Raw genomic sequence first — 57,671 nt, forward strand, 5'->3', positions numbered from 1 at the left:
CCGGCGTGCTCTGGGCGTTGCTGCGTGACGGACGGATCTTCACCTCCGCCCCGCCGGTCACGCAAGCGGCTTGACTTCGTCATTGAGACTCCTTCGTGTGGTCGGGCGGGGGTGGTTCCGTCGGCGTTCTTCGTTCGGTGTCAGCGGTGGCAGGCGGCGGCGATGAGCAGCAGCAGGACGACGACCGCGAGGAGGTGGAGGCAGCCGGGGCCGCCGTCCGGGTTCCGGCGGGCGGACTCGACGTGGCCGCCGGGCGGCGTGCCGGGGTGCTTCCCGGCGTAGTGCTCGATCTGCTGCCGTTCGCCGTCCGCCTGGGTGAGCCAGGCCGTCCTGAATCCGCATTCGCCGCACCAGTAGCGGTATCGCACCTCGATTCCTCACGTGTCGCGGAGCACTGATCGTGGCGTGCGTCCTGTTCTTCGCACAGGTCAGGGGACCGGCCATCGGTGGCCGGTGCCGCCGGTACGCTCACCGAGGTTCTTACTGGTGAGTAGGGAGGCGTCTCGGTGACAGATCAGCTCGGCACGCTGTTACGCCGGCTGCGTGCGCAGGCGGGCCTGACGCAGGAGCAGGTGGCGGAACGCTCCGGGGTCAGCGTCCGCACGATCCGCCGGCTGGAGAACGGGGGCTCCACCGATCACCGGCTGGGCACGGTGAACTTGCTGGCCGACGCGCTCGACCTCGGCCGGGAGGACCGCGAGCGCCTGGTGGCATTGCTGGCGCGGTCGCGGGAGGGGGGTGGCGGGGGCGAGGTGGGCGACGGGGGTGACGGGGACGCTCCCCCGACGCCGCGTGTGCCCGGGGAGGTATCGGTGCCGGGGCCGACCCCGGAGCCGGGGCCGGCTCCAGGGACGGTGCCGTTACTGACGGGGACGCCCGCCCCGGTGGTGTCCGGCGGGCTGGCCGACGTGGCGCGGGAGTTGGCGACCGAGGTGCGGCGGCGCCTGCGGCGGGAGGAGGCGCACCGACGGGTCCACGACCCGTTCCCGCTGCCGGTGCGGTGGCGGTCGGCGCCCGCGGGGGTGACGGATCGTCCGGACAACATCCAGCGTCTCGGTCCCGGGGCGCTGCCGCGTGAGGTGGATCTGAGCGGTGATCTGCGGAGCGTGGCGGAGGTGTACCGGCGGATCTCGTCCGGGCGGTTGGTGGTTCTCGGCCGGGCCGGGTCGGGCAAGTCGATCCTGACCATCCGGTTCGTGCTGGACCACCTCGAGGCGTCGGGCGGTCAGGGCCGGGTGCCGGTGGTCTTCGGCCTGGGCTCCTGGGACCCGACGACCACCGCGCTGCGGGACTGGCTGATCGGCCGGCTGCTGCGCGACCACCCCCATCTGGCCCGGCGCGGCCCCCGCGGGGCGCCCCTGGCCGCGGCGCTGGTCGACGCCGACCTCGTCCTGCCGGTCCTCGACGGGTTCGACGAGATCGCCGAGGGCCTGCGGCGAGAGGCGCTGGAGTCGCTCAACGCGACGTCCCTGCCGCTGGTGCTCACCAGCCGTCCGGACGAGTTCGCCGAGGCCGTCCGCGCCGCGCACGCACCGCTGCTGTGGGCGGCCGGCGTCGAACTGACCGATCTCACCCACGAGGACCTCGTCGGCTACCTGCCGCGGACGGCCCGCCCGGTGCCGAGGACGGCCCGCCCGGTGCCGAAAGCCGGCCGCCCGGTGCCGAAAGCCGCCCGCGCAGTGCCGGGGACCGGCGCGGGCGGGGCCGGGGCCGACGCAGCCGGTGACGCGGGCGGCGCCGACACGACCGTACGGCCGGGGCCGGGGCCGGAACCGGGGCTGTGGGACGGTCTCCTGGAGGAGCTCGGTGCCCCGGCGGCACCCGCGGCCGAGCGCCTCGCCGCTGTGCTGACCACCCCGCTGATGGTCGTCCTCGCGCGCACCATGTACAGCGAGGTGCCCGACCGCGACCCCGTCGAACTGCTGGACGCCGCGCGGTTCCCCACGGTGAGGTCCCTGGAGGAGCACCTCCTGGCGGGCTTCGTGCCCGCCAGCTACCGGCGGCGCGCGCCCGAGCGGGACACCGCCGGCCACCGGCCCCGGCCGGCGGGCTGGGACGCGGGACGGGCGGAGCGCTGGCTGGGCTACCTCGCGCAGCAGTTGGTCGGGCGCGACCGTGACCGGCAGGACCTCGCCTGGTGGCGGATAGGCGACTCGCTGCCGCGCTCGACGCGCGTCCTCGCGGTGGTGGTGGCGACGGCGCTGAGCGTCGCGGTGGCCGACTGGCTCGTCGGTCTCCTCAACACCGGGACCGGGGCCGGTGAGACCTTCCTGCAAGGGTGCCTGATGGGCCCCGTGGCAGGGCTCGCGTTCGGATCGGCGTACGCCCTGGTGATCTCCGTCCGGGGCGGTACGGCGTTCGAGCCGGCCAGGGTGCGGTTGCGGCAGCCCGGCCTGCACGGTGGGCTCGGCCGCCGCCCGGTCCGTACCTTCGCGGCCCGGTTCCGGGACGGGCTGCTGGGCGGCTTCGTCATGGGCGTCGGCTACGCGTGCGCCCTCTCCCTCGAGCGCGCGGTGTTCCGGGGCACTCCGCTCGCCGACGCCGACACGGTCGAGAGCACGCTGATCAACATGGTGTGCTTCGGGCTGATCTTCGGCTCGGCCGCGGCGCTGGTGTTCGGGCTCGTCGCGGCGCTGGAGGCGCCGGTGGACGTGACCGCCGCGGCCACACCGGTGAGCCTGCTGGCCGCGAACCGTGCCACGGTGGCGCGTCAGTTCCTCGTCGTGGCACCGGCGCTCACCGTGGCGATCGCCGGGAGCGGGGGCCTGGTGGTCGCGCTGTTGCAGGGGGTGCTCGGCCCGCTGAACTGGCGACTGGCCGACGGCCTGCTCATCGGCGCGGTCGGCGGCATCGGCGGCGGGGTCTCCTACGTGCTCGCCTTCACCGCCTGGGGGCAGTGGGTCGTACTGACGCGAATCTGGCTGCCGCTGACCGGCCGGCTGCCCTGGGACACGGCCGCGTTCCTGGACGACGCCTACCACCGCGGGGTGCTGCGGCAGACCGGAGCGGTCTACCAGTTCCGCCACGCCCGGCTCCAGCACCACCTCGGCCGTACCTTCCGCGAGCGGCAGCGCCGCTACTCGGCGGCCACCTTCCCATCCGCTTCCGGGGCCGGAACGCCGTGAACGCGCAGGTCAGCCGGTCGGGCTGACAGCCGGTCACATGTGGCCGGTCGTTCGTCCTGTCCGTCCCGGCGCCGCGTCGGCAGCATCGCCTCCACCCGGTTCGCGGCGCCGGGCCCGATCACGAACGGGCGGACCCGGACCGCTGTCCTGCCGAGCCGCCTTTCGAAGGAGCCCGATTCCGATGAAGTCCCTCCGTCTGACCACCGTGGGCGCGATCGTCGCGTTCGCGGCCCTGACCGGCGCCGTCCCGGCGAGCGCCACGACCGCGACCGACAACGCGGCCGATACGGCGACCGCGGCCGCCTCCACGACCGATTCCGCCGCCGCCATCCTGCAGAGCGGTGCCCAGCAGGGCGTCACCGACGGCTACCCCGGGGTGATCGGCCTGGTGCGGCAGGGCGACACGGCCGCGTACGCGCACGCGGGCGTCGGCGACCTCTCCACCCGGGTGGCCGCCGATCCCAAGGCGCAGTTCCGGATAGGGAGCAACACCAAGGCGTTCACCTCCACCGTCCTGCTCCAGCTGGAGGCCGAGCACCGGCTGTCCCTGGACGACTCCGTCGAGCGGTGGCTGCCCGGCGCGGTCGACGCGAACGGCTACGACGGCTCGAAGATCACGATCCGCGAGCTGCTGAACCACACCTCGGGCCTGCCGGACTACGCCCAGGACACGTCGTTCTCCTTGAACTACGCGCTCAACACCCAGCCGGACCGGGCGTGGCCGCCGCAGTCGCTGGTGGACATCGGACTCGCGCAGCACAAGCCCACCGGCGCGCCCGGCGAGAAGTGGGCCTATTCCAACACCAATTACGTGCTCGCGGGGATGGTGATCAAGGCGGTCACCGGGAACGACGCGGCCACCGAGATCCAACGGCGGGTCATCGAGCCGCTCGGCCTGCACGACACGACGTTCCCCACCACCGACCCGGCCCTGCACGGCAACTACCTCCACGGGTACGAGTATCCGGTGGTCAGCATCGGCATCCGGGACGTGAGCACGTCCGACGTGCAGGCGTTCGGGCCGGCGGGCGCGATCGTGTCGACGCTGGACGACCTGGCCACCTTCTCCCGCGCGCTGCTGACCGGCCGGCTCCTGCCGCCCGCGCAGGAGGCGGAGCTGAAGACCACCGTCCCGGCGAACGCCGACGGCAGCGCCGCCTACGGGCTGGGCATCGCCCACCTCAAGTTGCCGTGCGGCCGATGGGCGTGGGGGCACAACGGGGCCGTCCTCGGCTACTACAGCGACTGGTACAGCAGCGAGGACGGCTCGCAGCAGGTCGTCCGCGTGAACAACGAGTTCCATCTGCTGGCCGGCACCCGGGGCCAGCAGGACACCGCCAAGGCGACGGCCGACGCGTACTGCGCGCTCTGAGGGACGCTTCCTATGACACCGCTCCTGATGCCCCAGCTACGGGCCGGCCTGGTCCGGCGCACCCGATCCGCCGTCGCCGCCGCGGCCATGGCCCTGACCATGGCCGTGACCGCGCTGTTCATGACCGCGCCCGCCCACGCGGAGGCGGACGACGGCCCCGCCCCCGTCCCCGTCTTCACCGACGGGTACGGCCTCACCCAGGTCGGCACGCCCGAGGTGCACTCGAGCACCGACTTCACGCTGACCGTGACCACTCCCGAGCTGTCCGGGCAGCACAAGATCCGGATCTTCCTGCCCCACGACTACGCCGCGCAGCCCGGCCGGCGCTGGCCGGTGCTGTACTTCCTGCACGGCGGGGGCGGAACCGTGGACGACGCCGCGGCCGCCCCGGCCCTGCACTCGGACTCCATGATCACCGTGGTGCCGGACGGCGGCCTGAAGGGCTGGTACGCCGACTGGGTCATGCAGCACACGGCCCTGGGCGCGGCGAACTGGCAGACGTTCCACCTCGCTCAGGTCGTGCCCTTCGTCGACGCCAACCTGCGGACGATCGGCGACCGGGCCCACCGGGCGGTCGCCGGCCTGTCGATGGGCGGCTTCGGCGCCGTGCACTACGGCGAACTCCGGCCCGACCTCTTCGGTCACGTCGCCAGCCTGTCCGGGGGCATCGACTTCGGCATGCCTGCGGTCCGCGGGGCGGTCCTCGCCACCGAGCTGAACGTGACCGGCGCGTGGTGCGCCGTGAGCACCTCCACGCCGTCCGGCACCGGACAGTGCACCGGGTACGGGCCATACGTCGACAGCGACGCGATCTTCGGCTCGCCGTACGCCGTCTTCGACGACCACGTCTGGAACCAGGTCGACCCGGCCTCCACCACCAACCTGGCCCGGCTGAGCGGCAGCGACATCACTCTCTACACCGGGAACCAGGGCCCGATCGACCACTTCACCGAGATCGCCTCCACCACGGTCGAGAACCGCTTGGACAAGCTGGGAATCCCCAGCCGGTACGTCGACTACGGCGACGGCTCCTCGCTCTCCCCCACCTGCGACGGCGGCCACGACTACGGCTGCTGGTCCGCCGCGTTCGCCGACTACGTCCCCCGTCTCGCCGCCTCGTTCGCGGCGGCCGGCTGATCCGTCACGCGGGCCCGACCGGTCGTGCCGTTCACAGCAGCGGCTCGACCAGGCGGGTCAGTTCGGTCCGGCTGACCGCGCCGATGCACGCCGCCGCGATCCGGCCCTTGCGGTCGACGACCAGGGTGTAGGGGTAGCCCTGCGGGTTCACCAGGCCCTTGGGGACGCGCAGGAGCTGAGTCGTCTTCGGGTCGTGCAGGCTGCGGTAGGCGATGTGATGCTCGCGGGCGAAGGAGGCACCCGTCGCCCGGGAGATATCGGTGTCGACGCCCATCACCCGTAGGCCCCGGGCGTGCAGTGCGGTGTGGACGGCGGAGAGGTCGGGCGCCTCGGCCCGGCAGGGACCGCACCAGGAGGCCCAGGCGTTGACGACGAGCACCTTGCCCCGGTAGTCGTGCACCGCGATCGGCCGGCCGTCGATCGCGGTGCCCGTCAGATCGGGCATGGCCTTGCGATCGGCGGGGGCGAACGTCTCCCGCGGGTCCGGCGCCCGGCCGTCGTCCAGGTGAACTGCCGTGCATCCCCCGGCCATTGAGAGGGCCAGGGCCACCAGGCATACGGCTCTGAAGAGTCTCATGGGCCGACCATGCCATCCGCCTTCCCGGGTTCGAGGGGCGGGGCGGTGTCGGGCGGGGCCGCCGGTGGCTGATGGCCGGCAGGGACGAGGCGCCGCTCCCTGCCGGCACCGCGTATAAGCGTGCGCATGATCCCGGCCCCCGTCAGCACGGCCGTGGCGTGCAGCGCCAAGGCGACCCAGACGCTCTCCGGGTAGGCGACGTCGCTCGGGTGCGCCAGGGCCACGTACACCGTGGCCGGCAGCCGCCAGCCGCTCCACGCGAACATCGAGCCCGAGCCCAGCCACGCCACCGCGAGCAGCAGCGGGTACGGCAGCCGGGCCGCCGGGCGCCGGACGAGAGCCAGTACGGCGGCGGAGGCGGCGAGGGCCCAGCAGGCGCTGACCCCGACCAGCACGTGCCAGTCGGCCGGGCGCTCGTCGCGGTGCGCGATGCCCAGGGTGCCGCCGACGGCCCAGTACGACCAGGCGAGGCCGGTCACCGCCGCTGCCACGGCGGGCCACGGGGGTGTCCCTGAGGTGCCGGTGCCGGATCGCACGGGTCGCCGCAGCGCAGGGGGCCGGCGCCGCCACAGGTAGGCGGGAAGCGCGAGGGCCAGCCCGATCCCGGTGCCCACGAAGCTGCACTCCAGCAGCACCGCTTCCCACCCCGGCAGCGCCGCGTCACCGCCCGAATCCCCGGAGCCCCCCGAACCCACCAGTGCGCTGACGACCACGAACGGCAGGATCGACACCAGGAACCCCGACCCGACCCAGGCGACGAATCCCACCAGCCGGCCGGGAATCCGCATCCCCCAGGGCCGCACCAGCGCCAGCCCCAGCGTGATCCCGGCCGCGGCCATGCCGATCGTGATGGTGTTGAGCACCAGCCACTCGCCCAGGCTGAACCCCCGCCCGACCGGCAGCAGGCCGAGCAACGAGCCGACCACCCACGACACCTTGATCACCAGGTACGGCACAAGGGCCGCCGCCGCCCCGTACGCCGCCGCCCGCCCGATCCGGTCCCAGCGCTCCATCACATCTCCCTCCGCCGGACCCCATCGTCCGGCGCCCGCCCGCCCTCCGCGTCAGCCCCCGGGCGCGCCCCGCTCCCCCGTTCGGCCGACCACCCCTCCGCCCCAGGGCCCACCCCGGCGTCTCGGTGGCCTACGCTGCCCGTGCAGATGCCTTGCTCACGGGGGAAGTCGGCATTCGTTCATGAAGCGTGCACACCGTCTCGCTGTCGTCGCCGTCTCCGGTGTCGTCGCCCTCACCGCGGGCGGCGCGGTGACGGCCCACCTTCTGGACGACCCCGCACGCGGGCTGACCGCCGCACGGGGCGCGGGGGACGAGCACTGCCGGCAGGTCACCCGGAAGGCACCCGAGCGGCTGGCGGGAAAGGAGCGCCGGTCCGTCGGGCTTGCGGGAGTGATCGTGTGGGGCGGCCAGGACGTGATCCTGCGCTGCGGTGTCACGGCGCTCACGGTGACGAAGGACCCGTGCTTCGAGGCGGACGGCGTGGACTGGGTGCTGGACACCCGGCAGTCGACTCCGGACCGCCAGGTCCTCGTGACGTTCGGCCGCGCACCGGCGACCCAGGTGGCGATCCGCTCGGGCGTCGCCACCGACGAGGCGCTCGTGGACCTCTCGCACCTGGTGGCGGCCGCCCCGAAGACCGACGAGTGCCGGGCCGCCCGGTGACCGGTACGGCCCCGGGGGTGGCCCGGATGGAGTCCCCGCCGCCGCGCGGGTGCGGGGCCTCGTCCGTGCCGGGTACGCGAAGGCCCGGAGCGTCAGGCCGAGATCCCGTCGATCCGGGCCAGGGCGTCGTCCGCGCCGTACGGTTGCAGATAGGGGAGCCAGCGGGGGTCGCGGTGGCCGGTTCCGATGATGCGCCAGGCCAGGCCGGTCGGCGGGGCGGGTTTGTGGCGCAGGCGCCAGCCGAGTTCCACGAGGTGGCGGTCGGCCTTGACGTGGTTGCATCGTCGGCACGAGGCCACCACGTTCTCCCACGCGTGCTGCCCCCCGCGGGAGCGCGGGATGACGTGGTCGACGCTGGTCGCGGCGGCGCCGCAGTACATGCACCGGCCGCCGTCACGGGCGAAGAGCGCGCGCCTGGTGAGAGGAACGGGCCCCCGGTAGGGAACCCGCACGAATCGCTTGAGCCGGACCACGCTGGGTGCGGGGACTGTGACGGTCGCGCTGTGCATATAGGCGCCGGATTCCTCGAGGGAGACGGCCTTGTTCTCCAGGACGAGGACGAGCGCGCGGCGGAGCGGTACGACGCCGAGGGGCTCGTACGACGCGTTGAGGACCAGGACATGCGGCACGGGTGCCTCCTTGGGCGTCGGCGGCGCGTGGCTCGCGCCGGGACGATCTGCAGTCAGTCTCCCCTCATGCCTGGTGGAAGCGCCACCATGTCCCGGTAACGGGCTGGGAGTGTTTTCGACCACACCTGATGCATCCCCAGGACCCCGCCCTGTTCACGCCCTGGTGAGCCCCGTCTCTCCTGCGCCCTCGGCGGCCGGAACGGCACGGGGCACACGCAATGCCCCGTTAGTGTGGTGCCTCTGTCCGTCCGGTGACCTTTTCGTGATCTCCGGTGAAGCCGAAGCCCGCTTCGGGAGACCGCTTCGCCCCGGAAGACCGCGAAGACCCCGACCGTCCGCCCCACCGGCACGGGCCGCGCAAGCACCATGGAGGTACCCGCCGTGTCCTTGCCCGCCGTCCTGCTCGCCGCAGGCGCGTCGCCGTCGCCGTCCCCGACCCCGTCCGGGTCGGTGACTCCGGCCGTGCCGTCGCTCCAGGACGCCCAGGAGAGCGCGAACAACGCGGCGAGCTGGGTCGAGCAGAACTGGTCGACGTGGCTCGCGATGGGCCTGCAGATCCTGCTGGTCGTCGTGGTCGCGTTCGCGCTCAGAGCGGTCGTACGACGGGCGATCACCAAGTTCATCGACCGGATGAACCGGTCCGCGCAGTCGGGCGACGGCGGCGGGCTGAGCGGGCTGCTGGTGAACGCCGAGCGGCGCCGGCAGAGGTCGGCGGCGATCGGCTCGGTGCTGCGTTCGGTGGCGAGCTTCCTGATCCTCGGCACGGCCGCGCTGATGGTGCTGTCCACCTTCAAGATCAACCTGGCCCCGCTGCTGGCCTCCGCCGGGGTGGCGGGCGTGGCGATCGGTTTCGGCGCCCGGAACCTGGTCACGGACTTCCTGTCCGGCGTGTTCATGATCCTGGAGGACCAGTACGGCGTCGGCGACACGATCGACGCGGGCGTGGCCTCCGGCGAGGTCATCGAGGTCGGCCTGCGGGTGACCAAGCTGCGCGGGGACGGCGGCGAGATCTGGTACGTCCGCAACGGCGAGGTCAAGCGGATCGGCAACCTCTCCCAGGGCTGGGCCACGGCCGGGGTCGACGTGACCGTGAAGGCGAGCGAGGACCTGGACCGGGTGAAGGCGACGCTCACCGAGGTCGCCGAGAAGATGAGCAAGGAAGAGCCGTGGAACGAGCTGCTGTGGGGCCAGGTGGAGGTCCTCGGCCTGGACAGCGTGCTGCTCGACTCCATGGTGGTGCGGGTCTCGGCCCGGACCATGCCGGGCAAGTCCACCACCGTCGAGCGGGAGCTGCGCTGGCGGATCAAGCGGGCGTTCGACGCGGCGAGCATCCGCATCGTGGGCGGTGCGACGGCCGTGGAGGACGAGGAGGACGCCCCGGACCCGACCGCGTTGGTCGCGCCGCCGTCGGCGTACGCCAGTGCCACGTCCCCGCAGTCGCGGGCGACGGCGCCGATCGCACCCCAGCCCGGACCCGGTAAGTAGCCGTTCCGCCACCCGACGGCCGCCCCCGAGGTAACGACTCCGTTGCCTCGGGGGCGCTGTCGTCCGTTGTCTATTGACTCCCCCTTCGTCCTGGGCTTACGTTCCTCCCATCCGAATAGGAAACTTTCCTAACAGTGATCACCGAAGGCACCCTCTCCGGGAAGCCTCCCCGGCACCCTCGGTGGACTTCCGGTGATCATGTTGAGAAGCTGAGCAGTTGAAGGGCAGGTGGCGACAGACATGGCAGGAACGGCCGGTACGCCGGGCACACCGCGCGTCCTGCGCGCCATGAACGACCGCGCCGCCCTGGACCTCCTCCTGGAGCACGGGCCGCTCTCCCGCACCCGGATCGGCAAGCTCACCGGCCTGTCCAAGCCGACCGCCTCCCAGCTGCTGGCCCGGCTGGAGGCGGCCGGGCTGGTCCGGGTCACCGGCACCAGCGAGGGCCGGCCGGGGCCCAACGCCCAGCTGTACGCGGTCAACCCCGCCGCCGCGTACGCCGCCGCGCTCGACGTCACCCCGCACCGCATCCGCGCCGCCGTCGCCGACATCACCGGCCGCACGGTCGGCGAGCACGAGCTGCCCACCCCCGGCCGACGCCCGGCCCAGCCCGTCCTCCAGCAGGTCAGCGAGGCCCTCGACGGCGCCGTCAAGGCCGCCGGGCTCGCCCGGACCGACGTGCACCGCCTGGTCATCGGCACACCCGGCGCCTTCGACCCCAACACCGGCCGGCTGCGCTACGCCTCCCACCTGCCCGGCTGGCACTCCCCCACGCTGCTCGACGAACTGGCGGCGGCGCTGCCGATGCCGGTCGAGTACGAGAACGACGTCAACCTCGTCGCCGTCGCCGAACTCCGGCTCGGCGCCGCCCGGGGCCACGCGGACTTCGTGCTGCTGTGGAACCAGGAGGGCCTCGGCGCCGCGCTGGTCCTCGGCGGGCGGCTGCACCGGGGCTGGACCGGCGGCGCCGGCGAGGTCGGTTTCCTGCCGGTGCCGGGCACGCCCCTGGTGCGCCAGGTCACCAAGGCCAACAGCGGCGGCTACCAGGAGCTGGCCGGCTCCCAGGCGGTGCCGAAGCTGGCCCGGGAACTCGGCATCGAGAACCTGCCGCCGGGGCCGTACACCGAGAGCGCGGCCGAGCTGGTGGCCCGTGCCGCAGACCACACCAGCGGCCCCTACCGGGAGCTGCTCCAGACCTACGCGACCCGGCTGGCCACCGGTCTCGCCTCGCTCGTCTCCGTCCTCGACCCCGAACTCGTCGTCCTCAGCGGCTCCGCGCTGACGGCCGGCGGCGAGGTACTGCGCGGCCTGGTCCAGGCCGAGCTGGAGGAGCTGGCGGCCGCCCGGCCCCGGCTCGTCGTCGGCGACGTCCGTGAACACCCGGTCCTGCGCGGCGCCCTCGAGCGCGCCCTCGCGGCCACCCGCGACGAGGTCTTCGACACGTCCCGCTGAGGCCCCCGCCTTCTCCTTGAGTCCTGAGTCCCTCAGTTCACCCACCCCGCCCCTGGGAGATCCCGCCATGCCCGAAGCCATACCCTCGACTGCCCGAAAGACGGCTTTCGCCCTGACTGTTCTCGCCTCGTCGCTCGCCCTGCTGACGACCGCCTGCACCGGCCAGTCGGACTCCGGTGCCAACGACGACGCCACCAAGGACACGACGATCAACTTCTGGCACGCCTGGAGCGCGCCGAACGAGGTCAAGGCCGTCACGTCCCTGGTCGACGGCTTCGAGAAGGCGCACCCCAACATCCACGTGAACGTCGTCGGCAACATGACCGACGACAAGATCAACCAGGCGCTGCGCAGCGGCGGCAGCAAGGCGCCCGACGTGATCTCGTCGTTCACCACGAACAACGTCGGCAAGTTCTGCTCCTCGGGGGCGCTGGTCGACCTGAACCCGTTCTTCGAGAAGTCGGGGATCGACCCGCAGACGACGTTCCCGAAGACGATGAACGAGTACACCCAGTTCGACGGCGACCGCTGCACGGTGCCGCTGCTGGGCGACGCGTACGGGCTGTACTACAACAAGACGGCGTTCCAGAAGGCGGGCATCGCGCATCCGCCGAAGACGTGGTCGGAGTTCGAGGCCGACGCCAAGAAGCTGACCATCGAGAAGGGCGACGGCTACCAGCAGCTGGGTTTCATGCCGGACTACCACGGCTGGGAGACCACCACCGAGCACTACTTCGCCCAGTTCGCGCCCACCTACTTCGACAAGGACGGCAAGTCGAACCTCGCCAAGGACCCGGCGTTCACGAAGGGATTCGAGCTGCAGAAGCGGCTCGTGGACGAACTCGGCGGGTTCAAGCGGCTGGAGAAGTACCGGTCCACCCTCGGTGACGAGTGGGGAGCCAAGCACCCCTTCCACACCGGGCAGGTCGCCATGCAGCTCGACGGCGAGTGGCGCCTGGGCATGGCCGAGGACGCCAAGCCGGCGTTCGACATCGGGGTGGCCCCGCTGCCCGTCCCGGACGACCAGGCCGACCAGTACGGCAAGGGTTACATCACCGGCACCATCGCGGGCATCGCGGCCAACAGCCACAAGCAGAACGCGGCCTGGGAGTTCGTCAAGTACATCACCACCGACACCGACGCGGTGGTCGGCTTCGCCAACGGCATCCACAACGTGCCCTCGACCCTGGCCGCGCTGAAGTCCCCCAAGCTGAAGTACGACCCGCGCTTCAAGACGTTCCTGGACATCGCCGCCGACCCGCAGTCCACCACCACTCCGGCGTCCATCAACGGCGGGGTGTACCTGGTGACGATCCAGCAGTTCGGGTACGACTACGAGAGCGGCAAGGTCACGGACCTGAAGGCCGGGCTGAGGAAGACGGCCGCGCAGATCGACACCGACATCGCACAGGCCGAGTAGCCATGAGTGCCATCCCGTCGGTGACGAGGCGCCCCGGCAGCCTCGCGTCGAGGCGCCGCAGGAAGGCGCTGCGCACGCTCGCCTTCATGTCGCCCTGGCTGATCGGCTTCGCGGTCTTCTTCGCGTACCCGCTGATCTCCACGGTCTACTTCTCGTTCATGCACTACGACGGCTTCAAGGCGCCGACGTGGAGCGGCGGGAAGAACTGGACGTACGTCTTCGAGCACTACCCGCTGTTCTGGCCCGCCCTGCGCAACACCCTGTGGCTGGTCGTGGTGATGGTGACGCTCCGGGTCGCCTTCGGCCTCGGCGTCGGCCTGCTCATCACCAAGATCAAAACGGCGACGGGTGTCTTCCGCACCCTGTTCTACCTGCCCTACCTGGCCCCGCCGGTCGCGGCCACCATGGCCTTCGCGTTCCTGCTCAACCCGGGGACCGGACCTGTGAACTCGATCCTGGAGAAGGTCGGCATCCCGGCGCCCGGCTGGTTCAACGACCCCACCTGGTCCAAGCCGGCCCTCACCCTGCTCGCGCTGTGGGGCATCGGCGACCTGATGGTCATCTTCATGGCCGCGCTGCTGGACGTGCCGACCGAGCAGTACGAGGCGGCCGAGCTGGACGGGGCCTCCCCGTGGCAGCGGTTCCGGTACGTCACCCTGCCGAACATCTCGCCGATCGTGATGTTCGCCGTCGTCACCGGCGTGATCCAGACCATGCAGTACTACACGCAGCCGCTGATCGCCGGGAAGGTCGCCTCCGGTGTCATCCAGGGCGCCGGCACCCAGTTCGAGCCCGGCTACCCGGACAAGTCCACGCTCACCCTCCCCCAGCTCGTCTACAACCTCGGCTTCCAGCGCTTCGACTACGGCTCCGCGTGTGTGGTGGCCCTGGTGCTGTTCGCCCTGTCGATGGCGTTCACCGCGCTGTTGATGCGGCGCCGGGGCGGTCTCATCCAGGCAGGTGACTGACCATGACCCAGGTACTGGACAAGCCGGTGCGGCCCGCGCCCCCGGTGTCGTACGCCGCCGAGCGGACCGCGAAGCGCCGGGCGCTGCTGGAGTGGGTCGCCGTCCACTCCCTCGGGGTCGCCGCCGCGCTGTTCTTCACCCTCCCCTTCGTGTTCGTGTTCCTCACCTCGCTGATGAGCGACAGCCAGGCCCTCAGCCGGGACCTCGTCCCGCACACGTGGGAGTGGGGCAACTACAAGGCCGTGCTCGACACCCCGGGCTTCCTCACCTGGTGGAAGAACACACTGATCTACGCCGGTCTCGGCACCGTGCTCACCGTCGTGTCGTCGATCCCGGTGGCGTACGCCCTCGCCAAGTTCCGCTTCCGGGGCCGCAACCTGGCCCTGATGCTGGTGATCTCGATGATGATGCTGCCCCCGCAGGTCGTCATCATCCCGATGTACCTCTTCTGGGCGAAGCAGCTGGACCTGTCGGGCACGCTGTGGCCGCTGATCATCCCGATGGCGTTCGGCGACGCGTTCTCCATCTTCCTGCTGCGGCAGTTCCTGATGACCATCCCGAACGAGTACCTGGACGCGGCCCGGGTGGACGGCTGCGGCGACCTGCGCACCCTGCTGAAGGTCGTCCTGCCGATGGCGAAGCCCGGCATCGCGGCCGTCGCCCTGTTCCAGTTCTTCTACGCCTGGAACGACTACTTCGGCCCGCAGATCTACGCGTCCGAGAATCCCGGCGCCTGGACCCTCAGCTACGGCCTGGAGTCCTTCAAGGGCGCCCACCACACCGACTGGAACCTCACCATGGCCGCGACGGTGCTCGTCATGGCCCCCGTGATCCTCGTGTTCTTCTTCGCCCAGAAGGCGTTCGTCGAGGGCGTCACGCTCACCGGAGTAAAGGGTTGATGTCTGTATGAAACTCACCGTGGTCGGCGGCGGCTCGACCTACACCCCCGAACTCATCGACGGCTTCGCCCGGCTCAGCGACACCCTGCCCATCGAGGAACTGGTCCTCGTCGACCCGGCCGCCGAGCGGCTGGAACTGGTGGGCGGACTGGCCCGCCGCATCTTCGCCAAGCAGGGCCACACCGGACGGATCGTCACCACCTCCGACCTGGACGCGGGCGTCGACGGCGCCGACGCGGTGCTGCTCCAGCTGCGCGTCGGCGGGCAGGCGGCCCGGCAGCAGGACGAGACCTGGCCGCTGGATTGCGGCTGCGTCGGCCAGGAGACCACCGGCGCCGGCGGCCTCGCCAAGGCGCTGCGCACCGTCCCGGTGGTCCTGGACATCGCCGAGCGGGTCCGGCGTGCCAACCCACGCGCGTGGATCATCGACTTCACCAACCCGGTCGGCATCGTCACCCGCGCCCTCCTCCAGGCCGGTCACCGGGCGGTCGGCCTGTGCAACGTGGCGATCGGGCTCCAGCGCAAGTTCGCCGCCATGCTCGGGGTGACCCCGGCCGACGTGCACCTGGACCACGTCGGCCTGAACCACCTCACCTGGGAGACGGGGGTGCGCCTCGGCGGCCCCGAGGGCGCGAACGTGCTGCCCAAGCTGCTCGCCGAGCACGGCGACACCGTCGCCGACGACCTGCGGCTGCCCCGTGCGCTGCTGGACCGGCTCGGCGTCGTCCCGTCGTACTACCTGCGCTACTACTACGCGCACGACCAGGTCGTCGACGAGCTGCGCACCAAGCCGTCCCGGGCGGCCGAGGTCGCCGCCATGGAGAAGGAACTGCTCACGATGTACGGCGATCCGGCCCTCGACGAGAAGCCGGCTCTGCTGGCCAAGCGGGGCGGCGCCTACTACTCGGAGGCGGCCGTGGACCTGGCGGCGGCCCTGCTCGGCGGCGCGGGCAGCCCCTACCAGGTGGTCAACACGCTCAACAAGGGGACGCTGCCGTTCCTGCCGGACGACGCGGTGATCGAGGTGCAGGCGGCCGTCGGCACGTCCGGCACCGCCCCGCTGCCCGTGCCGGAGCTGGACCCGCTGTACGCGGGCCTGGTGGCGAACGTGACGGCGTACGAGGACCTGGCCCTGGAGGCGGCCCTGCGCGGCGGCCGGGACCGCGTATTCCGCGCCTTGCTCGCCCACCCCCTGATCGGCCAGTACGCCTACGCCGACACCCTCACCGACCGACTGATCGCGCACAACCGGGAGCATCTCGCGTGGGCCTGACCGCAACCGACACCGCGAGGGTCCTCGCCATCGACGCGGGCAACAGCAAGACCGACGTGGCCGTGGTCGGCGCCGACGGGGAGGTGCTGGCCACCGCGCGCGGCGGCGGCTTCCGGCCGCCCACGGTGGGCGTGGCGGCCGCGCTGGACGCCCTCGCCGAACCGGTGGGACGGGCGTTCGGCGAGGCGGGCGTGACCGGGGTCGACGTCCTGTCCGCGTGTCTCGCCAACGCCGATCTGCCCGTGGAGGAGGAGCAGTTGGCGGCCGCGCTGCACGCGCGCGCGTGGGGCACGTCGGTGGAGGTCCGCAACGACACGTTCGCGATCCTGCGCGCGGGCGTCGCCGAGCCCCGGGGCGTGGCCGTGGTGTGCGGGGCCGGCATCAACTGCGTCGGCATGCGCCCCGACGGCCGCACCGCCCGCTTCCCGGCGCTGGGCCGCATCTCCGGGGACTGGGGCGGTGGCTGGGGGCTGGCCGAGGAGGCGCTGTGGCACGCCGCGCGCGCGGAGGACGGGCGGGGCGAGCCGACCGCGCTGGCCCGCACCCTGCCCGCGCACTTCGGGCTGCCGACGATGTACGCGCTGATCGAGGCCCTGCATCTGGAGAAGGTGGAACACGCGCGGCGGCACGAGTTGACGCCGGTGCTGTTCGAGACGGCCGCGCAGGGCGACCCGGTGGCCCGTTCGGTCGTGGGCCGGCTCGCCGAGGAGGTGGCCACCATGGCCACGGTGGCCCTGACCCGGCTGGACCTGCTGGACGAGGAGACCCCGGTGCTGCTGGGGGGCAGTGTCCTGACGGCGGGTCACGCCCAGCTGGACGACGGCATCCGGGAACGGCTGGCCGGCTGGGCCCCGAAGGCGGACGTCCGGGTCGTCACGGCCCGCCCGGTGCTGGGCGCCGCCCTGCTGGGCCTCGACCGGCTGGGGGCCGGGACGGGGGCCCAGCGGCGGGCGAGGGCTTATTGGGAGAACTGAGGTGACCGGGCTTCCGATCAGCCCGTCCGGCGTTCGAGGACGAGGCCGGAGGCCGAAGCGGGGGTCCGGGGGCGGCGGCCCCGGGGAACCAGGTGTGTCCCCACCGCGTTTCCATGGGCAGGGGTGCCGGAGAGAAAACGCCCCCTCCGCCGGAGGCTCGTGCAGCATGCCCGTCGGGGGGCGATACTGTGCGGCGACCGGATGACCAGGGGGAGGTCGAGTGACACACCCGCCGAAGCACAGCGCGGCGCCACCAGTGGCGGGTCCCGCCCTGCCCGCCGTGCCTCCCCAGCCCGCACCGCCCGCCTCCGCCGGGGCCCCCGGCCCCCTGTCCCTCGTGCCGCCCGCCCGCCGTACCGCCCTCGCCGAGGGCGCCGAGCGGCTGCGGGCGGCCGTGACGACCGAGCCGGGCCGGCTGCGCGTCATCGGTGCCGTACTCGCCCTGCTGGTCGTCGCGTTCGGGGCGGTCACCGCGTGGCAGACCTCGGAGCGGGCGGCCGCCGCCGACGACGTGCTGCACCGCAGCCAGCCGCTGAGCTCCGGCTCCGCCGCCATCTACCGCTCGCTGGCCGACGCCAACACGGCCGCGTCCAGCGGGTTCCTGGCGGGCGGGCAGGAGACGGCGGCCTCCCGCGACCGCTACGAGAAGGACATCCGTACGGCCGCCTCGGGACTGGTCACGGCCGCCGCCAACGCCGAACCGGGCTCGTCCTCCGAGGCGACCATCGCCCGGCTGAACAAGCTGCTGCCGGAGTACAAGGGCCTGGTCGAGCGGGCCCGGACGTACAACCGGCAGGGCTATCCGGTCGGCGGCGCCTATCTGCGGTACGCGAACGAGAAGATGCAGAAGGACATGCTCCCGGCCGCCGAGGACCTCTACACCAAGGAGAACCAGCGCCTGGACGCCGACTACGGGAACGCGACGCCGTACCCGTGGGCGGCGATCGCGCTCGGCTTGCTCGCCCTGGCCGCGCTCGGCTGGGCCCAGCACCGCACGTACCGGCGCACCAACCGCGTCCTCAACCACGGTCTGGTGGCCGCCTCCGGCGCCACCGCGGTGGCCCTGCTGTGGCTGGTGATCGGCCACGCGGTGGCGCGCGCCGAGCTGGACGGCTCCTACGACCACGGGATCCGCTCCCTGAACGTCCTGCACGACGCCCGCATCGCCTCCCTGAAGGCGCGCGGCAACGAGAACCTGAGCCTGGTCTCGCGCGGCGCCGAGACCGTCACGGTCGACGGCAGGACGTACGACGCCTACTACTACGACTTCGACCAGGACATGACCGTCCTCGGCAAGGGCCTCACCGCGGCCGGGAAGCTCGCCGACGACACGGCCGGCACCCGGCCGGTGCGGGCGGCCCAGGGCAACATGGCGGTGTGGAAGCAGCGGCACGCCGCCGCCCGCGCCGACGACGAGAACGGCAACTACCAGCAGGCGCTGGACAAGGTGATCGGCGGCAAGGACGCCACCGGCGCGTGCTTCGACAGCGTCGACAAGAACCTCGCCGGGGCCATCGACCACGAACAGGCCGAGTTCCAGCGGGCGGCCGGTGACGGCCGGGACGCGATGACGGGGCTGCCGATCGGCGCGGCCGTGCTGGGCGTGCTCGGTGCGGCGGGAGCGGTGGCCGGCATCGGGCGCAGGCTTTCGGAGTACCGGTGACAGGGGGCATGACGATGTACGCGGCACGTGCACGGGCCTCCCTGCGGGGCTGGGGCGGGGTCGGCGCCATGGCGGTGCTGTGCGCGCTGGCGCTGGCGTTCGTCCTGTTGCTCCCCCGCACCCAGTCCTCGCCCCCGGAGGCGGACGCCACGGCCGGGCCGGGCGTGGCGAGCGGCCGGCAGGCACGCGCCGGCGACTGCCGGGAGGACCAGGCGCAGAACCAGACGCTGGCGCCGTCCGGCGCGGACGGGCCCACGATCGACGCCATCAAGGCCCGTACCGGCGCCAAGCGCAAACTGGTCGTCGGCATCGACCAGAACAGCTACCGCTGGGGCTACCGCAACCCGAACACCGAGGGCGCGGAGCTGGAGGGCTTCGACATCGACCTCGTGCACCGGATCGCCGCGGACATACTCGGCGACCCGGACGCGGTGCAGTTCAAGGCGATACCGACCAGCCAGCGCATCCCCGCGATCCAGAACGGCCGGGTCGACATGGTGGTGCGCACGATGACCATCACGTGCGACCGGCTGAACCAGGTCGCGTTCTCCGCGCCCTACTTCAAGACCGGGCAGCAGGTGCTGGCGCCCAAGTCGTCGTCCATCACCGGGTACGACGACTCCCTCGCGCACAAGAAGGTCTGTACGGCGGCCGGTTCGACCGCGCTGGCCAAGCTCGACGCCGACCGCAGGTCGGGCCGGCTGCCCGCGTCCACGGACCTGTCCACCACCGTGCCCAACCAGCTGGACTGCCTGGTCCGGCTCCAGCTCGGCGAGGTCGACGCGGTCGTCACCGACGGCGCGCTCGCGGCGAGCCAGGCCGCCCAGGACCCGACGGTCGAACTGAAGGGCACGCCGTTCACCACCGAGTACTACGGCGTGGCGATGAAGAAGGACGCCTCCGATCTGGTACGCCGGGTCAACCGCGTCCTGGTGGACTACCGGGCGAACGGCTGGCAGAAGTCCTACGACACATGGCTGTCGGCGACACTGGGGAGTGACTCGGGACCGTCCGAGCCGCCCGCGCCGCGGTACCTGCGCACGAGCTGAACCCCGAGGCCGACCGACCGGGGCCGCACCAGGCCCGCCACACAGCAGCGAGAGGTGATCGATGGGCGTCACGGACCCCGCCGGGCCGGTGATGGACCGGGACGAGGTGGACCGTGCGCTGGCGCGGCTCGGCGCCGAGCACGAGGCGATCGAGACGTCGCTGCTCGCCCTCCAGGACCACGCGGGCCGCAGGCTCCTGGAGGGCGCCGCGCTGACCGGCGTCACTCAGGAGCGCTGGGCCGCCGCGGACGCGGCGATCACGCTGCTGTGGGCCTGCTTCGACGCGTACGCGGCCGCGCTGCGCTCCGCCCGGGAGATCCGCTCGCGGCGCCGCTGGTCCAGCCGGGACGACCTGGTGGAGCTGACGGGGCTGCTGCGCGGCGAGACCGTCGCCGTGCCCGGCGCCGGGCGGCTCAGCGAGAGCTACTCGCTGACCGCGCTGGTGGACCGGATGAACGAGCTGTACGCGTCCTCGCTGGACCTGGTCGTCGCCGCCGACGCGGTGTGGTCGGCGCTGCCCGCCCGGATCGATCTGCTCGCCGCCGAGCTCCAGCGCACCCGCCGGCTCGCGCACTCGGTGGGCGTGCGCCCCGGCGAGCACCCGGCGGGCGACGACCTGGAGCACATCACCCGGACGCTGACGGCGCTGCGCGAGGACGTGGTCTCCGACCCGCTCGCCTTCTGGGTGCCGGCCGAGGGCAGTTCGGCCCCTGGCGGCGGCCGCCCGGACACCACGGTGTACGACCGCGAGGCGCGCGCCCTGGAGGACGTGCGCCGCGAGATCGAGGCCGTGCTGACGGTCCGGCAGGACGCGGAGGCGCGGCTGATCCGGCTGCGGGACGTGCTGTCCCGCGCGGACCGCACCCTCGCGGAGGCCCGCACCGCGCGCGGCGAGGTGCTCGCGAAGATCGCGGCGACGGAGGTGCCGGTGGTCAGCGGGCCACCGACCGTGCTCCAGGAGCGGCTGGCGGCGGCCGCCGAGTACCGCAGGCAGGCCCAGTGGCACCGGCTCTCCCCGCTGCTGGAGGCCCTGGAGCAGCAGGCGGAGGACGAACTGCTGCGGGCCCGCGAGTCGTTGACGGCGGTCACCGCGCCGCTCGCGGTCCGGGCGGAGCTGCGCGGCCGGCTCGACGCGTACAAGGCGAAGGTGGCCCGCCTCGGGTACGCCGAGGACACGCTGCTCGTCGAGCGGTACGACACGGCCCGGCGCATGCTGTGGAGCGCGCCCTGCGACCTGCGCGTCGCCGAACAGGCCGTGCTGCGCTACCAGCGGGCGGCCCAGGAACTGCTCGGCACCCCGCGCGTGCCGGAGGACGACAGGGGGGAGCGGTCATGAGTCAGGCCGGGCAGAACTGCCAGCGGCCGGGCTGCGAGGGCTCGTACGAGGACGTGGGCGGCGGCGAGCTGTACTGCGACACGTGCGGGCTCGCCCCGGTCGTGTCCACGAGCGGCATGGTCGGCTCGCCGCCCACCGGCGTCACCAAGGGCTCCTCGCGGGGCAGTGGTTCGCACTCCAGCGCGCGCAGCTCCCGTACGTCGTCTCAGTCGTCGAAGTCGCGGCGCTCGGTGTCGGGGCGGCTGTCGCGGTCGCTGTCCGGCACGTCGACCGGCCGCTCGGTGTCGGTGCGCAGCTCCGGCTCGGCGTCCGGCACCTCCACACGGGGCCGGCTCGGCGCCGGACTGGTGAGCGTGCCGCAGGTGCCGCGGCCCGACCCGCGCGCGATGGTGCTGGACCACCCGGAGGTGCCCGAGCGCAAGCGGTTCTGCTCGCGTTCGGACTGCGGGGCGCCGGTGGGGCGGGCCCGCGGGGAGCGGCCGGGGCGCACGGAGGGGTTCTGCACCAAGTGCGGGCACCCGTACTCGTTCGTGCCGAAGCTGAAGACCGGGGACATCGTGCACGGCCAGTACGAGGTCGCGGGCTGCCTCGCGCACGGCGGGCTCGGCTGGATCTACCTGGCCGTGGACCGGGCCGTGTCCGACCGGTGGGTCGTGCTCAAGGGTCTGCTGGACACCGGCGACCAGGACGCGATGGCCGCCGCGATCTCCGAGCGGCGGTTCCTCGCGGAGATCGAGCACGCCAACATCGTGCGGATCTACAACTTCGTGGAGCACCTGGACCAGCGCACCGGCTCCCTCGACGGCTACATCGTCATGGAGTACGTGGGCGGCAAGTCCCTGAAGGAGATCGCCAACGCCCGCCGCACCCCGGACGGCCGCCGCGATCCGCTGCCGGTGGAGCAGGCCTGCGCGTACGGCATCGAGGCGCTGGAGGCGCTCGGCCACCTGCACAGCCGCAACGTGCTGTACTGCGACTTCAAGGTCGACAACGCCATCCAGACCGAGGACCAGCTGAAGCTGATCGACATGGGCGCGGTGCGCCGCATGGACGACGACGAGTCCGCGATCTACGGCACGGTCGGCTACCAGGGTCCGGAGGTCGCCGAGGTCGGCCCCTCGGTGGCCAGCGACCTGTACACGGTGGGCCGTACGCTCGCCGTGCTCACGTTCGACTTCCAGGGGTACACGAACGTCTACGTGGACTCCCTGCCCGACCCGGACACCATCGAGGTCTTCCGCCGGTACGAGTCGTTCTACCGGCTCCTGGTCCGCGCCACCGACCCCGACCCGGCCCGCCGGTTCGCCTCCGCGCAGGAGATGGCCGAGCAGCTGACCGGGGTGCTGCGGGAGGTCGTCTCGCTGCAGAGCGGGCAGGCGCGGCCCGCTCTGTCGACGCTGTTCGGGCCCGAGGTCCGGGTGCCCGACACCGTGTTGTTCCCGTCGGACGCCGGGGACGTGTCCCGGCTCGGCGCCCGGCAGACCACCGCGGGCGGTACCGCCCCCGCGCCGGCCGCGCTGCCGCCGGCATCGCTGGTCAGACCCGTCGACGTGCCCGCCGCCGCGCTCGCCCTGCCCGTCCCGCTGGTCGACCCGGGCGACCCCAACGCCGGTTTCCTGGCGGGCCTGATGGCGTCCGCGCCGGCCGAGCTGCTCGCCGCCCTGGACGCGGCGCCGGTGCGCACGGTCGAGACCCGGCTGCGCCAGGTCCGGGCCCGGCTGGAGAGCGGCGACCACCAGTCCGCGCTGATGTCCCTGGCCAAGCTGGAGGACGAACAGCCCGAGGACTGGCGGGTGGTGTGGTACCGGGGCGTGGCCGCCCTGGTGACCGGTGACTTCGAGGGCGCCGCGCTCTCCTTCGACGCGGTCTACGACGCCTTCCCCGGCGAGGCCGCGCCCAAGCTGGCCCTCGCCCTGTGCGCGGAGGTGCTGGGGCAGCTGGACAACGCCGCCGAGTACTACCACCTCGTGTGGGCGACCGACCCGAGCTTCGTGAGCGCGGCGTTCGGGCTGGCCCGGGTGCGGCTCGCGGGCGGCGACCGCACCGGGGCCGTGGGGACGCTGGAGTCGGTGCCGGAGTCGTCCATCCACTACACGGCGGCCCGGGTGGCGGCCGTCCGCGCCCGGCTGCGGGAGCGCACGGCCGCCGCGGGTGACGTACCGTTCCTGGACGACCTGACCGCCGCCGCCGGCCAGGTCGAGGCGCTCAAGGCGTACGGCCTGGACCCGGCCCGGCGCGAGCAGTTGTCGGCCGAGGTGCTCGGCTGCGCGCTGGACTGGATACTCTCCACGGGTGAGGGCGCAGGGCCGGCCACCGGTGGGCGGGTACTGCTCGGCAGCGGCCTGGACGAGCGGGGCCTCCGCTTCGGCCTGGAGCGCGCCTACCGCACGCTGGCCCGGCTGGCGCCCGGCGGCGAGGAGAGGATCGAACTGGTGGAACGGGCGAACCGTTACCGCCCCCGGACGTGGGTGTAGTCGATGTCGCAGATGCCCCAGCAGGCCGCACTGGCCAAGTGCCCGAGCTGCGCGGAACCGCTCGAACCGGGTGACCTGTTCTGCGGCGCGTGCGGGTACGACCTGTCCGTCGTACCCGAACCGCCGCGGGACCACCCGACGCTGACGATGACCGCGTCGGCGGTGGGGAGAACCACGGCCGCGGGCGCCGGCCCGGGCCCGCTGACCGGGGCGGCCACGGCCGTGGCCGACGGGCCCGGCACGGCCGGTGCCGATGTGGCCGGTGAGGGCGGGGAGGGTGGCGATGTGGACTGGCCAGCCGCCCGTCCGGCCGGCTCGGGTGCCCAGCCGCCCGTCCATCTGCCCACCGACCTGCCGGGCACGGACTCGGGGGGCTCCCCGCTGAGCGGACAGCCGCTGATGGCGGCCGGGGGCGGCGAGCCCTCGGGCACCCCGGAGGGGGCCGGTGCGCCGGGCGGACCGGGCACGCCGGGTGCGCCGGGTGCGCCGGGTGGGCCGGGTACGCCGGGTGCGCCGGGTGGGCCGGGTACGCCGGGTGCGCCGGGTGGGCCGGGTGGGCCGGGTACGTCCGAGTCCGGTCAGGAGCAAGTACCGGCCCCCGGTGTCCGCTTCGACCGTGCGCCGCAGCCCGACGACTACCCGCTCCAGGCGCCGGACCCCCGGGCGGCCGTCCCGGGCGCCGACGCGGATGCCGGCGGGGCCGACGCTGGTGCCGGTGAAGCCGGTTCGGCGGAGGCCGCCGTCGGCGATGGTTCGGCGCAGGTGTGTGTGGCCTGCCGGGCCGGGCGGGTGGACAGCGACGGGTACTGCGAGAACTGCGGGCACGCCCAGCCACGGGAACGCGACCACATGGAGCGGGAGTCGGGTCCGGTGGCCGCCGTCAGCGACCGCGGGCTGCGCCACCACCGCAACGAGGACGCCTTCGCCGTCGACATCGCCGCGCTGCCCGACGGCACCCCGGCCGTCCTAGCGATCGTCTGCGACGGCGTGTCCTCGGCGACCCGCCCCGACGAGGCCTCCCTGGCCGCGTCCCGGGCCGCCGGCGAGACCCTGCTGGCCGCCCTGCCGCGCGGCACGCACCCGCAGGCCGCGATGCACGAGGCGATCATCGCCGCCTCGCAGGCCGTGAACGCCCTCGCCGGGGAACCGGACCCGGCGCGGGAGCACGACCCGCACCAGAACGCCCCGGCGTGCACGATCGTCGGCGCGGTGGTCGCCGCCGGGCTCCTGGTGGTCGGCTGGGTCGGCGACAGCCGCGCCTACTGGGTGCCGGACGACCGCGGCACGCCCACGGCCCGGCTCACCGAGGACGACTCCTGGGCCGCCCAGATGGTCGCCGCGGGCCTGATGAGCGAGGCGGAGGCCTACGCCGACGAGCGCGCCCACGCGATCACCGGCTGGCTCGGCGCCGACGCCTACGAACTGGAGCCGCACACCGCGTCGTTCAAACCGGACCGGCCCGGAGTCGTCGTGGTCTGCACCGACGGTCTGTGGAACTACGCCGAGACGGCCGGGGAGATGGCCGACGTCGTGCCCCCGGACGCGGCCGAACGCCCGTTGCACAGCGCGCGGGTCCTGGTCGGACACGCGCTCGACGGCGGGGGCCACGACAACGTAACAGTGGCGATCCTGCCGTTCCCCGCGCCGCCGCACGGGGCAGGATCGGCCTGAGGCCGGACAGGGGAGAGAACCGACGGACCGGAGGGGACCGGACCGTCCACGTCACCGCCTCACACCGGCCAGGTGTCCGAGGGGGATTCGAGGGGGATTCGATCAGTCATGGCCAATTTCGCGAAGTCGAACGTGCCGCAGTTCTCGATGGACGTCTACCAGAACGAGTACCTGCCCGAGGGCGGCAGCGAGGTCAACGCGATCGTCACGGTGTCGGCGACCGGCGGCGGCACGATCGGCAGCGCCGTCACCGCCCCGCACCTGTACGGGCCGGGGCAGGGCCCGTCGGCGGCCGTGGCGGTCATGGTGGACTGCTCGGGCTCCATGGACTACCCGCCGGCCAAGATGCGCAACGCCCGTGACGCCACGGCCGCCGCGATCGACACCCTGCGCGACGGCGTCCACTTCGCGGTGATCGGCGGCACGCACGTCGCCACGGAGGTCTATCCGGGCGGCGGGCGCCTCGCGGTCGCCGACGCGCGCACCCGCGCCGAGGCCAGGGAGGCGCTGCGCCGGCTGAGCGCGGGCGGCGGTACGGCCATCGGCACCTGGCTGCGGCTCGCCGACCGCCTGCTCGCCTCGGCGGACGTCGCCATCCGGCACGGCATCCTGCTCACCGACGGCCGCAACGAGCACGAGGCGCCCGCGGACCTGAAGTCCGCGCTCGACGCCTGCGCCGGCCGGTTCACGTGTGACGCGCGGGGCGTGGGCACCGACTGGGAAGTGAAAGAAGTCACAGGGATCGCCTCCGCGTTGCTCGGCACCGCCGACATCGTGGCCGATCCGGCCGCGCTCGCCGCCGACTTCACGCGGATGATGGAGACGGCGATGGGCAAGGAGGTCGCCGACGTCGCCCTCAGGGTGTGGACGCCGGTCGGCACGAGCATCCGCTTCGTCAAGCAAGTCGCGCCCACAGTCGAGGAGTTGACCGGCCGTCGCACGCAGGCCGGGCCGCGCGCCGGGGACTATCCGACAGGTTCCTGGGGCGACGAGTCCCGCGACTACCACCTCTGCGTCGAGGTCCCGCCGGCCGGTATCGGCCGGGAGATGCTCGCCGCCAGGGTCTCGCTGGTCATCCCGGAAACAGACGGAACGGTACAGAACCTCGGGGCGCAGGGGCTCGTACGGGCCGTGTGGACCGACGACATGACCGCCTCGACCTCGATCAATCCCCAGGTCGCGCACTACACCGGCCAGGCCGAACTGGCACAGGTCATCCAGCAAGGGCTCGATCTGCGCAAAGCAGGCGATTTCGACGGAGCAACGGCCAAACTGGGGCGGGCGGTTCAGCTCGCCGGGGCGTCGGGGAACGCGGATACTGCGAAACTGCTTGCGAAGGTGGTGGACGTGGTCGACGCGGCGACAGGTACTGTGCGGTTGAAGGCGAAGGTCGCGGAAGCCGACGAGATGACTCTCGAAACCCGGTCCACCAAGACCGTTCGCGTGAAGAAGTGACCCTTGCAAGCGAGTACCACGGACCCTTAGGAGAAGGGGAAGCGCCGACATGCCGACCTGCCCGAACGGACACCAGTCGGGTTCCGACGACTGGTGCGAGGTCTGCGGTCACCGCATGGCCGGTGCCGTACCTCCGCCCCCTCCCCCGCCGCCGACCGCCGGTGGCGGCTACGGCTTCCCGCCGCCCGGCCCCGGAGGCCCGGGTCAGCCCGGTGGTGGCCGCCCGCATCTGTCGGCCGTGCCCGACCCGGAACCGGAACTGTGCCCGCAGTGCCGTACGCCCCGTGAGGGCGGCGCGCCGTTCTGCGAGGAGTGCCGGTGGAACTTCCTGACCAACACGGCCACGTCGTACACCCCGGCCGCGCCGCGCCCGGCCCAGCCCCGCTTCCAGCCGCCGAGCGCGACGTACGGCGGCGGTGACGGGTACGAGTACCAGGGCTCGCGGCCCTCGCAGGTGAACCGGCCCGCCGAGCCGATCCCGTCCTTCGGCAGCGAGCCTTCGGGCCCGACGCCGTTCGCCTCCGAGCGCCGCCCGTCCGGCCCGCCGCCGACCTCGGGCGGCCCGGCCGGCCAGCAGGGTCCCGGGGGCCCGGGCGGCCCCGCGGGCCCGTCCGGCTTCGGCGACGGCCGCCGTCCGGGCGGTCCGCCGCCGGGAGTCGGGGGCATCCCGGGTCAGGGACCTGGTGCGCCCGGCGGGCCTGGTGGCCCCGGCTTCGGTGGTGGCCCGGGCCAGGCGCCCGGTGGTCCTGGCGGCCCCAGTGGCCCTTCCGGCTTCGTTGCCGGGCCCGGCCAGGGACCCGGCAACCCGTCCGGCCCCTCCGCCTTCGGTGGCGGTCAGAGCGACCCCGCCGGCCCACCGCCGTTCGGTCGCGGCCAGGGAGACACGTCCGGCCAGCCGCCGTTCGGTCGCGGCCAGAGCGACCCCGCCGGCCAGCAGCCCTTCGGCCGTGGCCAGGGAGAGACGTCCGGCCCGCCGCCGTTCGGTGGCGGTCAGGGTGGTCCCGCCGGTCCGCCGCCGTTCGGGCGTGAGCCCGGGGGCCCCGGCGCCCCGACTCCCCCCGGCCCGCCCGGTGCTTCCGGCCCCTCGGTGTTCGGCGCCGACCCCTCGCGTCCGGTTCCGCCGCCGCCCGGTCCGACCCCGTCCGGCCCCGGCGCCGCGGCGGGCGGCCCCCCGCAGGCGTTCCAGCAGGCCGGGCCGCCCGCCCCGCCCGCGTTCCCGCAGGAGACCGGCCGGCCCCCGGCCGGCGGCCCGGCCTTCGGTGGCGGAGACGACGACTGGGTGATCTCCCCGCCGACCGGCCAGCCCGGCCCGTCGGGGTCCGCCGGTGGTCCGGGCGGCGGCTACGGCTACCCGCCCGCCGGTGCCCACCAGGCCCCGTCCGTTCCCGGTTTCCCGCAGGCTTCGCGGCCGTCGGCCGGCTGGACGGCGACGATCGGCCCGGACCGCGAGTACTTCATGGCGATGATGCACCGCTCCGGTCCGGAGGCGGCGGGCCTGAACCTGCCCGCCTACTCCCCCGAGCAGCAGCGCGCCCTCACCGGCAACCAGGTGACCATCGGACGGCGCCGGCACTCCACCGGAGACACCCCGGACATCGACCTGTCGGTGCCGCCTGAGGACCCGGGCGTCTCGCACCAGCACGCGGTGCTGGTGCAGCAGCCCGACGGCACCTGGGCGGTCGTCGACCAGAACTCGACGAACGGGACGACGGTCAACGGCGGCGACGAGCCGATCCAGCCCTTCGTGCCGGTGCCGCTACAGGACGGCGACCGCGTGCACGTGGGCGCCTGGACGACGATCACGGTCCGCCACGGCTGACCACGCACGCGGCGGCCCGGACCGTATGGGCCGCCGGCCGGGCGGTTACGGGAGGGGCCAGGTGTTCGGGCCCTCCGGGTCGTCCAGCCATGCCCGCGCGTGCCCGGCACCTGTGGTGCCGGGGGCGATCGTGACGCCGTAGCGTTCGCGGTCCGGCATGCCCGTGCGCTCCCACAGGGCGTAGGCGTCCACCGGGCTCAGCGCGGCCCCGGCGAGGCCGAGCAGGAAGTGGAACGACTCCTGCTCGCGCGCCCGGGCCGGCAGCCCGCTCAGCGACACCGGGCCGGCCTCGGCGCGGCCCTCGCCGCGCAGTGGGACGAAGTAGGCCGGCGTGGACAGGAAGCGGCCCTCGGCGTGCCCGGCGTCCCGCACGGTCAGCGCGAGCAGCCCGGTGGCCAGCGGCACCAGCACGCAGGCCCCGGGACGGCACTGGGTGAGCCAGGCGCGCGGCACGGTGGGCAGCGCGCAGGTGGCGATGATCCGGTCGAAGGGGGCGCGTTCCGGTACCCCGCGCGCCCCGTCGCCGGTGACGACCGCCGGGTGGTGACCGGCGGCGGCCAGGTGCGTCCGGGCCGACTCGGTGATCTCCGGTTCCAGGTCGACGGTGGTGACGAGGTCGTCGTCGCCGAGCCGGTGGGCGAGCAGCGCCGCGTTGTAGCCGGTGCCGGCGCCGACCTCCAGCACCCGGTGGCCGTCCTCGACCCGCAGGGCGACGAGCATCCGCGCCATCAGGGAGGGCTGGCTGCTGGAGGAGAGCAGTTCGCCGTCGCGCAGCCGGGTGGCCAGCGGGGCGTCGGCATAGGCACCGCGCACCCAGCGTTCCCGCGCGGCCCGGTCCGGGCTCTGGCCCCAGCGGCGCTCGTAGCCGCCCCGGACGCCCACGTAGTAGTACGGCACGAACACGTGCCGGGGCACGGCGGCGAAGGCCTGCCGCCACACGGGATCCTCCGCGAAGGCGCCGTCGGCGTCGATCTCGCGCACCAGCTCGGCCCGTGCCTCGGCGGCGAGCCGGCCGGTCTCCGCGTCGTAGGCGCCCATGGGTCCACAGTAGGGCGGCCGGGGCCGGGCGGTCTTACGTCCGGAGTCCTCGGTCACCCGGTCTGAGACCATGGACCACGTGAATGAGATTCGGCGCGGCACGCTTCAGGAGCAGACCTTCTACGAGCAGGTCGGCGGGGAGGAGACCTTCCGCCGGCTCGTCCACCGTTTCTACGAGGGTGTCGCCGAGGACCCGTCCCTGCGGGCGATGTACCCGGAGGAGGACCTGGGCCCGGCCGAGGACCGGCTGACCCTGTTCCTCATGCAGTACTGGGGCGGCCCCACGACGTACAGCGAGCAGCGCGGTCACCCCCGGCTGCGCATGCGGCACGTCCCGTTCACCGTCGACCGGGCCGCGCACGACGCCTGGCTGAAGCACATGCGGGTGGCCGTCGAGGAACTGGGGCTGTCCGAGGAGCACGAGCGGACGCTGTGGAACTACCTGACCTACGCGGCCGCGTCGATGATCAACACCCCGGGCTGACCGCACCCGGTCGCTGAACGTCGGATTCCGGCCGTACGGCACCGGATTCCGGTCACGATCCGGTATAGACCGCTCGACAACCGCTTACCCGGGGCCCGTTGTCTCTGCGAGCATCGCCGCGGAGGTCCGGATGATCCGGAGGGTCCACAAGGGACCCGCGACGACAAAGCGGGCGGGGGCGGGGCTGGGTGACGGGGTTCGTCGTCTCACGCGCGCGGGCCCACCGGCTGCTGCTCGGCGCGATGCTGCTCACGGTGCTGCTGACCACGACGGTGCTGGCGACGCTCACGGCCTACTCCGGCGCGATCGGCGACGCGGCGCTGCGGCACGTGCTCGACGACCCGCGCAACGCGGCCGACACCGCTCTGATCGTCAAGGCCGACGTGCCCGCCGGCCGGCGTACGGCCGCCGACCAGGCCGTACTGGCGGGGGCGCGGAAGACGTTCGACGGGCTTCCGGTGACCGTGCGGACGCTGCGCCGCTCGGGGCCGTACGCCCTGCCCGGCTCGCTCCGCCCGGCCGGCGAACGGTCCGGTGACCGGCCCGGCGATGGCTCCGGTGGGGGGTCCGGCGATCCCGACCTCACGTACTTCGCGGCGCTGGACCCCACCCAGGTGCGGATGACCGCCGGCCGCCTCCCCGGACCCGCGAAGGCCGGTTCCGAGGGTTCCGAGGTCCAGGTGGCGCTCCCCCGGTCCGTGTCCGCCCGGCTCCGGCTGGAGCCCGGCGACCGGATCACGTTGTCCGACCAGCTCGGCGGCCGGTCCGTGCGGGTCCGCGTGACCGGGCTGTACCGCCCGCTCTCGGTGACGGCGCCGTACTGGCAGCTGGACGACCTGCGCGGGCGCGGCGTGCAGACGTCCGGTTTCACGATGTACGGCCCCCTGCTCACGGACCCGTCGGTGCTCGCCGCCGGCCGGGTGAGCACCGGGTCGACCGCCTGGCTCGCCTCGGCCGACTTCGGCACGCTGACGACCGGGCGGACCGGCGCGCTGCGGGACGCCGCGCGCGCGGGCAGCGGCAGCCTGCGCAAGTCGGCGGTGCTGAGCGGGATGACCGCGTTGTCGACCTCGTTGCCCGACGTCCTCGACCGGATCGACCGCTCCCTGCTCGTCTCCCGCTCCAACCTGCTGATCGTCACGCTCCAGCTGATCCTGCTCGCCGGCTACGCGCTGCTGCTCGTGGCGCGGCTGCTCAGCACCGAACGGGCGGCCGAGACCCGGCTGCTGCGGGCCCGGGGCGCCTCCCGGACCCGGCTCGCGGTCCTGGCCGCCACGGAGTCGCTGCTCCTCGCGCTCCCCGCCGCCCTCTGCGCGCCCCTGCTCTCCACCCCGCTCACCACCCTGCTGGCCTCCCGGGGCCCGCTGAGCCGGCTCCACCTCCACCTGGACGTCCCCCGGGCCGGCCGCCTCTGGGTGTGGCTGGTGGCGGCGGCGGTGGCCCTGGCCTGCGCGACGGCCGCGACACTGCCCACCCTGGGTGCCGGACGGGAGCCGGGGCGCACGGGCGGCAAGCGGGGCGCGACAACGGTCCGCCGCCGGGCCACGGCACCGTGGCGGACGGCTCGGACGGTGCGGACGGGACGGACGGCGGGTGGCGGCCCGACGGCCCGTCCCGGCACCCGCTCCCCCATCCGCTCCGGTGCCGGTCGTACCCCTGGCGCCGGCCTGGTGCCCGGCCCCCTCCAGGCGGGCGCCGATCTCGCGCTGCTGGCCGTGGCCGGCGTCGCCTACTGGCAGTTGGGGCAGCAGACGTCGGGCGCCGTGGTGGCCGGACGGGGCGGGGTGCTCGGCATCGATCCGCTGCTCGTCGCCGCGCCGGCGCTGGCCCTGCTCGCCGGGACCGTGCTGACGCTGCGGCTGCTGCCGCCGGTCGCCAGGCTCGCGGAGCGGCGCGTGGCGGCCGGGCGGGGACTGACGCCGGCGCTGGTCGGCTGGCAGTTCAGCCGGCGCACCGCGCGCGGGGCCGGACCGGTGCTGCTGCTCGTGCTCGCGGTGGCGCTCGGCATGCTGGCCATCGGGCAGGCCTCCTCCTGGAGCCGCTCGCAGGACGACCAGGCCGACTTCCGTGCCGGGGCGCCGGTGCGGGTGCTGGCGGACGGGGACGGTGACCTCGGCCGCACCGACCTGTACGCGGGCCTGCCCCACGTCCGTGCGGCCGCCCCCGCCGTCCGCGCCCAGGACCTGCTCTCCGGGGACCGTACGGCGACCGTCCTCGCGCTGGACACCGCCCGGGCGGCGGACACGATGCTGATGCGCCGGGACCTGGCTGACGTACCGGCGCGGCGGCTGCTGTCGGGGCTGACCCCGAAGGACGCACCGGCCGGGGCCCAAGTCCCCTCCCACACATCCCGGTTGCGGCTGACGGCGAGCCTGCGCAGCTCCACCGGGCCCGGTACGACCGCCGACGTGACGGTGACGCTGGAGGACAGCTACGGGGTGCCGTACGACCTGCCGATCGGGCAGTTGCCCACCGACGGCCGCGCCCACGTCCTCACCCTGGACCTGCCTTCCGGGGCCGGCCCGCTGAGCCTCACCGGATTCCGGCTCACCATGGGCCAGCCGGCCGAACGCGCCGAGCGACACCGCTTCACCGTGCGGGAGTTGGCGGCGACGGGCACCGACGGCGAGACCCGCCGGCTTTCCCTGCCCACCCGCTGGACCACGGCCGCCGAGGCGGGCGGCGCTGCCGTGCCCAATGCCAGGACCAGCCCCACCCGGCCCGAGGTGCTGCCCGGCCGGCCGCTGACCGTTACCTACGGCACCGGGTACCTCCCGGACGCGGACATCTGGACCGTGGCCTCCCTGACGGTCGACCTGCGCGCCGCCCGCCCGGCGCCGCCCGAGGTGACCGCCGTGGCGACCGACCGGTTCCTCGCGTCGGCGGGCGCCCGCACCGGGCAGCGGGTGGACGTGACGATCGGCGGCCAGAGCCTGCCGGTGCGGATCGTACGGTCCGTGCGGGCGCTGCCGACGACGGCCGCCGACGCCGAGCACACGGGTGACGGCGACGGGGGTGCCGTACTGCTCGATCTGCGCGCCGCGGAGCGGGTGTTGGAGGCGCGCCACGGTGACGTCGTCACCCCGACCGAGTGGTGGCTGCGGACCGCGCCGGGCGACGCGGCCGGGGTCGCGGCGGCGGTGCGGGCGCTGCCCGACATGGATCCCGGGCAGGTCGTGGTGCGGGACGAGATCGCCGCCGAACTGCGCGACGACCCGTTCGGCGCGGGTCCGACGGCCGCGTTCACGGCGGCGGCCGTGGTGGCCGCGGCCCTCGCCGCGGTCGGTTTCGCCGTGGCCGCCGCCGGGGCGCTGCGGGCGCGGGACGCGGAGTCCGCGGTCCTGCGCGCGCTCGGTGTGCCGCGCCGGCGGCTGGCCCGCGCCGTCGCCGCCGAACAGACGGTCCTGGTCGGGCTGTCGCTCGCCGTGGGCGTGGCCCTGGGCGCCGTACTCGCCCGGGCGATCCTGCCGTTGATCGTCCTCACCACCCAGGCCACCCGGCCGGACCCGCCCCTTGTGGTCCAACTCCCTCTGGGCCGGGTCCTGTTGCTGCTGGGGGTCGTCGCGCTGGCCCCGCTGGCGGTCACGGCGGTCCTGTCGCTGCGCCGCGCGGACCCGGCGCGGGCGCTGCGGGACCAAGGGGGTGAGTGAGGTGCGGCGTGCTGTCACCGTGGTGGTCGCGCCCTGGGTACGGACGCGGCTGCGGTCCGCCCCCGGGGCGGCTCTCGCGCTCGCCCTGCTGGTCGCGGTGACCGCCTGCCTGGCCGGGGTCTTCCCGCGCGCGGTCGACCGGTACGAGGACGCCGGGCTGGCGCGTGCCCTGCGGGAGGCCGGCCCCGTCCACACCACGATCACGGTGTCCGCCCCGCAGCCCGACTTCGCCGCGGCGCCCGGCGAGCGTGCGGCGGCGCTGCGGCCGGACACGCTGGAACGGCAGTACGCGAAGCTGCTCGACGCGGCGGGTGCCCCGCTGTCCGTGGACCGGGACCAATCGGCGTACGGCGTAGGCACCCGGACCAAGCCGCCGGTGCCCGACCCGTGGATCCCGCGCCCGAGCGGTCTGCCCGCCCATGTCGCGCTGGTCGCGCAGAGCGGCCTCGCCGGGCACGCCCGGGTGCGGGAGGGACGGCTGCCGCGCACGTCCGGCCCGGTGACCGACAGCACCCCGGGCGTGGAGGCCGCCGTCACCGCCGCCACCGCCAGGAGCCTGCATATCAGGACCGGTTCGGTCATCCACGTGCCCGGGGTCGGCAGGCCCCCGCTCGCCGTGCGGATCACCGGCATCCTCACCCCGCGCGACCCGGCCGGCGCCTACTGGTCCACCCAGCCGCTGCTGCGCACCCCGAGCCTGGTGACCGTGCCCCCGCCGGCCCCGGACCCCGTCCAGTACTGGCTCGGCGCGCTGCTGCTCCCGCCGGACGCGGCGCCCGCCCTGCTCGGCACCGCGGGCGACCCCGCCCGGTACTTCAACCTCGCCCCCGACCTCGGCGGGCTGCGCGCCCACGACCTGGACCGGCTGAAGTCCGCCGTCGCCGCCCTGGAGTCGGGCCCCGGCCTGCAGCGGGCCCGGACCGTCACCGACCCGCGCGCCGACGTCGACACCGGCCTGGACGACGCCCTCGCCGGTTTCTCCGGCCTGCGCTCCGGGATCTCCTCGCTGGTCGCGGTGGCCGCCGCCGGGACCGGGACGGTCGCCGCCGTGGTCCTGCTGATGGCGGGCGGCCTGGCCGCCGACCGCCGCCGCACCGAACTCGCCCTGCTGCGCGCCCGGGGCGTCTCGCTGCGCGGCCTCGCCGGGCGCCTGCTGGCCGAGACGTCCGTCGTCGCCGTACCCGCGGGTGCGCTCGGCCTCGGCGCGGCACTGGCGCTGGTCCCGGAGGGCCGCACCGGGTACGCCGTGGCCGCCGCCCTCGCCGTCACCGCCGTCGCCTGCGCCGCCCTCCCGGTGCGGGCCGCGCTCGCGCACCGCGCGGTGCGGGTGGCCGGCGGCCCGCGCGAGGACGTGGCGACGGTACGGCCGTCCCGGCGCCGTACGGTCGCCGAGCTGACGCTGCTCGTCCTCGCGGCCGGTGCGGTGGAGGCGCTGCGCCGGCGCGGTGCGACGGGCGGCCAGCTGATCTCGGTGGCGCCGGTGCTGGTCGGGGTGATCGCGGCGCTCGTGCTGCTGCGCACCTACCCCTTCGTCCTGCGCCGGCTCGGCCGTCCGGCCCGCCGGCTGCGCGGAGCGGTGGCCCACCTGTCGCTGGCCCGCGCGAGCCGCACCTCCGTGTCGGCGGTCCTGCCGCTGCTGGCCCTGCTGACCGCGCTCACCACGGCCGCGTTCGGCGGCTCGGTCCTCTCCGGGGTGCACACGACCCGGGACCGCGCGGCCCTGCTCGCCGTCGGCGCGGACGCCCGCGTGGACTCCGACGCGCCCCTGCCCGCGGGGCTCGCCACGCGCGTACGGGACGTGCCCGGGGTGCGGGGGGTGGCCCCGGTGAGCATCGACTACCAGGCGAAGCCGCTGGACGGCCAGGACTCGGTGGCACTGGCGGCCGTCGACCCGGACAGCTACGGCCGGTTGGCGACGCACACGGGCCTGGGCGCCTTCGATGCCGGCGACTTGACGCGACGGCACGGCGAACTCCCCGCCCTGGCCTCCCCGTCCGTCGCCGAGGCGTACGGCACCCGCCGTCCCTTCCTGGTCCGGCTGGAGGACGGCAGCGCGGTCACCGTGCGGATCACCGCCGTACGCGAGCGCACACCGGCCGTCTCCGGTGACTTCCTGGTCGTCGACCGCGCCGGACTGACCCGGGCGGCGGCCCGTCCCACGGCTCTGCTGCTCACCGGCGGCCAGGTGGACGCGGGGGCGCTGCGCCGGGCCGTCCACGGTTCCGGCACGGTCCTGGTACGGGCCGAGGAGCAGGCCGGGTACGCCGACTCGCCGCTCCAGACCGGCGCGGAGCACGTGTACACGGCGGCGGTGGCGGCCGGCGCGGGCTACGCGCTGCTCGCCCTGCTGCTGTCCCTGCTGCGCGCGGCGCCGGAACGCACGGCCCTGCTGGCCCGGCTCCGCACGATGGGCCTGAGCCGCGCGGAGTCCCGACGCCTGCTGGTCCTGGAGTCCCTGCCGCTCGCCCTTCTGGCCGGCCTCGGCGGCGCGCTGACCGGCTGGGCGACGATCCGTCTCCTCTCCCCCGGCATCGACCTCACCACCATCGCGGTGGCCACGGCGGAGACGCCGGCCGGCGAGGCGACGCTCCGCCCGGACGCCTGGTCCCTGACCGTTCCGGCCGCCCTGGTCCTCACCCTGACGGTGGCCGTCGCCGCCACACAGGCGTGGTGGACGGCCCACCGGGGCTCCACACGGGAGCTGCGGGCGGGGGACGGCCGATGAGGTGGAACGACGGCGCCGTCGCCAACTGCGGGCCCGCAGCGGCTTGTCGCGCAGTTCCCTGCGCCCCTTACGGGGCACGCACGTACGTAGCTGCGGGCATGCGTGCCGCGAGGGGCGGCACGGGCCGCGCCGTCGCCGGGTACGGGCCCGCCGTGGCCGGGTACGGGCCCGCCGTCGCCGGGTACGGGTCCGCCGTCGCCGGGTGCGGGTCCACCGTGGCCGGGTGCGGGTCCGCCGTCGCCGGGTGCGGGTCCACCGTGGCCGGGTACGGGTCCGTCGTCGCCAAGTGCGGGTCCGTCGTGGCTGATCGCGCAGTTCCCCGCGCCCCTTACGGGGCACGTCCCCGCCCAGCTACGGGCACGGGCACCGGGGCGGCGCCCACCCGGCAGCGGCCGTACGACTGCGTAGCTGCGGGCATGCGTGCCGCTAGGGGCGGCACGGGTGGGCGCAGCGGCACCCGGGCAGCGCCGGGAAGCGTCACCGCCCCCGCCCGGCCGCAGTACCGCGCACCCACGCAGGAGACGTCATGACCAGCGAAGGCACCCTGATCAGCTGCGACCGCCTGGTCCGCATCTTCTCCGCCGACGGCATCGAGGTCCAGGCCCTCCAGGGCCTCGACCTCACCGTCCGGGAGGGCGAGCTGATGGCCCTGGTCGGCGCCTCCGGCAGCGGCAAGTCCACCCTGATGAACATCCTCGCCGGCCTCGACACCCCCACCGCCGGCGCAGCCCACGTCGCCGGCCGGGACCTCCTCACCCTGACCCCCCGCGACCGCCTCGCCTACCGCCGCGAGGTCGTCGGCTTCGTCTGGCAGCAGACCTCCCGCAACCTGCTCCCCTACCTCACCGCCGCCCAGAACGTCGCCCTCCCCCTCCAGCTGGCCGGCACCGGCACCCGCCCCCGCACGAGCCGCCGTACCCGTACCGAACGCGCCCTGGAACTACTGGAGTTGCTGCGGGTGGCCGACTGCCGTGACCGCCACCCGCACGAGATGTCCGGCGGCCAGCAGCAACGGACCGCCATCGCGGTGGCCCTCGCGAACGCACCCTCCGTCCTGCTCGCCGACGAACCCACCGGCGAACTCGACTCCCACACGGCCGCGGAGATCTTCGAGGCGTTCCGCGCGGCCAACGAGACCCTGGGCACCACCATCGTCATCGTCACCCACGACCAGGCGGTGGCAGGCGAGGTCCGCCGCACGGTCGCCATCCGTGACGGCCGTACCTCCACGGAGGTCCTGCGCCGCAGCGAGGTGGACGCGACCACCGGGCACGAGACGCTGGTCGCCCGCGAGTACGCGATGCTCGACCGGGCGGGCCGCCTCCAGTTGCCCGCCGAGTACACCGCCGCGCTGAACATGCGCGACCGCGTTGCGCTGGAGCTGGAGGACGACCACATCCAGATCTGGCCGGACGACCGGAACTGAATACGACTCGCCGAGCCGCGTCAGCGCACACTGACCCCGAGGTCGCCCAGTGAGCCGAGGGCGCCCGGCACCGACGTGCGGACGGCGACGGAGCCGTAGGGCGTGCGGAGCCTGAGCCAGGTTCCGCAGGAGAGGAGCGCGGTGTCGTCGGCGGCCGTGCCCGGGCGGAGGAAGCCGAGGGACTGGGCCGCGTGCAGGGCCCGTACCGGCAGCCGGGTGGGAGCGACCTCGCGGGACCAGATGGCGTGGCCGATGCGGTCGAGTTCCGGGCGGGTCCGCAGCTCCGGCGCCAGCTCGGCCGTACGGCTGCGGAACTCGGCGACGGCGGACGCTACCGCCGCCCGCAGCGCGTCCGGGCCGGGCAGGCCCGGCTCGGTACGCCAGCCGCCGCGCGGGGGCAGCAGCCCGGCCCACGGCGGCCCGGTGACCGCGCCCGGCACGGCGGCCGTGGCCGCGCGCTCGTCCACGGACTCCAGCAGCTCGCCGGCGGAGACGGTCACGTCGAGGGTGACGTCGAGCCCGTTCTCGTACGGCTTCGCCAGCCGGACCGCGCGGACGGCGAGCACCTCGAAGGACGGCGGGCGCCCGAACACGGCGAGCGCGGTGCCGGCGGCCTGGAGCCGTACGGCCGCGGAACGGTCGTAGTGGAGCAGCCGGGAGAGGAAGGCCGCGAGGTCGGCGGCCTCCGTCTCGTCGGTGAGGTGGAGCACCGTCATGCGGCGACGGCCTCTTCGCCGACACCGTCGGCGGTGTCCTCGCGGTCGTCGCGGTAGGTGCCGAGGAACTCGCGCTCCTCGGCGGTGATCCGGCGCGGCCGCTGCGCCTCGAAGTCGAACGGCACGATGACGGTCGAGGCGCGGACGTAGACCAGGTCGCCGTCCTTCACCTCGTAGGTGAGGGTGAAGGAGGCGGCCTTGATCTCGGTGACCCACAGCTCGATGTCCACCGGCTCGTGGCGGTGGACGAGCTGCCGCTTGTAGTCGATCTCGTGGCGCGCCACGACCGACCCCTGCTGGAAGTCCTTGTCCGGCCGGAACAGGAAGTCGATACGGGCTTCCTCCAGGTAGCGGAGGAAGACCACGTTGTTGACGTGGCCGTACGCGTCCATGTCCGCCCAGCGCAGCGGGCAGCGGTAGGTGTGGCGCATGTGCGAGATCAGCCCCGGGTCAGCTTCTTGTAGGTGGCGCGGTGCGGGCGGGCCGCGTCCGGGCCGAGCCGCTCGATCTTGTTCTTCTCGTACGACTCGAAGTTGCCCTCGAACCAGAACCACTTGGAGTCACCCTCGTAGGCGAGGATGTGCGTGGCGACCCGGTCCAGGAACCAGCGGTCGTGGGAGACGACGACGGCGCAGCCGGGGAACTCCAGCAGCGCGTTCTCCAGGCTGGAGAGCGTCTCCACGTCGAGGTCGTTGGTCGGCTCGTCGAGGAGCAGCAGGTTGCCGCCCTGCTTGAGGGTGAGCGCGAGGTTGAGGCGGTTGCGCTCACCGCCGGAGAGCACGCCGGCCGGCTTCTGCTGGTCCGGTCCCTTGAACCCGAAGGCGGACACGTACGCCCGGCTCGGCATCTCGACCTGTCCGACGTTGATGTAGTCCAGCTCGTCGGAGACGACGGCCCACAGCGTCTTCTTGGGGTCGATGTGCTCGCGGCTCTGGTCGACGTAGGAGATCTTGACGGTCTCGCCGACCTTGATGCTGCCGGTGTCAGGGGTCTCGAAGCCCTGGATCATCTTGAACAGCGTGGTCTTGCCGGCGCCGTTGGGGCCGATGACCCCGACGATCCCGTTGCGCGGCAGCGTGAAGGAGAGATCCTCGATGAGGACCTTCTCCCCGAAGGCCTTGTTCAGCTTGTCGACCTCGACGACGACGCTGCCCAGGCGGGGGCCCGGCGGGATCTGGATCTCCTCGAAGTCCAGCTTCCGCATCTTGTCGGCCTCGGCGGCCATCTCCTCGTAGCGGGCGAGGCGCGCCTTGGACTTGGCCTGGCGCCCCTTGGCGTTGGACCGCACCCACTCCAGCTCTTCCTTGAGCCGCTTCTGCCGCTTGGCGTCCTTCTGGCCCTCGACCTTGAGACGAGTGGCCTTGGTCTCCAGGTACTTGGAGTAGTTGCCCTCGTAGCCGTGCAGCCGGCCGCGGTCGACCTCGCAGATCCAGCCGGCGACGTTGTCCAGGAAGTACCGGTCGTGGGTCACGGCCACGACGGTGCCCTCGTACTTGGCCAGGTGCTGCTCCAGCCAGTTCACGGACTCGGCGTCGAGGTGGTTGGTGGGCTCGTCGAGGAGCAGCAGGTCGGGCGCTTCCAGCAGCAGCTTGCACAGCGCCACGCGCCGCTTCTCACCGCCGGAGAGGTTGGTGACGGGCCAGTCGCCGGGCGGGCAGCCCAGGGCGTCCATGGCCTGCTCCAGCTGGGCGTCGAGGTCCCAGGCGTTGGCGTGGTCCAGCTCCTCCTGGAGCTTGCCCATCTCGTCGAGCAGCGCGTCGGAGTAGTCGGTCGCCATCAGCTCGGCGATCTCGTTGAACCGGTCGAGCTTGCCCTTGACCTCGGCGACGCCCTCCTGGACGTTCTCCAGGACCGTCTTCTCCTCGTTCAGCGGGGGCTCCTGCAGCAGGATGCCGACGCTGTAACCGGGCGACAGGAACGCGTCACCGTTGGAGGGCTGCTCCAGCCCCGCCATGATCTTCAGCACGGTCGACTTACCGGCGCCGTTCGGCCCGACGACGCCGATCTTGGCACCCGGGAGGAAGCTCAGGGTGACGTCGTCGAGGATCACCTTGTCGCCGTGCGCCTTGCGCGCCTTGCGCATGGTGTAAATGAACTCAGCCAAGAGAAACCGTCCGGCAGCTTGAATCTGGCAGTGGGCAGATACACCCCATCTTGCCTGACGGCCAGCCTCGGGTGGTAACCCGTTTGGTCTGGGGGCCGTGACCTGGGGTTTCGTGGCTCGCGGCGATGGCTCGTCTGCCGCTGTCGGTCGCCGTTGGGTGGCCTCGGGCACCCTCGGACGGCCCAGGGACGGACCAGGAAGCAGAGTCCCCGCCACCACCGCGCCGGGCTATCGTGCCGCTGTGACCAGCGCAGTAGAGCGCCCCATTCTCTTCCTCGACGTCGACGGTCCACTCATCCCGTTCGGGGCGTCGTACGGCTCCTCGTCGTCTTTCGATGAGGGGAACCCGCTGCTTGATCGACTCGATCCCGGAATCGGATCGCGTCTCCTCGCCCTGGGCTGCCCTCTCGTGTGGGCCACGACGTGGATGGAGGATGCGAACGAGGCCGTCGCTCCGCGCCTGGGACTGCCGAAGCTGCCCGTGTTGGAGTGGCCCGACACCGGCGCCGACGACGGACCACGGGGCCTGCACTGGAAGACCCGCCCCTTGGTCGAGTGGGCCAACGGTCGACCGTTCATCTGGGTCGACGACGAAATCAGCGCCATGGATCGCTTGTGGGTCGATGCCCAACATCCTGGGCCGTCGCTGCTTCACCGCGTCGACCCGGCGCAAGGACTCGTAGACTCCGACTTCTCGGCGCTCGGCAATTGGCTCTCTGCTGAGAGCGCCGGCTAAGGGTTGATCGGGATCTCGTACACGATCTCGCTGTGGGCGGCGGGCACCACGATGTCCGCCATCTCGACGGGCCGTCCCTGATCGCTGTAGTACGTCCGCCGGATGTGCGTGACGAGCGCGGGCCTTCTGGATGCCGAGTATCGACGCCTCTTCCGCAGTCGCCTGCCTCGGCTCGGGCTGCTCCATGGCGTGGCTGACGGTGACGTCGATCGCGGCCATGCGGTTCACGACGCCCGCCCCTGCGCGTGGCCCTCCCTCCGGGAGGACGGTACTCGGGCTGAACTGAGTACGTGCGCTCTGGTCGGTGACGGGGTGAACGGAAACGCTTGGGCCATGGGACAAGGACTCAGGAAACCTGCTTTTCAGTTGTTGTCGATCCTTCTGCTGGCCGGAGTGTCACTGGCGGGGTGGGCTGCCTGGCTGGGTTGGGACCAGCATCGTGACGTGCAGCCGGATGGCACTGAGACCGGTCCGTACGAGGCCTGGCAGGTGATCGGGCTGGTGCTGACGCTCTTGGCGCCGGTGTGCTGGGCGGCGTACCGGTCCTACGTCGCGGGCGCCGTGCTCGGCACCACGGCCGGCCTCACCATCGCCGCCTACTACGACTGGTCGGACGACTCCAGCGGCCTCTTCGTGATCGGCGTGGGGATGGTCATGATCGGCAGCCTCGTGGCGACCGCCGTCGTCTCCGCTGTGATGTCTTCCACGACCGCGCTGCCATGACGAAGGGAACGAGGGTCACCACTCTCATCGGCCGTCACCGCTCTCACCGACTGCCCGAGTGCCTGACTGTCCGACCGATCGCACTGATCATCAGACCATCGGCGGCTGCGCGGCTACTCTCCGATCATGCCCTTGCGACCTGATGAGTTCTACGACCACGCACGTGCAGCCGCGGACGAGGAGAGCCGGCTTCCGCTGGCGCGGATGACCGGCTGGGAGATCAGCCCGTTCGAGCCGAACGGCCTCCGCGTAGCGCCGCTGCGCCCGCCCGTGCTGCCGGAGCCGGAGCGGCACGGCGAGGACCCGGCGGATTGCGACGTGTGCCGCGCCCGGGACGAGGGCGTCTGGTTCAACGAACGCTGGCGCCTGTCCCGTATCAAGGGCGTCGGTGTGCCGCTGGTGCTGATGCTGCACTGCCGAGACCACCACGACATGGCGGACCTGCCCGACGAGATGGCAGCCGAGCTGGGCGTGCTCACCACGCACCTCGTCCGCCACATACAGGCACTGCCGCACATCTCCCGGGCCCACGTGTACCGGATCGGGGACGGCGCGGCACACCTGCACATCTGGTTCTTCGCCCGGCCCGAGGGTCAGACGCAGCTGTTCGGGTCCTGGCTGCCCGTCTGGGACGACCTGCTGCCGGAGTACCCGGCGGAGGTGGCCGACGCGGACGCGGCGATCGTGGCGGACGCCTTGATCGCCTCGCACGGCGGCCGTCGCTCGGCCACAGCCGATCAGCCGCCCGCCTGATCCAACCGCGGCCGTTGCCCGGACGTGGCGGAGCCCGGGAGTCGTATCCAGCTCCCGGGCCCCTGGGGATGCCACCCAATTGCGTACGCCGACGGCGTTCAAGAGGACGGATCAGTCATCACGCCGTCGTGTTCTTCCTTTGAACTACCGCACTGCGCAAGAGGTGGAGGCGAGAGTGCGACATGGCCGCGAACTCGGCGCGGGGTACGAAGCGGTGACGGCGGCGAGCGGGATCAGTTCGCCGACACGATGACCGTCACGGGAGACGGTGGATGCCTGTCCGCTCTGGACGGCATCCATGATCTCTTTGGAGCGGGTGCGCAGATCACGTTGAGTGATCTCCGGCTGTCCGGTCATGTTGTCCACGAATAGCGACGGCGCGCTACTCGGTGCCACAAGGTCATGCGCGACGCGGACGAGACAAGGCACTTGCCCTCACACCAGGTACCCGCGGAAGGGATGCAGGGGAGCTCGATTCCGGCGGGATCGTGGGGTGCAAGTTCACCCTGGCAGCGGGGGGCCACCCGCACGCGCGCGTGACGCCCACGAGCCAGGTGCTGGTTCCCGGTTAGGCAATTTTTCGTTATATGAGGTGCCTTAGGTGGCGAGTCGGACAAAGCAGTGCAGTTACGGACGTGAACATGCATATGTCCGACCCAGGCAGGCGCATTGGGCGTCTGCCTCGAAAGGAGCACGGAATGCGGGTTTCCCGTCTTGCCGCCACGCTGGGCGTCGCGGCCGCCCTCCTGATGGGCGGCGCCACCGGCGCCAGCGCCGCCACCGCGCCTTCGGTGGCATCTCATGCCACGCACGACCGTGGCGGCGACGACCACCACCGCGGCGACCGCTCGGGTCATCACCGCGGCGACCGCGACGACCACAGGCGCGGCGACCGCCACGACCGCTGGGGCCACCACCGCGGCGACCGGTGGGGTCATCACCGCGGCGACCGCGACGACCACAGGCGCGGCGACCGCCACGACCGCTGGGGCCACCACCGCGGCGACCACCGCTGATCGTCCTACTGGGGTGCCCTTCCGCTGCTGGGGAGGGCACCCCTTCCGCGTTTTCGGGCGCCTGGACATCGCTTTCCCCGCCCTCGGCGGCTCTGCTCCTGCGTCGACGGGCAGTTGCCGGCCTGAAGCGGCGGCTGGAAGCTGCGGGTGACCTCTCGGAGGAGGAGCCGGGCGCTGGCTGGTCTCCCGCCGGTCGAGTGCTTCGCCACGTACTCGACACGGCCACCCGCGAAAACCCGGTGACAGCCGGACGGCCCCGGAGTCCGCCCTTGATCGTCAGGAGGGCGTCCGGGGCTTCGTCGTGTCGGCCGCTCCTCGCCCCTACCAGCGAAAAGCCCTCCCGGAGGGAGGGCTGAGGCTGCGCGCCCCCGGCAGGACTCGAACCTGCGGCCAAGCGCTTAGAAGGCGCCTGCTCTATCCACTGAGCTACGGGGGCCCGGTGCGGGACAAGGATAAAGCTCCCCGTTCCTTGCCCCTGTCGCTTCGCCTCCGTGGCTCGATGTGGAGGTTCGGTGAAGCGGTCCTGATAATCGCAGGCAGGTACGAATCGTGCACCGCTTTTGGCCGTCGGCGCACCGGGTGTTGTGCACTCGTTATGCCTTGACTGTGCCCGCGTCCCAGTCATCCCTTCCGCCCGTTGTGTCCCGTCGGCGCGCAGACATGTCTATATGCTTCAGAATTCCCCTAAAATTGGGCATTCTTCGCATGTGGTGACCTTGGACGTACGGCCTCAGCTGCTCGACACGCTCTCCGCCCTGCGCGACCGTGTCGCCGCCGCGCGCTTTCCGCTGCCCCTCGCGGGCGCCCCACGCGCGCGTGCCAATCGCGACGAACTCCTCGCTCAGCTCGACGACTACCTGGTGCCGCGGCTGCGGCAACCCCACGCGCCCCTGCTGGCCGTCGTGGGCGGCTCCACCGGCGCGGGCAAGTCGACGCTCGTCAACTCACTGGTGGGGCGCCGCGTCAGCGAGGCGGGGGTGCTGCGGCCGACCACCCGGACGCCGGTTCTGGTCTGCCATCCGGAGGACCATCACTGGTTCAGCGACCAGCGGGTGCTGCCCGGCCTCACCCGCGCGTGGGTGCCCCATCAGGACCCCGCCGACGACCTGCTGCTGCCGCCCGGTGAGGACCCCACGCGCGTGCTGCGCCTGGAGACTGCGGACACCCTGCCGCGCGGAGTCGCGCTGCTCGACGCCCCCGACATCGACTCGCTCGTCGCCGACAACCGGGTCCTCGCCGCCGAGCTGATCTGCGCCGCCGACATCTGGATCATGGTGACCACGGCCGCCCGTTACGCCGACGCGGTCCCCTGGCACCTGCTGCGCACCGCCAAGGAGTACGACGCCTCGCTCGTCACGGTCCTCGACCGCGTGCCGCACCAGGTCGTCTCCGAGGTCTCCCGGCAGTACGGCGCCCTGCTCACCAAGGCCGGCCTGGGCGACGTACCCCGGTTCACGGTGCCCGAGCTGCCCGAGTCGGCCTGGGGCGCGGGCCTGCTGCCCGCCACCGCCGTCGCCCCGCTGCGGAGCTGGCTGGTGCACCACGCCCACGACACCGCCTCCCGCAATTACGTCATGGCCCGCACGGTGCACGGCCTGCTCGACTCGCTCAAGTCCCGCATGCCCGAGCTCGCCGGCGCCACCGCCGCCCAGTACTCGGCCGCGCTGCGCCTCACCTCCGCCGTCGACAGCGCCTACGACGCCGAGCACGCACGCGTGCGTGGCCGGCTCCAGAACGGGGCCGTGCTCGCCGGGGACGCGCTCAAGCGCTGGCGGGCCTACCCCCTGGACTGCACCGCGGGAGAGCTGCTGAACGCCCTTGTGGGCAGCCTGTCCGCGCTGCTGCTGTGCTCGGTCACGGCGGCCGACGAGCGCGTCGACGACGCGTGGCGCCGCGAGCCCGCCGCCAGCACCGCGGGCCTCACCGACCGGGACCAGTCCCTGGAACAGGCCGAACACCGCATCGGTCTCGCCGTCCGGCGATGGCGGCGCGAGCTGGAGGAGTACGCCGAGGACGAGGTACGCCGGCTGGACCGGAGCGTCGCCCCGGACGCCGAGGTGGTCGCCGCGCTCGTCGCCACCGCGCTGCTCGGCGGGCGCCGCACCCGGAACGCGGGCGAACGGCTCGGCGAACGCATCGGCGCCAACGGGGCGCTACGGCTGCGCGAGCGGGCCGGACGGCTCCTCGACGACTACGTGGACCGCGTCATGCACATCGAACGCGAGCGGCGCCTCGCCCCGCTCGACGCCCTCGACGTCCACCCGGAACCGCAGGCCGAACTCATCGCCGCGCTGTCCGTACTGCTGAAGGAGAGGTGACCGGTGACCGCCGTCACTGACCAGGACCACACGGACCAGATGGACCAGATGGGTCAGATCGATCACATGGATCACACGGATCACAGGGACCACAGCAATCACACCGATCACCTGCCGGACGCCGAGCGCGACGAGCACGACCACGTCGGCCGTGAGCACGTCGAGCGCACGGATCTCATCAGCCTCACCCGTCGAGCGGACGATGAGGGGGAGGAAGAAGCCTCCAGTGAGAGCGGGCGGAGCCTCCTCCTGGAGGATGCCGAGCCCGTCGACGGCTCCGCTGACGACGGCGACGACTCCGCCCGCGTGACCGCCTCCGCCAAGGCTGACGCTGCCGCTGAGGCTGAGGCTGAGGTCTCGGACGCGGGCGACGCCGGTCAGGGCCCGGAGGAGGGTCCCGAGCGCGAGAGCGGCGAGCCCACCGCGCGCGAGGCGGACGAGGACGCCGACGCCGGCGCCGACCCCGTTCCCGCGCAGAAGACCGGCGACGACAGCGAGAGCGCGCCCCACACGCGTGTGAACCGCGTCAACGGAACCAAGGTGCTGCACGCGCGCGTGCCGGGCGACGAACACGGCCAGGGCCGCAAGGACCGCGAGGACCGCGAGGACCGCAAGGACCGCAAGGGCGGTCAGGACAACCGGGACGGCGAAGGCACCAAGACCCTCGGGGCCGGCAACGACGGCAGGCGCCCGGCCGCCGGCCGTCCCGGCACCGACAAGCCGGACATCCCCGACGCCACCCCCGACACCGCCTCCCCCACCCGCGACGCCCAGAGTCCCGACGAAGCCGGCGACCCCTGGGACGACGGCCTCATCGCGCGCCGCGTCACCGAGAACACCCCCGCCACCACGGCCGCCTCCGAGCGGGCCCTGGCGCAGGAGAAGCGGCGCGTGGACTCCCGTACCCCCGCCCCGCTGGCGTACGACGGCCCGTTGCGCTCCCGGCTGGACGCGCTGCGGGAACTCGTCGGCCTCTCCCGCACCCGGCTGGACAGCGCCACGCTCGCCGAGGCGGGCCGGGTCCTGGACGAGGCGGCCGCCCGGCGCAAGCTGTCCGGGCGGCACACCGTCGTCGCCATCGCGGGCGCCACCGGCAGCGGCAAGTCGCAGCTGTTCAACGCGCTCGCCGGGGTGGCCATCTCGGAGACCGGGGTACGGCGCCCGACCACCGCAGCGCCGATCGCGTGCAGTTGGAGCGACGGCGCGGCGAGCCTCATCGACCGGCTCGGCATCCCGGGACGACTGCGCCGGCGGCCGCTGCAGAGCCCGGAGGCCGAGGAGCAGTTGCGCGGGCTCGTCCTGGTCGACCTGCCCGACCACGACTCGGCGGCCGTGCAGCACCGCGAGCAGGTGGACCGGGTGCTGCGGCTGGTGGACGCCGTGATCTGGGTCGTCGACCCCGAGAAGTACGCCGACGCCGTCCTGCACGAGCGCTACCTGCGGCCCATGGCCGGGCACGCGGAGGTCATGTTCGTCGTGCTGAACCAGGTCGACCGGCTGCCCGAAGAAGCCGCCGACCAGGTCCTGGACGATCTGCGCCGGCTGCTCGACGAGGACGGCGTGGCGCTCGGCGAGCACGGGGAGCCGGGCGCGACCGTGCTGGCGCTGTCCGCGCTCACCGGCGAGGGCGTCGGAGAACTGCGCGACTCGCTCAGCCACTTCGTGACGGAGCGCGGCGCGGCGGGCCGCCGTATCGCCGCCGACGTGGACGCCGCCGCGGCCGGCCTGCGGCCCGTGTACGCGGCGGGCCGGCGCATCGGTCTCAGCGAGGACGCCCGGGAGGAGTTCTCCGCACGGCTCGCCGACGCGGTCGGCGCGAGGGCGGCCGGTGACGCCGCCGAACGGGCCTGGCTGCGCAACGCCAACCGGGCCTGCGGCACGCCCTGGCTGCGGCTGTGGCGCTGGTACCAGAACCGCGGGGAACCCTCGACGGGCCGGATGGCGCTGCGGACGCAGACCGACGAGGAGGCCACGGCACGCCAGCGCGTGGAGCAGGCGGTCCGTACGGTGTCGGAGCGGGCCTCGGCGGGGCTGCCCGCGCCGTGGGCGCAGGCGGTGCGCGAGGCCGCCGTGCGGGGCTCCCTGGGCCTGTCGGAGGCGCTGGACGAGCTGGCGTCGCGGGCCGGGCTGCCGCCGGGGCGGCCGCCCCGACCGGGCTGGTGGCCCGCGGCGGTGCTGGTCCAGGCGTCGATGACGCTGCTGCAGATCGTGGGCGGGTTGTGGCTGGCCGGCCAGATCGCCGGGATCATGGCGCCGAACCTGTGGGTGCCGGTGCTGCTGATGGTGGCGGGCATCGTCGGCGGGCCGTTGGTGGAGTGGGGCTGCCGGATGGTGGCCCGGGGGCCGGCACGGCGCTACGGGCTGGAGGCGGAACGCCGGTTGCGGGAGGCCGCCGCGAGTTGCGGGCGGGCCCGGGTGCTGGATCCGGTGGCGGCGGAGCTGTTGCGGTACCGGGAGGTCCGGGAGCAGTACGGGCGGGTGGTCCAGGCCGGGTGAGACGGCTCCCGCACCAGGCATGACGGGGGGGTGGGTGAGAGGGCGTCAGGCCCTGATCACTCGTTCGGGTGGCGGGGTTTTCCACAGATGAGGAGTGGTCCACAGGGCTCAGCGGGCTCGGCCCGACGGAGGCAGTCTGGTCCCACGGCGATCGCGCCGCCGGTTCGCAAGAACTTCGCGAGTGGTTCGCGAGCAGTTCGCGACAAGGCGAGCCGGCGGCGTTCGCGATCGGCGGGGCGTGCGGTGGCGTACGGCGACGTACGCGGCGGCACGACGGAGACGGCAGCCGTACGGGACGGGCCCGTACGCGTGTCCGCCCGGCCGGAAGGGGCCGGGCGAGGGAGGGGTACGGACGATGAACGAGACCGTGGTCTGTGTGGCGGGAAACGTGGCGACGCGGCCGGTGTACCGGGAGTCGGCGGCGGGACCGTCGGCCCGATTCCGGCTGGCGGCGACCGCGCGCTACTGGGACCGGGAGAAGAACACCTGGACGGACGGGCACACCAACTTCTTCACGGTGTGGGCCAACCGGCAGCTCGCGGTGAACCTGATGGCCTCGGTGGAGGTGGGGCACCCCGTCGTCGTGCAGGGACGGCTGAAGGTGCGCTCGGAGATGCGGGACGGGCAGCCGACCTGGACGTCGGCCGACATCGACGCGGTCGCGATCGGCCACGACCTGGCGCGCGGCACGGCGGTGTTCCGCCGCGCGGCCAGGCCGGAGGCACCGACGGAGTCACCGGCGACGGCGACCCGTCCGGAGCCGAACTGGGAGACCCCACCGCCGACGCCGGCCCCGGACACCGAACAGGAGCAGGGGCGGGATCGGGAGAGGGAGCGCGAGCGAGAGCAGGATCAACCGCAGCGTGAGCCAGCAGCAGTGACATGACGTCAGGGAGTGGCGAGGGGGGTGGAGAGGGGGCTGCGGGCAAGGCAGCGACACCAGCGACACCCTTCCCGTACCCCCGCCCCTCCGCATCCACCCCAACGGGACTTATCGGCGCACGCCTGGCGAACGCACCCCGCTCACCAGTGGATTTGTCGACAAGTCACAGCTCAAGTGCGGGCGCCGGGATAACGATTCCGGATCGGATCGCCCGTCGGACGATCTGACCGGCAAGGCGCGTCCGCGTGATCATAGGATGCCGGGCGTGCCCCTCGGGGCCGCCGATTCTGCTGGTGGGACCGTCCCCCACGTCCAACGGGTCCTGCTCGAAGGGGAATTCTGTGCTTGCTGCGTTCTCTGGGCTCTCCCGGCCCGCCGGAGTGACCCGGCTCGCCGCGGTGACGCTGGTGTCCGGCCTCGCGGCGGCGGGCGTGCTGTCCGGTGCCGGTACGGCCCTCGCCGACGGGATCCCGCAGCCCCAGACCCAGGACGGGGCGACGGCCACCATCAACGGCCTGAAGACGTACGGCGAGGCCGTGATCCACCAGGACGGCGGCGACCAGCGGGTGGCCGCGGGCCTGTTCGAGATGTCCGTGGACGGCGGCGGCACCCTGCAGACGTACTGCGTCGATCTGCGCAACCCGACGCAGCGCGACGCCAGGTACCACGAGACGCCGTGGAGCGGCACCTCCCTGGGCGCCAACAAGGACGCGGGCCGGATCCGCTGGATCCTGCAGCACTCCTACCCGCAGGTCAACGATCTCGCCGCCCTGGCCCGGAAGGCGGGCGCGCGCGGCCTGACCGAGCAGGACGCGGCGGCCGGCACCCAGGTGGCTATCTGGCGCTACTCGGACCATGCGAAGGTCGACGCCGTCGACCCGCGGGCCGAGAAGCTCGCCGACTACCTGGAGCGGAGCGCCCGCGGCGGCGCCGAGCCCCGGGCATCGCTGACGCTGGAGCCGCCCGCGGTGTCCGGCCGTCCGGGTGATCTGCTCGGCCCGGTGACCGTGCACACCAACGCGCGCGGTGTGACGGTGATCCCGCCGGCCGACGCGGCCACCAGCGGGGTGCGGATCATCGACAAGACCGGCAAGGTCCTCACGTCGGTGAAGGACGGCAGCGAGCTGTACTTCGACGTGCCGGAGGACGCGGCGGACGGGACGGCCCAGCTGACGGTGCAGGCGTCGACGACCGTTCCGGTGGGACGCGCCTTCACCGCCGAGAGCCGCAGCCAGACGCAGATCCTGGCCGGCTCCAGCGAGTCCACCGTGTCCGCGACGACAACGGCCACCTGGGCCTCGAAGGGGGCCATACCGGCCCTGTCGGCCCGGAAGGACTGTGCCAGGGGCGGGGTGGACATCACCGCCGTCAACAAGGGCGACCAGCCCTTCACCTTCGACCTGATGGGCACCGAGCACACCATCCCGGCCGCCGCATCCCGTACGGTGACCATCCCGCTCCAGGAGGACCAGCCCTACGACTTCACGATCACCGGTCCCAACGGCTTCAGCCGGCGTTTCACCGGGGTCCTCGACTGCCGGACGCAGGGCGCGATCACGGGTGAGAGCACCCAGATCCTCAGCGAGCCCAGCCCCGCGACGGTGGGCGGCAATGCGGCCACCGGCACCAACCTCGCCGACACGGGCGGCTCCGCGATCACCCCGCTGATCACCGGCCTGGCCATCGGCCTGGTCGTGATCGGGGGCGGGGTCCTGGTGCTGCTGCGGAAGAAGGAGCAGGCCGGGCCGGGCGCCTGACGGCAAGTAGGGCGCGGGGGCCCACGCCCCTCAGGCAGCGCCCCCGCCCTTCGCGGGCGCCGTGCTGGCCCGGGCGACGAGTTGCGGCTCCACCGAGGCCGGCTCGGGCAGCGCGCCCGGTTCGGCGATGAGGCGCAGCAGATGGGCCACGGCGAGGGCGCCCATGCGGGCGAACGGCTGGGCGACCGTGGTCAGGGACGGCGAGCAGTACTCGGCCAGTTCGATGTCGTCCACTCCGACGACGGAGATGTCCTCCGGCACCCGCCGGCCCAGCTCGTGCAGCGCCCTGATGACGCCGAAGGCCATCTCGTCGCTGGCGACGAACACGGCGGTCACGTCCGGGATGCGGGCGAGGACGAGTCCGTTGCGGTAACCCGAGCCGGGTGACCAGTCCCCCTCCAGAGGCGGCGGTACCGGACGCCCCGCTTCCTCCAGCGTGCTGCGCCAGCCCTCCCGCCGGGCCGCCGCCTCCAGCCACTCCTCGGGGCCCGCGACGTGCCAGACCGTGTCGTGGCCCAGGTCGAGGAGGTGCTGCGTGGCGAGCCGGGCGGCCAGCGTCTGGTCGATGGCCACCACCTCGGTGGCGTCGGTGCGCGAGCCGTCGATCGTGATGGTGGGGGTGGCCCGGGTGAGCTGCTCTATCCGGGGGCTGGTGTGGATGAGGGGGACGGAGAGGATGATCCCTTCGGCACCCTGGTCGGCCAGCCGGGACAGGGCCCCCTCGATGGCGGAGGTGTCGAGTGAGGTCGTGGTCGCCGTGCTGACCGTGTACCCGGCGGCCTGGGCCGCGTGCTCGATGCCGGAGGTGACCGCGGCCCGCGAGTAGAAGTTCGTCTGGAGAGTCACCACGCCGATCGTGCGGCTGCGCCCCGAGGAGAGCATGCGGGCCGCGTTGTTGCGGCGGTAGCCGAGCTGGTCCACCGCCGCCAGGACCTTGGCGCGCGTCTTGTCCTGCACGTTGGGATGGTCGGACAGCACGCGGGACACGGTCTGCGCCGACACACCTGCGACCCGTGCCACGTCGGCCATGCCCGGCGGCCGCTCGACGCCGGCCTTCTGCTTCGCCATGAGTTCCTTCCTCCTCGCGGGCACCGATGATATCGCCCACAGCCCTGCCGGCACGCTGTTCACGCAGCCCCGAAGCAAGAGCGAACACCCTATTGGCATCGATAACATTCTCTGCCATAGTTTCGGCCAACAGCGCGCCGGCCCACCTGCTCGGGCCCAGTGCCGCATGCCGCGCACGCGGCCTCGCGGAGGCCTCTCCTCCGCTCCACCCAGCCTCAGGAGGAGCTGTGAAGCGTTCCATCATGCGCGTTGCCGGTATCGCGGGTGCCGCGGGACTGGCCCTGGCCGCCACGGGGTGTTCCGGCTCCGGGTCGGGATCGACGTCGTCGTCCGGCAAGTCATCGATCACATTCTGGGGGTGGGCGCCGGGCTACTCGGACGCCGTCGCCGCGTTCAACAAGAGCCACCCGGGCCTCCACGTCGACTACCAGGAAGTGCAGCCGGGCGCCAAGGGCGGCTACCAGAAGATGCTCAACGCGGTGAAGGCCGGCAACGCCCCCTGTCTCGCCCAGGTCGGCTACGAGACCCTGCCCAGCTTCGCCGCCCAGGGCGCGCTGTCGGACGTGACCAAGTACGCCACCGCGGACCGGGGCGACTACCAGCCGGCGGCGTGGAAGTCGGTGACCTTGGGCGGCGCGGTCTACGGCGCTCCCGTGGACACCGGGCCGATGGCGCTGTTCTACAACAAGAAGGTGTTCGGCTCGCTCGGCCTGAAGCCACCCACGACCTGGGCCGAGTACCAGGCCGACGCCAAGAAGATCCACGCCTCCGACCCGCACCGGTACATCTCCTCGCCGTACCTGGACTACGACTACGCGGGCCTCGCCTGGCAGGCCGGCGCCGGCTGGTTCGGGATCAAGGGCGACGCCTGGCAGGTCAGCATGGACTCGCAGGCCAACAACAAGGTCGCCGGTTACTGGCAGGGGCTGGCCGACAAGGGGCTGATCAGCAGCGCGCCCATGTACGACCAGGCCTGGTACAAGGGGCTCGGCAACGGTGACATCGCCACCGTCGTGGGCGCGGTCTGGCAGGCCGGTGTCATCAAGGGCGGCGCGAAGAACGGCTCCGGCCAGTGGGCCGTGGCGCCGCTGCCGCAGTGGACCGACGGGGCGCGGCAGGCCGGCAACGCCGGTGGGTCCTCCACCGCGGTCCTCAAGGGCTGCGACGACCCGAAGGGCGCCTGGGAGTTCGCGCACTGGCTCGGCACCGACCGCTCCGCGTTCGGCGGACTGGTCGAGAAGGCCGCGCTGTACCCCGCCGCCAAGAGCCTGCTGGACCTGCCGCAACTGAAGGGCGGCGACGCGTACTTCGGCGGACAGAAGATCTACGACGTCTTCGCCGCGGCGTCCGCGCACGTCAACGCCGACTGGACGTGGGGCCCGCTGATGACGAAGACGGCCGCCGACCTCGACGACGGCCTGGGCAAGGCGTGGGCCGGAAAGGGCACGATCGCCGGCGCGCTGCACACGGCGCAGGCCCAGACGGTCGGCGAGATGAAGAAGCAGGGCCTGAAGATCACCGGATGACCGGGCGACCCCGGCCGGAGAGTCACCCCCGGCGCCACCCAGCCACAGTGAGGAACGAGTCCGTGACCAACGCAACCGCTCCGGCGGCGGCCCGGGGCCGGAGCCGCCCGGCCGGCGCCCCGACACCGGCCCCGGCCCCGTCACCGCCGCGCGCGCTGACGCCCCGGCGCCGTCTGCGCCCCCTGCTGTTCTGCGCCCCGTTCATCGCGCTGTTCCTGGCGATGTACGTCGCGCCCATCGGCTACGCGGCGGTCAGCAGCCTGTACACCGTGCACCGGTCGGGGCTCGGCCTCACCGCGCCCACCAAGGTGTTCGACCCCCTCGGCAACTACGCGCGGGCGCTGGAGGACGGCGCGTTCCTGTCCTCGCTGGGTCGGGTGGCGCTGTTCGGCGGGGTCCAGGTGCCGGTGATGCTGGGCGCGGCCCTCGTCCTGGCGCTGCTGATCGACTCCAAGTCGGCGCGCGGCAAGGGCTTCTTCCGGCTGTCGAGCTTCCTGCCGTACGCGATCCCCGGGGTGAGCGCGGCGCTGGTCTGGTCGTTCATGTACTCGGCGCAGTCGAGCCCGATCAACCGGCTGCTGCACCCGTTCGGCGCCTCGATCCCGTTCTTCGACAGCGATCTGGTGCTGTGGTCGGTGGCCAACATCGTGACGTGGAGCTGGGCCGGCTACAACATGATCATCATCTATGCCGCGCTGCAGTCGATCCCCGCGGAGGTGCTGGAGGCCGCCCGGATGGACGGCGCGTCGGCCCTGCGCGTCGCCTGGAGCGTCAAGATCCCCTTCGTGCGCGGGGCGCTGGTGCTGACCACGGTGTTCTCCATCATCGGTTCGGCGCAGCTGTACAACGAGCCGACGGTCCTGCTGCCGGTGTCGGGCGGCTCGGTGTCCTCCACGTTCACGCCGATCATGTCGGCGCAGAGCGCGGTCGCGGCCGGCAACTACCCGTACGCGGCCGCCCAGTCCGTGCTGCTGGCACTGCTGGTGGGTGGCGTGTCCTTCGTGTTCTTCCGACTGACCGGACGGGAGGAGCGGGCATGAGCGCGATCACCACGAAGGCACGCCCCGCCCGGACGCGCCGGGACGGCGGTGCGACGAGCCGGATCACGGTCATGGCGTTGCTGGGGCTGTCGGCCTGCTACTTCCTCTTCCCGCTGTGGTGGCTGCTGGTGTCGTCCACCAAGCCGTTCGGCGAGCAGTTCTCCGGCAGCGGCCTGTGGTTCCACGGCTTCGGGCTGTTCGGCAACATCGCGAGGCTGAGCGGCCAGGACGGCGGCATCTTCTGGCGCTGGATGCTCAACAGCGTGCTGTACTGCGGGATCGGCGCGCTGCTCGGCACGGCGTTCTCGGCACTCGCGGGGTACGCCCTCGCCAAGTACGACTTCCCCGGCCGCGGCGCGATCTTCGGCGCGGTGCTGGCGGCCGTACTCGTGCCCAAGGTGCTGTTCACGCTGCCGCTGTACCTGATGTTCTCCGGTGTCCGTCTGATCGACAATCCGCTGGCGGTGCTGCTGCCGAGCGTGGTCAGCCCGTTCGGCGTCTACCTCTCCCGGGTGTTCGCCGCGCAGACCGTGCCGGACGAGGTGCTGGAGGCCGGCCGGCTGGACGGCGCGGGCGAGCTGCGCATCTTCCGGGTCATCGGCGTACGGATGATGCTGCCCGCGCTGGTGACGATCTTCCTGTTCCAGTTCGTGGAGATCTGGAACAACTACCTGCTTCCGGCGATGGTCCTCGGCGACGACCGCCTGCAGCCGGTCACGGTCGGCCTGGTCGGCTGGAACGCCAGCCATGTGGCGGTGCCTCCCCCGCTGGTGGTCATCGGTTCCCTGGTGTCCGTCGTACCGCTTCTGATCGCCTTCCTCGCACTCCAGCGGTTCTGGCGTGCGGGCATGACCGCCGGAGCCGTCAAGTGACCTTGTCCCTGCCACGTCCCGCGGCCGCCACCCGGCCCGCCCTGACCTTCTCCGACGGGACTCTCCGGCGCGACGGCCGCACCCACCGGGTGCTCTCCGGTTCCCTGCACTACTTCCGGGTCCACCCCGAGCAGTGGCCGGACCGGCTGCAGCGGCTGGCGGCCCTCGGCCTGAACACCGTGGACACGTACGTGCCGTGGAACTTCCACGAGCGCGCCCCGGGCGACGTCCGCTTCGACGGCTGGCGCGACCTGACCCGGTTCGTGCGGCTGGCCGACGAAGCGGGGCTGGACGTCATCGTCCGGCCGGGGCCGTACATCTGCGCCGAATGGGACAACGGCGGTCTGCCCGTCTGGCTCACCGGCATCCCGGGCATGCGGCCGCGCAGCTCCCACGGACCGTTCCTGGAGGCCGTCGGGCACTGGTTCGACGCGCTGGTCCCGCGGCTCGCCGCGCTGCAGGCGGCCCGGGGCGGCCCGGTCGTGGCCGTGCAGATCGAGAACGAGTACGGCAGTTACGGCGACGACCACACCTACCTCGCCTGGGTCCGGGACGCGCTCGTGGAGCGGGGCGTGACCGAGCTGCTGTACACGGCCGACGGCCCGACCCCGCTGATGCTGGACGGGGGCACGGTGCCCGGTGAGCTGGCGGCCGTGACCTTCGGGTCACGGCCGGAACAGGCCGCCGCGCTGCTGCGCTCGCGCCGGCACGGCGAGCCCTTCTTCTGCGCCGAGTTCTGGAACGGCTGGTTCGACCACTGGGGCGAGAAACACCACGTCCGGCCGGCGGCCGGCGCCGCCGAGGGCGTCGGCGCGATCCTCCGGTCGGGCGGCTCGGTGAGCCTGTACATGGCGCACGGCGGAACGAACTTCGGGCTGTGGGCCGGCGCCAACCACGACGGCGAGACGATCCAGCCAACCGTCACCAGCTACGACTCGGACGCCCCGATCGCCGAACACGGGGCGCTCACCGAGAAGTTCCACGCGGTGCGCGAGCAGCTCGCCGCGCTGGCCGGGGCACCCGTCACCCGTCCGCTGCCCGCCGACCCGCCCCTGCTCGCGCCCCGCGACCTGCCGGTCACCCGACGGGCGGCCCTGCTGACGGCGCTGCGGTCGGTGACCGAACCGGTCCGGGCGGCGGCGCCGCTGAGCTTCGAGGAACTCGGTCAGTCGTCCGGGCTGGTGCTGTACGCCGCGGAACCGTTGCTGCCGCCGGGCCGGCACGAGGTGACGGTGACCGGACTGCACGACCGGGCACAGGTGTTCGCCGACGGCGCCCCCGTCGCCGTACTGGACCGGGAGACCGCCTCGTTCGCCCTGGCCGGCCGGGGTGAGCGGGTGCGTCTCGAACTGCTGGTGGAGAACCAGGGCCGGATCAACTACGGGCCCCTGCTGGGGCAGGGCAAGGGCATCCTCGGCGGGGTGCGGGTGGACCGCCGCCTGGTGCACAACTGGACGATGTACCGGCTGCCGCTCGACGAGTGGAGCGGGCCGGACACCGCCCGCGCCGCGACGGCCGCGCCCTGCGACGGCCGCGCGGGCTTCGCCACGGCACCGCTGACCCTGGACGAGCCCGCCGACACCTTCCTCGGCCTGCCCGGCTTCGCCAAGGGCTTCGTCTGGGTCAACGACACCCTGCTCGGACGCTACTGGGAGATCGGCCCGCAGACCACGCTGTACGTCCCGGGCCCGCTGCTGCGCCGGGGCGAGAACACGCTGACCGTGCTGGAGCTCGAACGGTTCGGGGACCGGCTCACCCTGCACGACCGGCCGGCCCTCGGACCGCCGGAGGAGTACATCGAGACCTTCGACTGACCACCCGGACCCACCTGGAAAGAGAAAAGGAGCACCTGTGTCCACTCCCCCGAGAAACCGGAAGAGACTGG

Annotated in this window: 45 protein-coding genes, 1 tRNA gene and 2 pseudogenes (1 of these 48 running past the window's edge); 35 read left to right on the forward strand and 13 right to left on the reverse strand. The window is 73.1% G+C overall.

The features are described 5' to 3' along the window. Nucleotides 1-140: 140 nt before the first annotated feature. Entirely contained in the window at nt 141-368 is a 228-nt protein-coding gene (locus ABZ854_RS06450; RefSeq protein ID WP_361205201.1) for a hypothetical protein, read from the reverse strand. A 138-nt stretch (nt 369-506) separates the two neighbouring features. Between ABZ854_RS06450 and ABZ854_RS06455 the strand changes: the two genes are divergently transcribed. The 3 genes from ABZ854_RS06455 (at nt 507) to ABZ854_RS06465 (ending at nt 5,634) form a co-directional block, all read left to right on the forward strand. After that, nucleotides 507-3,125 carry a helix-turn-helix domain-containing protein gene (locus ABZ854_RS06455; protein WP_361205204.1) on the forward strand — a complete coding sequence of 873 codons (2,619 nt, stop codon included), beginning with the start codon at nt 507-509 and terminating at the stop codon, nt 3,123-3,125. Between the two features lie 181 nt (nt 3,126-3,306). After that, nucleotides 3,307-4,497, forward strand: a complete 1,191-nt coding sequence (locus tag ABZ854_RS06460) for a serine hydrolase domain-containing protein (protein WP_361205207.1) — start codon at nt 3,307-3,309, stop codon at nt 4,495-4,497. Nucleotides 4,498-4,596: 99 nt separating this feature from the next. Continuing rightward, the gene (locus ABZ854_RS06465; protein ID WP_361205717.1) at nt 4,597-5,634 is read left to right on the forward strand and encodes an alpha/beta hydrolase-fold protein; all 1,038 of its coding nucleotides are present in this window, start codon (nt 4,597-4,599) and stop codon (nt 5,632-5,634) included. Between the two features lie 31 nt (nt 5,635-5,665). Here the strand turns inward: ABZ854_RS06465 and ABZ854_RS06470 are convergent, their stop codons facing one another. Further along, the gene (locus ABZ854_RS06470) at nt 5,666-6,211 is read right to left on the reverse strand and encodes a TlpA disulfide reductase family protein (protein ID WP_361205208.1); all 546 of its coding nucleotides are present in this window, start codon (nt 6,209-6,211) and stop codon (nt 5,666-5,668) included. Then, nucleotides 6,208-7,224, reverse strand: a complete 1,017-nt coding sequence (locus ABZ854_RS06475; protein ID WP_361205211.1) for a hypothetical protein — start codon at nt 7,222-7,224, stop codon at nt 6,208-6,210. The genes ABZ854_RS06470 and ABZ854_RS06475 overlap by 4 nt, the downstream gene beginning before the upstream one ends. Nucleotides 7,225-7,405: 181 nt before the next feature. Between ABZ854_RS06475 and ABZ854_RS06480 the strand changes: the two genes are divergently transcribed. Then, nucleotides 7,406-7,888 (forward strand): DUF3515 family protein, encoded by a 483-nt coding sequence (locus ABZ854_RS06480; RefSeq protein WP_361205214.1) that lies wholly within the window; start codon nt 7,406-7,408, stop codon nt 7,886-7,888. 92 nt (nt 7,889-7,980) lie between these two features. On the opposite strand, the gene ABZ854_RS06485 is transcribed toward ABZ854_RS06480, so the two are convergent. After that, nucleotides 7,981-8,517: an HNH endonuclease gene (locus ABZ854_RS06485; RefSeq protein ID WP_129309149.1), complete on the reverse strand. Its 537-nt coding sequence runs from the start codon at nt 8,515-8,517 to the stop codon at nt 7,981-7,983. A 381-nt stretch (nt 8,518-8,898) separates the two neighbouring features. Here ABZ854_RS06485 and ABZ854_RS06490 point away from each other — a divergent pair, with 381 nt between their 5' ends. From ABZ854_RS06490 to ABZ854_RS06555, 14 genes are all read left to right on the forward strand, one after another. Then, nucleotides 8,899-10,002: a mechanosensitive ion channel family protein gene (locus tag ABZ854_RS06490; protein ID WP_361205217.1), complete on the forward strand. Its 1,104-nt coding sequence runs from the start codon at nt 8,899-8,901 to the stop codon at nt 10,000-10,002. Nucleotides 10,003-10,242: 240 nt separating this feature from the next. After that, complete coding sequence (locus tag ABZ854_RS06495) at nt 10,243-11,454, forward strand: ROK family transcriptional regulator (protein WP_361205220.1); 1,212 nt, start codon at nt 10,243-10,245, stop codon at nt 11,452-11,454. A 67-nt stretch (nt 11,455-11,521) separates the two neighbouring features. After that, complete coding sequence (locus ABZ854_RS06500; RefSeq protein WP_361205223.1) at nt 11,522-12,874, forward strand: ABC transporter substrate-binding protein; 1,353 nt, start codon at nt 11,522-11,524, stop codon at nt 12,872-12,874. 2 nt (nt 12,875-12,876) lie between these two features. Beyond that, complete coding sequence (locus tag ABZ854_RS06505; protein ID WP_361205226.1) at nt 12,877-13,842, forward strand: sugar ABC transporter permease; 966 nt, start codon at nt 12,877-12,879, stop codon at nt 13,840-13,842. Between the two features lie 2 nt (nt 13,843-13,844). Next, on the forward strand, nt 13,845-14,741 hold the full coding sequence (locus tag ABZ854_RS06510) for a carbohydrate ABC transporter permease (RefSeq protein ID WP_361205229.1): 897 nt from the start codon (nt 13,845-13,847) through the stop codon (nt 14,739-14,741). Between the two features lie 7 nt (nt 14,742-14,748). Further along, complete coding sequence (locus tag ABZ854_RS06515) at nt 14,749-16,014, forward strand: 6-phospho-beta-glucosidase (RefSeq protein ID WP_361205232.1); 1,266 nt, start codon at nt 14,749-14,751, stop codon at nt 16,012-16,014. Continuing rightward, nucleotides 16,005-16,988 carry a BadF/BadG/BcrA/BcrD ATPase family protein gene (locus tag ABZ854_RS06520; RefSeq protein WP_361205235.1) on the forward strand — a complete coding sequence of 328 codons (984 nt, stop codon included), beginning with the start codon at nt 16,005-16,007 and terminating at the stop codon, nt 16,986-16,988. Before ABZ854_RS06515 ends, ABZ854_RS06520 begins: the two co-directional genes overlap by 10 nt. A gap of 220 nt (nt 16,989-17,208) precedes the next feature. Further along, complete coding sequence (locus ABZ854_RS06525; RefSeq protein ID WP_361205239.1) at nt 17,209-18,651, forward strand: hypothetical protein; 1,443 nt, start codon at nt 17,209-17,211, stop codon at nt 18,649-18,651. Nucleotides 18,652-18,665: 14 nt separating this feature from the next. Beyond that, entirely contained in the window at nt 18,666-19,700 is a 1,035-nt protein-coding gene (locus ABZ854_RS06530; protein ID WP_361205242.1) for a glutamate ABC transporter substrate-binding protein, read from the forward strand. A 61-nt stretch (nt 19,701-19,761) separates the two neighbouring features. Beyond that, nucleotides 19,762-21,036: a hypothetical protein gene (locus ABZ854_RS06535; RefSeq protein ID WP_361205245.1), complete on the forward strand. Its 1,275-nt coding sequence runs from the start codon at nt 19,762-19,764 to the stop codon at nt 21,034-21,036. Continuing rightward, complete coding sequence (locus tag ABZ854_RS06540; RefSeq protein ID WP_361205248.1) at nt 21,033-23,510, forward strand: tetratricopeptide repeat protein; 2,478 nt, start codon at nt 21,033-21,035, stop codon at nt 23,508-23,510. Before ABZ854_RS06535 ends, ABZ854_RS06540 begins: the two co-directional genes overlap by 4 nt. A 3-nt stretch (nt 23,511-23,513) precedes the next feature. Then, nucleotides 23,514-25,181: a PP2C family serine/threonine-protein phosphatase gene (locus tag ABZ854_RS06545; RefSeq protein ID WP_361205251.1), complete on the forward strand. Its 1,668-nt coding sequence runs from the start codon at nt 23,514-23,516 to the stop codon at nt 25,179-25,181. Nucleotides 25,182-25,289: 108 nt separating this feature from the next. Continuing rightward, the gene (locus ABZ854_RS06550) at nt 25,290-26,636 is read left to right on the forward strand and encodes a VWA domain-containing protein (RefSeq protein WP_361205254.1); all 1,347 of its coding nucleotides are present in this window, start codon (nt 25,290-25,292) and stop codon (nt 26,634-26,636) included. Between the two features lie 49 nt (nt 26,637-26,685). Further along, nucleotides 26,686-28,455 carry an FHA domain-containing protein gene (locus ABZ854_RS06555; protein ID WP_361205257.1) on the forward strand — a complete coding sequence of 590 codons (1,770 nt, stop codon included), beginning with the start codon at nt 26,686-26,688 and terminating at the stop codon, nt 28,453-28,455. 45 nt (nt 28,456-28,500) lie between these two features. On the opposite strand, the gene ABZ854_RS06560 is transcribed toward ABZ854_RS06555, so the two are convergent. After that, entirely contained in the window at nt 28,501-29,493 is a 993-nt protein-coding gene (locus ABZ854_RS06560) for a methyltransferase domain-containing protein (protein ID WP_361205259.1), read from the reverse strand. A gap of 70 nt (nt 29,494-29,563) precedes the next feature. On the opposite strand from ABZ854_RS06560, the gene ABZ854_RS06565 reads away from it, so the two are divergent. From ABZ854_RS06565 to ABZ854_RS06575, 3 genes are all read left to right on the forward strand, one after another. Beyond that, nucleotides 29,564-29,977 (forward strand): globin, encoded by a 414-nt coding sequence (locus ABZ854_RS06565; RefSeq protein ID WP_361205262.1) that lies wholly within the window; start codon nt 29,564-29,566, stop codon nt 29,975-29,977. Nucleotides 29,978-30,165: 188 nt separating this feature from the next. Further along, the gene (locus ABZ854_RS06570; protein WP_361205265.1) at nt 30,166-33,627 is read left to right on the forward strand and encodes an FtsX-like permease family protein; all 3,462 of its coding nucleotides are present in this window, start codon (nt 30,166-30,168) and stop codon (nt 33,625-33,627) included. Nucleotide 33,628: 1 nt separating this feature from the next. Further along, nucleotides 33,629-36,352: an FtsX-like permease family protein gene (locus tag ABZ854_RS06575; protein WP_361205268.1), complete on the forward strand. Its 2,724-nt coding sequence runs from the start codon at nt 33,629-33,631 to the stop codon at nt 36,350-36,352. A 67-nt stretch (nt 36,353-36,419) separates the two neighbouring features. Here the strand turns inward: ABZ854_RS06575 and ABZ854_RS06580 are convergent, their stop codons facing one another. Continuing rightward, a complete protein-coding gene (locus tag ABZ854_RS06580; protein ID WP_361205271.1) occupies nt 36,420-36,638 on the reverse strand; it encodes a hypothetical protein in 219 nt (72 codons plus the stop codon). 240 nt (nt 36,639-36,878) lie between these two features. Between ABZ854_RS06580 and ABZ854_RS06585 the strand changes: the two genes are divergently transcribed. Next, nucleotides 36,879-37,778 carry an ABC transporter ATP-binding protein gene (locus tag ABZ854_RS06585; protein ID WP_361205274.1) on the forward strand — a complete coding sequence of 300 codons (900 nt, stop codon included), beginning with the start codon at nt 36,879-36,881 and terminating at the stop codon, nt 37,776-37,778. 20 nt (nt 37,779-37,798) lie between these two features. On the opposite strand, the gene ABZ854_RS06590 is transcribed toward ABZ854_RS06585, so the two are convergent. Genes ABZ854_RS06590 through ettA form a run of 3 tightly spaced genes read right to left on the reverse strand, consistent with a single transcriptional unit; the run spans nt 37,799 to nt 40,598 of the window. Further along, complete coding sequence (locus tag ABZ854_RS06590) at nt 37,799-38,494, reverse strand: hypothetical protein (protein WP_361205277.1); 696 nt, start codon at nt 38,492-38,494, stop codon at nt 37,799-37,801. After that, entirely contained in the window at nt 38,491-38,925 is a 435-nt protein-coding gene (locus ABZ854_RS06595; RefSeq protein ID WP_361205280.1) for a thioesterase family protein, read from the reverse strand. The genes ABZ854_RS06590 and ABZ854_RS06595 overlap by 4 nt, the downstream gene beginning before the upstream one ends. An 8-nt stretch (nt 38,926-38,933) precedes the next feature. Beyond that, nucleotides 38,934-40,598: an energy-dependent translational throttle protein EttA gene (gene ettA, locus ABZ854_RS06600; RefSeq protein ID WP_361205283.1), complete on the reverse strand. Its 1,665-nt coding sequence runs from the start codon at nt 40,596-40,598 to the stop codon at nt 38,934-38,936. Between the two features lie 241 nt (nt 40,599-40,839). Here ettA and ABZ854_RS06605 point away from each other — a divergent pair, with 241 nt between their 5' ends. Beyond that, complete coding sequence (locus ABZ854_RS06605; RefSeq protein WP_361205286.1) at nt 40,840-41,334, forward strand: HAD domain-containing protein; 495 nt, start codon at nt 40,840-40,842, stop codon at nt 41,332-41,334. Here the strand turns inward: ABZ854_RS06605 and ABZ854_RS06610 are convergent. Next, nucleotides 41,331-41,601 (reverse strand): annotated as a pseudogene (locus ABZ854_RS06610) (UTRA domain-containing protein); the annotation flags it as partial. The gene ABZ854_RS06605 and the pseudogene ABZ854_RS06610 overlap by 4 nt on opposite strands. Nucleotides 41,602-41,667: 66 nt before the next feature. Here ABZ854_RS06610 and ABZ854_RS06615 point away from each other — a divergent pair. Together ABZ854_RS06615 and ABZ854_RS06620 are read left to right on the forward strand one after the other, a co-directional pair. Beyond that, nucleotides 41,668-42,057 carry a hypothetical protein gene (locus tag ABZ854_RS06615; protein ID WP_361205289.1) on the forward strand — a complete coding sequence of 130 codons (390 nt, stop codon included), beginning with the start codon at nt 41,668-41,670 and terminating at the stop codon, nt 42,055-42,057. Between the two features lie 126 nt (nt 42,058-42,183). Further along, complete coding sequence (locus ABZ854_RS06620; protein ID WP_361205292.1) at nt 42,184-42,810, forward strand: hypothetical protein; 627 nt, start codon at nt 42,184-42,186, stop codon at nt 42,808-42,810. Between the two features lie 178 nt (nt 42,811-42,988). Here ABZ854_RS06620 and ABZ854_RS06625 read toward each other — a convergent pair. Next, nucleotides 42,989-43,167, reverse strand: a pseudogene (locus tag ABZ854_RS06625) (prevent-host-death protein); the annotation flags it as partial. A 341-nt stretch (nt 43,168-43,508) separates the two neighbouring features. Between ABZ854_RS06625 and ABZ854_RS06630 the strand changes: the two are divergent. Continuing rightward, nucleotides 43,509-43,826 (forward strand): hypothetical protein, encoded by a 318-nt coding sequence (locus tag ABZ854_RS06630; protein ID WP_361205295.1) that lies wholly within the window; start codon nt 43,509-43,511, stop codon nt 43,824-43,826. A gap of 363 nt (nt 43,827-44,189) precedes the next feature. Here ABZ854_RS06630 and ABZ854_RS06635 read toward each other — a convergent pair. Then, nucleotides 44,190-44,262: transfer RNA gene (locus ABZ854_RS06635), tRNA-Arg, on the reverse strand. A 271-nt stretch (nt 44,263-44,533) separates the two neighbouring features. Between ABZ854_RS06635 and ABZ854_RS06640 the strand changes: the two genes are divergently transcribed. The 4 genes from ABZ854_RS06640 (at nt 44,534) to ABZ854_RS06655 (ending at nt 51,280) form a co-directional block, all read left to right on the forward strand. Beyond that, a complete protein-coding gene (locus ABZ854_RS06640; RefSeq protein ID WP_361205298.1) occupies nt 44,534-46,144 on the forward strand; it encodes a dynamin family protein in 1,611 nt (536 codons plus the stop codon). A 3-nt stretch (nt 46,145-46,147) separates the two neighbouring features. After that, nucleotides 46,148-48,640 carry a GTPase gene (locus ABZ854_RS06645; protein WP_361205301.1) on the forward strand — a complete coding sequence of 831 codons (2,493 nt, stop codon included), beginning with the start codon at nt 46,148-46,150 and terminating at the stop codon, nt 48,638-48,640. Between the two features lie 355 nt (nt 48,641-48,995). Next, nucleotides 48,996-49,526 carry a single-stranded DNA-binding protein gene (locus ABZ854_RS06650; RefSeq protein ID WP_361205304.1) on the forward strand — a complete coding sequence of 177 codons (531 nt, stop codon included), beginning with the start codon at nt 48,996-48,998 and terminating at the stop codon, nt 49,524-49,526. A gap of 338 nt (nt 49,527-49,864) precedes the next feature. Further along, on the forward strand, nt 49,865-51,280 hold the full coding sequence (locus ABZ854_RS06655; protein ID WP_361205307.1) for a TQXA domain-containing protein: 1,416 nt from the start codon (nt 49,865-49,867) through the stop codon (nt 51,278-51,280). 30 nt (nt 51,281-51,310) lie between these two features. Here the strand turns inward: ABZ854_RS06655 and ABZ854_RS06660 are convergent, their stop codons facing one another. Beyond that, on the reverse strand, nt 51,311-52,348 hold the full coding sequence (locus tag ABZ854_RS06660) for a LacI family DNA-binding transcriptional regulator (protein ID WP_361205310.1): 1,038 nt from the start codon (nt 52,346-52,348) through the stop codon (nt 51,311-51,313). Between the two features lie 227 nt (nt 52,349-52,575). On the opposite strand from ABZ854_RS06660, the gene ABZ854_RS06665 reads away from it, so the two are divergent. The 5 genes from ABZ854_RS06665 to ABZ854_RS06685 form a co-directional block, all read left to right on the forward strand. After that, complete coding sequence (locus tag ABZ854_RS06665) at nt 52,576-53,874, forward strand: sugar ABC transporter substrate-binding protein (protein WP_361205313.1); 1,299 nt, start codon at nt 52,576-52,578, stop codon at nt 53,872-53,874. A 221-nt stretch (nt 53,875-54,095) separates the two neighbouring features. Continuing rightward, entirely contained in the window at nt 54,096-54,914 is an 819-nt protein-coding gene (locus ABZ854_RS06670; protein ID WP_361205720.1) for a sugar ABC transporter permease, read from the forward strand. Then, nucleotides 54,911-55,786: a carbohydrate ABC transporter permease gene (locus ABZ854_RS06675; RefSeq protein WP_361205316.1), complete on the forward strand. Its 876-nt coding sequence runs from the start codon at nt 54,911-54,913 to the stop codon at nt 55,784-55,786. Before ABZ854_RS06670 ends, ABZ854_RS06675 begins: the two co-directional genes overlap by 4 nt. Further along, nucleotides 55,783-57,600 carry a glycoside hydrolase family 35 protein gene (locus ABZ854_RS06680; protein WP_361205319.1) on the forward strand — a complete coding sequence of 606 codons (1,818 nt, stop codon included), beginning with the start codon at nt 55,783-55,785 and terminating at the stop codon, nt 57,598-57,600. Before ABZ854_RS06675 ends, ABZ854_RS06680 begins: the two co-directional genes overlap by 4 nt. Nucleotides 57,601-57,637: 37 nt before the next feature. Then, nucleotides 57,638-57,671: the 5' portion of an RICIN domain-containing protein gene (locus tag ABZ854_RS06685; RefSeq protein ID WP_361205322.1), read on the forward strand. It continues 2,210 nt past the right edge of the window; 34 of the gene's 2,244 nt are visible here — the first part of the coding sequence; it begins with the start codon at nt 57,638-57,640; its stop codon lies beyond the right edge, outside the window.

The sequence above is a fragment of the Streptomyces sp. NPDC047028 genome (assembly GCF_040644095.1).
GTDB lineage: Bacteria > Actinomycetota > Actinomycetes > Streptomycetales > Streptomycetaceae > Streptomyces.

Excerpts from the sequence above, each read along its gene's own strand:
- ABZ854_RS06460 (WP_361205207.1), top strand. The coding sequence starts at position 3,307 with ATGAAGTCCCTCCGTCTGACCACCGTGGGCGCGATCGTCGCGTTCGCG.
- ABZ854_RS06465 (WP_361205717.1), top strand. The coding sequence starts at position 4,597 with ATGGCCGTGACCGCGCTGTTCATGACCGCGCCCGCCCACGCGGAGGCG.
- ABZ854_RS06470 (WP_361205208.1), bottom strand. The coding sequence starts at position 6,211 with ATGAGACTCTTCAGAGCCGTATGCCTGGTGGCCCTGGCCCTCTCAATG.
- ABZ854_RS06475 (WP_361205211.1), bottom strand. The coding sequence starts at position 7,224 with ATGGAGCGCTGGGACCGGATCGGGCGGGCGGCGGCGTACGGGGCGGCG.
- ABZ854_RS06480 (WP_361205214.1), top strand. The coding sequence starts at position 7,406 with ATGAAGCGTGCACACCGTCTCGCTGTCGTCGCCGTCTCCGGTGTCGTC.
- ABZ854_RS06495 (WP_361205220.1), top strand. The coding sequence starts at position 10,243 with ATGGCAGGAACGGCCGGTACGCCGGGCACACCGCGCGTCCTGCGCGCC.
- ABZ854_RS06500 (WP_361205223.1), top strand. The coding sequence starts at position 11,522 with ATGCCCGAAGCCATACCCTCGACTGCCCGAAAGACGGCTTTCGCCCTG.
- ABZ854_RS06505 (WP_361205226.1), top strand. The coding sequence starts at position 12,877 with ATGAGTGCCATCCCGTCGGTGACGAGGCGCCCCGGCAGCCTCGCGTCG.
- ABZ854_RS06510 (WP_361205229.1), top strand. The coding sequence starts at position 13,845 with ATGACCCAGGTACTGGACAAGCCGGTGCGGCCCGCGCCCCCGGTGTCG.
- ABZ854_RS06515 (WP_361205232.1), top strand. The coding sequence starts at position 14,749 with ATGAAACTCACCGTGGTCGGCGGCGGCTCGACCTACACCCCCGAACTC.
- ABZ854_RS06530 (WP_361205242.1), top strand. The coding sequence starts at position 18,666 with ATGTACGCGGCACGTGCACGGGCCTCCCTGCGGGGCTGGGGCGGGGTC.
- ABZ854_RS06535 (WP_361205245.1), top strand. The coding sequence starts at position 19,762 with ATGGGCGTCACGGACCCCGCCGGGCCGGTGATGGACCGGGACGAGGTG.
- ABZ854_RS06540 (WP_361205248.1), top strand. The coding sequence starts at position 21,033 with ATGAGTCAGGCCGGGCAGAACTGCCAGCGGCCGGGCTGCGAGGGCTCG.
- ABZ854_RS06545 (WP_361205251.1), top strand. The coding sequence starts at position 23,514 with ATGTCGCAGATGCCCCAGCAGGCCGCACTGGCCAAGTGCCCGAGCTGC.
- ABZ854_RS06550 (WP_361205254.1), top strand. The coding sequence starts at position 25,290 with ATGGCCAATTTCGCGAAGTCGAACGTGCCGCAGTTCTCGATGGACGTC.
- ABZ854_RS06555 (WP_361205257.1), top strand. The coding sequence starts at position 26,686 with ATGCCGACCTGCCCGAACGGACACCAGTCGGGTTCCGACGACTGGTGC.
- ABZ854_RS06560 (WP_361205259.1), bottom strand. The coding sequence starts at position 29,493 with ATGGGCGCCTACGACGCGGAGACCGGCCGGCTCGCCGCCGAGGCACGG.
- ABZ854_RS06565 (WP_361205262.1), top strand. The coding sequence starts at position 29,564 with ATGGACCACGTGAATGAGATTCGGCGCGGCACGCTTCAGGAGCAGACC.
- ABZ854_RS06585 (WP_361205274.1), top strand. The coding sequence starts at position 36,879 with ATGACCAGCGAAGGCACCCTGATCAGCTGCGACCGCCTGGTCCGCATC.
- ABZ854_RS06590 (WP_361205277.1), bottom strand. The coding sequence starts at position 38,494 with ATGACGGTGCTCCACCTCACCGACGAGACGGAGGCCGCCGACCTCGCG.
- ABZ854_RS06595 (WP_361205280.1), bottom strand. The coding sequence starts at position 38,925 with ATGCGCCACACCTACCGCTGCCCGCTGCGCTGGGCGGACATGGACGCG.
- ABZ854_RS06615 (WP_361205289.1), top strand. The coding sequence starts at position 41,668 with ATGGGACAAGGACTCAGGAAACCTGCTTTTCAGTTGTTGTCGATCCTT.
- ABZ854_RS06620 (WP_361205292.1), top strand. The coding sequence starts at position 42,184 with ATGCCCTTGCGACCTGATGAGTTCTACGACCACGCACGTGCAGCCGCG.
- ABZ854_RS06630 (WP_361205295.1), top strand. The coding sequence starts at position 43,509 with ATGCGGGTTTCCCGTCTTGCCGCCACGCTGGGCGTCGCGGCCGCCCTC.
- ABZ854_RS06650 (WP_361205304.1), top strand. The coding sequence starts at position 48,996 with ATGAACGAGACCGTGGTCTGTGTGGCGGGAAACGTGGCGACGCGGCCG.
- ABZ854_RS06660 (WP_361205310.1), bottom strand. The coding sequence starts at position 52,348 with ATGGCGAAGCAGAAGGCCGGCGTCGAGCGGCCGCCGGGCATGGCCGAC.
- ABZ854_RS06670 (WP_361205720.1), top strand. The coding sequence starts at position 54,096 with ATGTACGTCGCGCCCATCGGCTACGCGGCGGTCAGCAGCCTGTACACC.
- ABZ854_RS06675 (WP_361205316.1), top strand. The coding sequence starts at position 54,911 with ATGAGCGCGATCACCACGAAGGCACGCCCCGCCCGGACGCGCCGGGAC.